Annotated in this window: 51 protein-coding genes and 1 pseudogene (1 of these 52 running past the window's edge); 22 read left to right on the top strand and 30 right to left on the bottom strand. The window is 65.2% G+C overall.

The annotated features are described in order from the left end of the window. Nucleotides 1-2616: pseudogene (locus tag GSQ92_RS13575) on the bottom strand (hypothetical protein); the annotation flags it as partial. Nucleotides 2617-4035: 1419 nt separating this feature from the next. Next, entirely contained in the window at nucleotides 4036-4965 is a 930-nt protein-coding gene (locus GSQ92_RS13580) for a 3-hydroxyacyl-CoA dehydrogenase (RefSeq protein WP_158800740.1), read from the bottom strand. Between the two features lie 105 nt (nucleotides 4966-5070). Here GSQ92_RS13580 and GSQ92_RS13585 point away from each other — a divergent pair, with 105 nt between their 5' ends. The 7 genes from GSQ92_RS13585 (at nucleotide 5071) to GSQ92_RS13615 (ending at nucleotide 13157) form a co-directional block, all read left to right on the top strand. Beyond that, nucleotides 5071-6339 carry a glycerate kinase gene (locus GSQ92_RS13585; protein ID WP_158800741.1) on the top strand — a complete coding sequence of 423 codons (1269 nt, stop codon included), beginning with the start codon at nucleotides 5071-5073 and terminating at the stop codon, nucleotides 6337-6339. A 33-nt stretch (nucleotides 6340-6372) separates the two neighbouring features. Continuing rightward, a complete protein-coding gene (gene rph / locus GSQ92_RS13590) occupies nucleotides 6373-7104 on the top strand; it encodes a ribonuclease PH (RefSeq protein WP_158800742.1) in 732 nt (243 codons plus the stop codon). After that, nucleotides 7104-7709 carry an RdgB/HAM1 family non-canonical purine NTP pyrophosphatase gene (gene rdgB / locus GSQ92_RS13595; RefSeq protein WP_158800743.1) on the top strand — a complete coding sequence of 202 codons (606 nt, stop codon included), beginning with the start codon at nucleotides 7104-7106 and terminating at the stop codon, nucleotides 7707-7709. Before rph ends, rdgB begins: the two co-directional genes overlap by 1 nt. A 242-nt stretch (nucleotides 7710-7951) precedes the next feature. Next, nucleotides 7952-9526 (top strand): ABC transporter substrate-binding protein, encoded by a 1575-nt coding sequence (locus GSQ92_RS13600; protein ID WP_158800745.1) that lies wholly within the window; start codon nucleotides 7952-7954, stop codon nucleotides 9524-9526. A gap of 36 nt (nucleotides 9527-9562) precedes the next feature. Beyond that, complete coding sequence (locus tag GSQ92_RS13605; RefSeq protein WP_158800747.1) at nucleotides 9563-10516, top strand: ABC transporter permease; 954 nt, start codon at nucleotides 9563-9565, stop codon at nucleotides 10514-10516. Continuing rightward, a complete protein-coding gene (locus tag GSQ92_RS13610) occupies nucleotides 10513-11391 on the top strand; it encodes an ABC transporter permease (protein ID WP_158800748.1) in 879 nt (292 codons plus the stop codon). The genes GSQ92_RS13605 and GSQ92_RS13610 overlap by 4 nt, the downstream gene beginning before the upstream one ends. Continuing rightward, entirely contained in the window at nucleotides 11388-13157 is a 1770-nt protein-coding gene (locus GSQ92_RS13615) for an ABC transporter ATP-binding protein (protein WP_158800750.1), read from the top strand. The genes GSQ92_RS13610 and GSQ92_RS13615 overlap by 4 nt, the downstream gene beginning before the upstream one ends. A gap of 157 nt (nucleotides 13158-13314) precedes the next feature. Here the strand turns inward: GSQ92_RS13615 and GSQ92_RS13620 are convergent, their stop codons facing one another. Further along, nucleotides 13315-14319 (bottom strand): Gfo/Idh/MocA family protein, encoded by a 1005-nt coding sequence (locus GSQ92_RS13620; protein ID WP_158800752.1) that lies wholly within the window; start codon nucleotides 14317-14319, stop codon nucleotides 13315-13317. A gap of 6 nt (nucleotides 14320-14325) precedes the next feature. Further along, entirely contained in the window at nucleotides 14326-15375 is a 1050-nt protein-coding gene (locus GSQ92_RS13625; RefSeq protein WP_158800753.1) for a GlxA family transcriptional regulator, read from the bottom strand. A gap of 111 nt (nucleotides 15376-15486) precedes the next feature. On the opposite strand from GSQ92_RS13625, the gene GSQ92_RS13630 reads away from it, so the two are divergent. From GSQ92_RS13630 to GSQ92_RS13645, 4 genes are all read left to right on the top strand, one after another. Next, nucleotides 15487-16398, top strand: a complete 912-nt coding sequence (locus tag GSQ92_RS13630; RefSeq protein WP_158800754.1) for a 3-keto-5-aminohexanoate cleavage protein — start codon at nucleotides 15487-15489, stop codon at nucleotides 16396-16398. Continuing rightward, on the top strand, nucleotides 16395-17852 hold the full coding sequence (locus GSQ92_RS13635; protein WP_158800755.1) for a carnitine 3-dehydrogenase: 1458 nt from the start codon (nucleotides 16395-16397) through the stop codon (nucleotides 17850-17852). The genes GSQ92_RS13630 and GSQ92_RS13635 overlap by 4 nt, the downstream gene beginning before the upstream one ends. Continuing rightward, nucleotides 17849-18778 carry an alpha/beta hydrolase fold domain-containing protein gene (locus GSQ92_RS13640; RefSeq protein ID WP_159013610.1) on the top strand — a complete coding sequence of 310 codons (930 nt, stop codon included), beginning with the start codon at nucleotides 17849-17851 and terminating at the stop codon, nucleotides 18776-18778. Before GSQ92_RS13635 ends, GSQ92_RS13640 begins: the two co-directional genes overlap by 4 nt. Before the next feature lie 264 nt (nucleotides 18779-19042). Then, nucleotides 19043-19606: a hypothetical protein gene (locus GSQ92_RS13645; protein ID WP_159013611.1), complete on the top strand. Its 564-nt coding sequence runs from the start codon at nucleotides 19043-19045 to the stop codon at nucleotides 19604-19606. Nucleotides 19607-19726: 120 nt separating this feature from the next. On the opposite strand, the gene GSQ92_RS13650 is transcribed toward GSQ92_RS13645, so the two are convergent. Then, complete coding sequence (locus GSQ92_RS13650) at nucleotides 19727-20344, bottom strand: hypothetical protein (protein ID WP_158800758.1); 618 nt, start codon at nucleotides 20342-20344, stop codon at nucleotides 19727-19729. Between the two features lie 142 nt (nucleotides 20345-20486). Then, nucleotides 20487-21227, bottom strand: a complete 741-nt coding sequence (locus tag GSQ92_RS13655; protein ID WP_158800759.1) for a phosphoadenylyl-sulfate reductase — start codon at nucleotides 21225-21227, stop codon at nucleotides 20487-20489. A gap of 288 nt (nucleotides 21228-21515) precedes the next feature. Between GSQ92_RS13655 and GSQ92_RS13660 the strand changes: the two genes are divergently transcribed. From GSQ92_RS13660 to GSQ92_RS13675, 4 genes are read left to right on the top strand one after another with little or no spacing between them, the layout of a single operon-like run. Then, a complete protein-coding gene (locus GSQ92_RS13660; protein ID WP_305782226.1) occupies nucleotides 21516-22553 on the top strand; it encodes a sulfate ABC transporter substrate-binding protein in 1038 nt (345 codons plus the stop codon). Next, nucleotides 22550-23467, top strand: coding sequence for a sulfate ABC transporter permease subunit CysT (cysT, locus tag GSQ92_RS13665; RefSeq protein ID WP_159013612.1), 918 nt, complete (start codon nucleotides 22550-22552; stop codon nucleotides 23465-23467). Before GSQ92_RS13660 ends, cysT begins: the two co-directional genes overlap by 4 nt. After that, a complete protein-coding gene (gene cysW / locus GSQ92_RS13670; RefSeq protein WP_158800761.1) occupies nucleotides 23460-24305 on the top strand; it encodes a sulfate ABC transporter permease subunit CysW in 846 nt (281 codons plus the stop codon). Before cysT ends, cysW begins: the two co-directional genes overlap by 8 nt. Beyond that, nucleotides 24305-25399 (top strand): sulfate/molybdate ABC transporter ATP-binding protein, encoded by a 1095-nt coding sequence (locus GSQ92_RS13675; protein WP_158800762.1) that lies wholly within the window; start codon nucleotides 24305-24307, stop codon nucleotides 25397-25399. Before cysW ends, GSQ92_RS13675 begins: the two co-directional genes overlap by 1 nt. Before the next feature lie 145 nt (nucleotides 25400-25544). Here GSQ92_RS13675 and hpf read toward each other — a convergent pair whose 3' ends face one another. From hpf to GSQ92_RS13710, 7 genes are all read right to left on the bottom strand, one after another. Beyond that, entirely contained in the window at nucleotides 25545-26144 is a 600-nt protein-coding gene (gene hpf / locus GSQ92_RS13680) for a ribosome hibernation-promoting factor, HPF/YfiA family (RefSeq protein ID WP_158800763.1), read from the bottom strand. Between the two features lie 109 nt (nucleotides 26145-26253). After that, nucleotides 26254-27723, bottom strand: coding sequence for an RNA polymerase factor sigma-54 (gene rpoN, locus GSQ92_RS13685; protein WP_158800764.1), 1470 nt, complete (start codon nucleotides 27721-27723; stop codon nucleotides 26254-26256). Between the two features lie 44 nt (nucleotides 27724-27767). Then, the gene (gene lptB, locus GSQ92_RS13690) at nucleotides 27768-28532 is read right to left on the bottom strand and encodes an LPS export ABC transporter ATP-binding protein (RefSeq protein WP_158800765.1); all 765 of its coding nucleotides are present in this window, start codon (nucleotides 28530-28532) and stop codon (nucleotides 27768-27770) included. A gap of 31 nt (nucleotides 28533-28563) precedes the next feature. Further along, the gene (locus GSQ92_RS13695; protein WP_158800766.1) at nucleotides 28564-29568 is read right to left on the bottom strand and encodes an LptA/OstA family protein; all 1005 of its coding nucleotides are present in this window, start codon (nucleotides 29566-29568) and stop codon (nucleotides 28564-28566) included. A gap of 53 nt (nucleotides 29569-29621) precedes the next feature. Continuing rightward, nucleotides 29622-30314 carry an LPS export ABC transporter periplasmic protein LptC gene (gene lptC / locus GSQ92_RS13700; RefSeq protein ID WP_158800767.1) on the bottom strand — a complete coding sequence of 231 codons (693 nt, stop codon included), beginning with the start codon at nucleotides 30312-30314 and terminating at the stop codon, nucleotides 29622-29624. Then, nucleotides 30311-31297, bottom strand: a complete 987-nt coding sequence (locus tag GSQ92_RS13705) for an SIS domain-containing protein (RefSeq protein ID WP_158800768.1) — start codon at nucleotides 31295-31297, stop codon at nucleotides 30311-30313. Before GSQ92_RS13705 ends, lptC begins: the two co-directional genes overlap by 4 nt. Before the next feature lie 33 nt (nucleotides 31298-31330). Beyond that, the gene (locus GSQ92_RS13710; RefSeq protein ID WP_158800769.1) at nucleotides 31331-31561 is read right to left on the bottom strand and encodes a hypothetical protein; all 231 of its coding nucleotides are present in this window, start codon (nucleotides 31559-31561) and stop codon (nucleotides 31331-31333) included. Between the two features lie 40 nt (nucleotides 31562-31601). Here GSQ92_RS13710 and GSQ92_RS13715 point away from each other — a divergent pair, with 40 nt between their 5' ends. Beyond that, complete coding sequence (locus GSQ92_RS13715) at nucleotides 31602-33026, top strand: DHA2 family efflux MFS transporter permease subunit (RefSeq protein WP_158800770.1); 1425 nt, start codon at nucleotides 31602-31604, stop codon at nucleotides 33024-33026. A 7-nt stretch (nucleotides 33027-33033) separates the two neighbouring features. Here GSQ92_RS13715 and GSQ92_RS13720 read toward each other — a convergent pair whose 3' ends face one another. Continuing rightward, nucleotides 33034-36135: a glycosyltransferase gene (locus GSQ92_RS13720; protein WP_159013613.1), complete on the bottom strand. Its 3102-nt coding sequence runs from the start codon at nucleotides 36133-36135 to the stop codon at nucleotides 33034-33036. Between the two features lie 151 nt (nucleotides 36136-36286). On the opposite strand from GSQ92_RS13720, the gene GSQ92_RS13725 reads away from it, so the two are divergent. After that, nucleotides 36287-37597: a mannosyltransferase family protein gene (locus GSQ92_RS13725; protein ID WP_158800772.1), complete on the top strand. Its 1311-nt coding sequence runs from the start codon at nucleotides 36287-36289 to the stop codon at nucleotides 37595-37597. Beyond that, complete coding sequence (locus tag GSQ92_RS13730; RefSeq protein ID WP_158800773.1) at nucleotides 37578-38243, top strand: hypothetical protein; 666 nt, start codon at nucleotides 37578-37580, stop codon at nucleotides 38241-38243. Before GSQ92_RS13725 ends, GSQ92_RS13730 begins: the two co-directional genes overlap by 20 nt. A 105-nt stretch (nucleotides 38244-38348) precedes the next feature. On the opposite strand, the gene GSQ92_RS13735 is transcribed toward GSQ92_RS13730, so the two are convergent. Then, on the bottom strand, nucleotides 38349-38669 hold the full coding sequence (locus GSQ92_RS13735) for a MocE family 2Fe-2S type ferredoxin (protein WP_158800774.1): 321 nt from the start codon (nucleotides 38667-38669) through the stop codon (nucleotides 38349-38351). Between the two features lie 36 nt (nucleotides 38670-38705). Continuing rightward, nucleotides 38706-39779: a fatty acid desaturase family protein gene (locus GSQ92_RS13740; protein WP_158800775.1), complete on the bottom strand. Its 1074-nt coding sequence runs from the start codon at nucleotides 39777-39779 to the stop codon at nucleotides 38706-38708. A 147-nt stretch (nucleotides 39780-39926) separates the two neighbouring features. Here GSQ92_RS13740 and GSQ92_RS13745 point away from each other — a divergent pair, with 147 nt between their 5' ends. Next, the gene (locus GSQ92_RS13745; RefSeq protein WP_158800776.1) at nucleotides 39927-40961 is read left to right on the top strand and encodes a LacI family DNA-binding transcriptional regulator; all 1035 of its coding nucleotides are present in this window, start codon (nucleotides 39927-39929) and stop codon (nucleotides 40959-40961) included. A gap of 114 nt (nucleotides 40962-41075) precedes the next feature. Further along, entirely contained in the window at nucleotides 41076-42554 is a 1479-nt protein-coding gene (locus tag GSQ92_RS13750; protein WP_158800777.1) for an NAD-dependent succinate-semialdehyde dehydrogenase, read from the top strand. 352 nt (nucleotides 42555-42906) lie between these two features. On the opposite strand, the gene rpmB is transcribed toward GSQ92_RS13750, so the two are convergent. The 3 genes from rpmB to GSQ92_RS13765 all read right to left on the bottom strand — a co-directional run bounded on the left by rpmB (nucleotide 42907) and on the right by GSQ92_RS13765 (nucleotide 45484). Further along, complete coding sequence (gene rpmB / locus GSQ92_RS13755; RefSeq protein ID WP_158800778.1) at nucleotides 42907-43206, bottom strand: 50S ribosomal protein L28; 300 nt, start codon at nucleotides 43204-43206, stop codon at nucleotides 42907-42909. A gap of 116 nt (nucleotides 43207-43322) precedes the next feature. Then, nucleotides 43323-43601, bottom strand: a complete 279-nt coding sequence (locus GSQ92_RS13760; protein WP_158803740.1) for a hypothetical protein — start codon at nucleotides 43599-43601, stop codon at nucleotides 43323-43325. Continuing rightward, a complete protein-coding gene (locus tag GSQ92_RS13765; protein ID WP_158803741.1) occupies nucleotides 43598-45484 on the bottom strand; it encodes an ABC transporter ATP-binding protein/permease in 1887 nt (628 codons plus the stop codon). Before GSQ92_RS13765 ends, GSQ92_RS13760 begins: the two co-directional genes overlap by 4 nt. A gap of 57 nt (nucleotides 45485-45541) precedes the next feature. On the opposite strand from GSQ92_RS13765, the gene GSQ92_RS13770 reads away from it, so the two are divergent. After that, nucleotides 45542-46399 (top strand): NUDIX hydrolase family protein, encoded by an 858-nt coding sequence (locus GSQ92_RS13770; RefSeq protein ID WP_158803742.1) that lies wholly within the window; start codon nucleotides 45542-45544, stop codon nucleotides 46397-46399. 35 nt (nucleotides 46400-46434) lie between these two features. Then, nucleotides 46435-47091 carry a glutathione S-transferase gene (locus tag GSQ92_RS13775; protein ID WP_158803743.1) on the top strand — a complete coding sequence of 219 codons (657 nt, stop codon included), beginning with the start codon at nucleotides 46435-46437 and terminating at the stop codon, nucleotides 47089-47091. Between the two features lie 55 nt (nucleotides 47092-47146). On the opposite strand, the gene GSQ92_RS13780 is transcribed toward GSQ92_RS13775, so the two are convergent. The 11 genes from GSQ92_RS13780 to GSQ92_RS13830 all read right to left on the bottom strand — a co-directional run. Continuing rightward, nucleotides 47147-48541 (bottom strand): DUF1214 domain-containing protein, encoded by a 1395-nt coding sequence (locus GSQ92_RS13780; protein ID WP_216850218.1) that lies wholly within the window; start codon nucleotides 48539-48541, stop codon nucleotides 47147-47149. After that, nucleotides 48542-49573 carry a DUF1254 domain-containing protein gene (locus GSQ92_RS13785; RefSeq protein ID WP_216856827.1) on the bottom strand — a complete coding sequence of 344 codons (1032 nt, stop codon included), beginning with the start codon at nucleotides 49571-49573 and terminating at the stop codon, nucleotides 48542-48544. A 114-nt stretch (nucleotides 49574-49687) separates the two neighbouring features. After that, on the bottom strand, nucleotides 49688-50473 hold the full coding sequence (locus GSQ92_RS13790; protein WP_158803841.1) for a methyltransferase domain-containing protein: 786 nt from the start codon (nucleotides 50471-50473) through the stop codon (nucleotides 49688-49690). Between the two features lie 167 nt (nucleotides 50474-50640). Continuing rightward, the gene (locus GSQ92_RS13795) at nucleotides 50641-51027 is read right to left on the bottom strand and encodes a nuclear transport factor 2 family protein (protein WP_158803744.1); all 387 of its coding nucleotides are present in this window, start codon (nucleotides 51025-51027) and stop codon (nucleotides 50641-50643) included. Nucleotides 51028-51046: 19 nt separating this feature from the next. Further along, entirely contained in the window at nucleotides 51047-51925 is an 879-nt protein-coding gene (locus tag GSQ92_RS13800) for an N-acyl homoserine lactonase family protein (RefSeq protein WP_158803745.1), read from the bottom strand. Nucleotides 51926-51935: 10 nt separating this feature from the next. Beyond that, entirely contained in the window at nucleotides 51936-52520 is a 585-nt protein-coding gene (locus tag GSQ92_RS13805; RefSeq protein WP_158803746.1) for a hypothetical protein, read from the bottom strand. Then, nucleotides 52510-53799, bottom strand: a complete 1290-nt coding sequence (gene hisD / locus GSQ92_RS13810) for a histidinol dehydrogenase (protein ID WP_158803747.1) — start codon at nucleotides 53797-53799, stop codon at nucleotides 52510-52512. The genes GSQ92_RS13805 and hisD overlap by 11 nt, the downstream gene beginning before the upstream one ends. Nucleotides 53800-53834: 35 nt before the next feature. Next, nucleotides 53835-54587: an SDR family NAD(P)-dependent oxidoreductase gene (locus tag GSQ92_RS13815; RefSeq protein ID WP_158803748.1), complete on the bottom strand. Its 753-nt coding sequence runs from the start codon at nucleotides 54585-54587 to the stop codon at nucleotides 53835-53837. A gap of 63 nt (nucleotides 54588-54650) precedes the next feature. Further along, complete coding sequence (locus GSQ92_RS13820; RefSeq protein WP_159013614.1) at nucleotides 54651-55883, bottom strand: sugar ABC transporter substrate-binding protein; 1233 nt, start codon at nucleotides 55881-55883, stop codon at nucleotides 54651-54653. A 20-nt stretch (nucleotides 55884-55903) separates the two neighbouring features. Further along, a complete protein-coding gene (locus GSQ92_RS13825; protein ID WP_158803750.1) occupies nucleotides 55904-56962 on the bottom strand; it encodes an ABC transporter permease in 1059 nt (352 codons plus the stop codon). Continuing rightward, nucleotides 56959-57528 carry the 3' portion of an ABC transporter permease gene (locus GSQ92_RS13830; protein ID WP_159013615.1) on the bottom strand. The gene runs 426 nt beyond the window's last position, so the window shows 570 of its 996 coding nt (coding positions 427-996); the start codon falls outside the window, past its right edge — the gene reads right to left on this strand; the stop codon is at nucleotides 56959-56961. The genes GSQ92_RS13825 and GSQ92_RS13830 overlap by 4 nt, the downstream gene beginning before the upstream one ends.

Below are 57528 nucleotides of genomic sequence, written 5' to 3' on the forward strand. Positions count from 1 at the left end.
GTCCACAGCGCCCGGCTGGAGAACCAGCGTGCCGCCGGATGACAGGGTCGGGTTCAGCAGAGTCCCACCGCTCGACACGGTATCCGTGCCACCGGATCCGATGATGGTGCCGCTCGCCGTGCCTCCTGCCGAGACCTTCTCGGCACCACCGGACAAGATCGTGCCGCCGCTATCCACGCCGCCCGAACCGACGGTAACGGTCCCGCCGTCGCGATTGCCGATCGCAGTCCCGCCCGGCTGGATCACCTCGGAGCCGCCGGACTCCACGGTCACGCCGCTGACCGTCACCCCGCTCGCCACAGTGAGGGTCCCACCCGAGGCCACCGTGCCGCCGCTGTCCACAGCGCCGCTCAGGAAAATCAGCGTGCCGCCTGAGGACAAGGTATAGTTCTGCAAAGTCCCGCCGCTCGATATCGTATCGGTGCCGCCGGAGCCGATCGTGGTTTGGTTCGCGTAACCACTGGTCGCCACAGTCTCCTGACCACCGCTCGCCACAGTGTCATTAAGAGACTCGCCGATAGCCGCAATCGTGACCGATCCGTTATCGAGGGTAGAGCCTTCTATCCCGCCAGCCAGCACCACTTCGGAGGCGCCGGTTTGCACAGTGACGCCGCTTACGACGGCACCGCTCGGCACGGTCAGCGTCGCGCCACTGAGCACGGTGCCGCCGCCCTCGAGTATACCGGGCCCGACATTCAGCACGCCGCCTGACGAGAGCACGGGGTTCAGCAAAGTAGCGAAGCTCGACACGATCTCTGTGCCGCCGGAGCCGATCGTGACGCCGCTCGCAATGCCGCCCGACGATACGGTCGCCCTACCGCCATTCAGCACGGTGCCACCGGCTTCCGTGCCGCCATTGCTGATCAGCACCGCACCGCTATCGACAGTGCCACTCGCAATGCCGGCGGCTTCAACGATCTCCGTGCCACCCGGCTCGATGGTCACGCCGATCGCCGTCACACCACTCGATACGACCAGCGTCGCGCCCGAGTTCACAAGACCGCCGCTCACCACGCTACCGGAGGCGAGGGCGAAGCTGCCGCCCGATGAAAGCGCGGCGTTGAGCAATTCGCCGCCGGACTGCACCATCTCGTTGCCGCCCGAGACGACCGTCACATTCATGCCGGTGCCGCCCTTCTGCACCGTCTCTTTGCCGCCGGACTCGACCAGACCACCGCTATCCGTGCCGCCACTCAAAATGATTGCGGTGCCGCCCGAGCTGACGGTGTTCTTCGCGATGCCGCCAGACTCCACGATCTCCGTGCCACTCGAAGCGATGACCATGCTGGTGACGCTGACGCCATCCGATACGACCAGCGTGCCGCCCGACCACACGAAACCACCGAACACGGTGCTGCCGGCAACGAGGTCGAAGCTGCCGCCCGATGACAGCGCGGCGCTGGTCAGATCGCCGCCGGCCTGCACGATCAGGGTACCGCCAGCTTCGGCTGTAGCAAACATGGCGGAGCCGCCGTTCTGAACCGTCTCCGTTCCACCAGAGTCGACAAACGTGCCGCTATCCAAGCCGCCATTCGCAACGATCTCGGTGCCGCTGACGTTAGTTTCGGCTGTGCCGCCGGACACCACGATCTGCATACCGCCGGTTCCGACGGTATTGCCGCTGACCCAGGCGCCATTCGACACGATCAGCGTCGCGCCCGAGTTCACCACGCCCTGGCTCAACAGGCTGCCGGATTCGAGGTTCAGCGTGCCGCCCGAAAATAGTTGCGTTTGGAGCAACAGGGCGCCGGACGCCGCGTTCTCGACACCGCCAGAACTGATATTGTCGCCGATCGTCGTGCCGCCGCTCGTAACGTTCACGGCGCCGAAGACGTTACTCTCCGCGGTCGCGCCGGAGTCCACGCCCAGCGAGGCACCGCCTTCGATGTTGATGCCGATCACGGCCACGCCATTCGATACGGCCAGCAGCTCGCCCGTGTTCAGCACGCCCTGGCTCAACAGGCTACCAGATTCGAGGACGAGACCGCCCGATGGAAGCTGGGTATCACCTTGGAGCACTATTCCGCCGTCCTCCACGAATGCGGTACCGCCATCGAAGATCGTCACATTCATGAGGGTGCCGCCGTTCTGCACCGTCTCCACTCCGCCAGACGCGATAACGCCGGCACTATCCCTGCCACCGTTTGTGACGATGGCGATTCCGCTGATGGTGTTGAGCACCGCGCTGCCGCCGGAGTCCACGATTTCCAAACCGCCGGGCTCGATGGTCAGGGCCGCCGCCGTCACGCCACTCGATACGATCAGCGTCGCGCCCGATGCGATGATGCCATTGCTCAGTACGCTACCGGAAGCAAGGTCGAGGCTGCCGCCCGATGACACCGTGAAAAAGACGAATGAGCCGCCGCCCTGCACGGTCTCCGTGCCGCCAGATTCAAGCGTGGTACCGCTTGCGAGGCCCCCGTTGAGCAGCTCGTTTCCACCGCTATAGACGATGACGCCGGAGTCTTCGCCGCCGGCTTCGACAATGATCGTGCCGTAATTCTGTATCGCGGAGGCGACCGCGCCCGCATCGACAATCAACGTCGCGCCCGCCAGGACCGTTCCGCCAGAAACCGGCGTTCCGTCAGGCAGCAGGTTGTCTGGGCCTATCGCCACAACTGCCCCGGACTGGAGCGCGGGTGAGAGCGGAGCCGAGGCCGAGTCGCCATTAAAAGGGGTTACGTCCACCAGGTAACCGTCGACGTTCGGACCCTGCGGCCCGTATGTGACGGAAGTTGCGGCGTCGGTCGCCGCGTTGCTTATTTGTATAAATGGCCCGCCCGCCATCCCATTAAGGGATACCAGGTAAGAATTTGGACTCGTTTCGAGTATGGTACCTGTCAGATTCACTTCTTGGCCTGACAAGTCCGTGTAGCTGATCGTAATTGACGCACCAGCAGAAACGGTCCCCTGAATAAGGACGGTATTTGATGCGGGAGCGTCCGGGAAACTAGCCCATTGCGATGACGCTGGCGTTGTTGCTACTAGCAGTTCCTGACTTGCGTCCTCCTCCCCAGCGTTCAAGATTTGATTCGTCGTGACGCTCGCGATCTGAGACGTGGATATGGCAAACGGTGCGGTGGGGTAAGTATAGGGCATTTCGCAATTCCTTGTGCGAGACTAGTGATTCTGTCGGGAGAAGCGTGTGCGGAAACCGGCAGGACAGCCGATCTGCGGACTGTCTATGCTGGTTCCGAAAGGCAATGACCTAAGTCGATGCCGATTGGGCGCCAGGGTCTTCGATGTTTCCGTTTGCCATAAAGGTCGACTACCGATTCCATGTTCTCTCAAACCCTGCACGTCTGGATCGGATACGCACCGAAAATCGGATCAAAATCGTAAAGACCGGGTGGTCGGCCATGTGGAAATGCCGTCAGCCAATCTGGTTTGATATTAAGTTGCAGCGATGCGCATCGGCATTTATCTGTGCGCGACAACAGCTAAATGCTTCGACCGCTTAACGTTGGCTCGCCCTGCATCTGATACTGCCAGCAGCCTGCCGGTTCCAGGCGAGTTGGCCTGGGGAAGCGCCGTTACCTGAGCTGACCGAGTGCTCAATTGCAATGATCCGCGCCGGCATTACCTGTGTGCGGAAATAGCGAATTTCCTCGGGCGCTTAAAGTTGGTTGTTGGACTATTGCTGTCTGGGCACCCAGTGCCGCCACGTTGCAGCGCATCCTGAACTCGGATCAAGCTGAGCGTGCAAGGCAAAACACGGAGGAAGAGGAGTTTCCCACCCCCATCCTGTTGAGATTTTCAAAAGATCACAGCTGGCGCAGCCAAGGTTTAGGGATCGCTTGAGACCGAGCCGGCACTGGCTTGCTGCGCGTAGCCCGGCCGCGCAGCTCAATCCCCTTCCTACAAGGGAGGGTCAGAACGGGTTCAGTATGCGCCGATAAGTCAGCCTTCGGCGCTTGCACGAACCCACGCCAAAACCCTTCTTTGCAAGGAGGGGGAGAAAGAGTTGCGCGCTCGACCAGCGTAGGCCCGAAAATCCTACAAGCGGCGCATTCTCTCGCCGAAGGGCGCCCCGCCTCAATCCGGCTGCGTGACCTTATGCGCCATCAGCGCCATGAGCCGCCGGTCGCGCCATTCCTGGCGGGCCTTATGCTCGGCCTCCGGCACGGCCTCGCGGCGGTCCGCGTGCAGGCGTTCGATCGAGGCGCCGGACCAGCTTGGCACTGTCGAATGCGCCATCATGTCGCTGAAGCCGGGGCCGTAGCGGTCAACATAGTCGCGCAGACCGCCGGGGGCGTTGAGGTCGATGGTCTCGAACGGACCCATGAAGGACCAGCGGAGGCCGAGGCCGTGCTTCACCGTGTTGTCGATATCCGAGGGGTCGGCGATGCCGGTCTCGACCAGGGACATGCCCTCGGCGATCAGCGCCGCCTGGAGGCGGTTGAGGATGAAGCCGTCGATCTCGCGCTTCAGCACCGCCGGCACCATGCCCGCCTGCTCCATCAGCGTCTTAGTCCGCGCCACCGTATCGGGTGTCGTCCAGGGCGCCGGGCTGAGCTCCACCAGCGGAATGAGATAGGGCGGGTTGACCGGATGGGCGACCAGGCAGCGGCCACGGCCGGGGAGCGCCTCGGTGAAGGCGCTCGCGCGGATCGCGGTGGTGGAGCTGGCGAGCACCGTATCGGGCGCGGCCAGGCGATCCAGCTCGGCGAAGAGCGTGGTCTTGTCGGCAACGCGCTCCGGCCCGTTCTCCTGCACATGGGCGGCGCCGGCGAGGCAGTCGGCCAGGCTGGCGGCGGGCTTTATGGCGGCCAGCACGGCCTCGGGCGTGCGGCCATGAAGCAGGCCCAGCTCGGCGAGCTCCGGCAGGCGGTGGCCGATGAAGTCGAGGGCGGCATCGGCGGCGGGCGGATGCGCATCCCAGATCGAGACGTCGAGACCCGCGCGGGCGAAGACCATGCTCCAGGAGCGGCCGATGAGGCCCGTGCCGATGACCGCGATTTTCATTTTGTCTCGTTCCCTCGCCGTCCGCCGGCCTTGCTGATCCTCGGCCAGAGCCAGTCCCGCGAGGCGCCGCTTGTCAAGCGCCGAGGAACAGGCGATGCCCCGGCTATGGCATGGAACGACACGCAGGCCCGCGCGGCGCTGAGGGCGATCTTCGACGCGGCGGTGGCCGCCGCCGATCCCCGGCTGACCCTGGCCGCCCATCTTCCGCCGCCGCCGCGCGGTCGCTGCGTGGTGGTCGGCGCGGGCAAGGCCTCGGCCCTGATGGCGGCGGCGCTGGAGGCGGCCTGGCCCGACGTGGCGCTCTCCGGCCTCGTCGTGACGCGCTACGGCCATGCTGTGCCGACGACGCGGATCGAGGTCATGGAATCCTCGCATCCGGTGCCCGATGCGAATAGCGAGATCGCGGCGCGGCGCATGCTGGATTGCGTGCGCGGGCTTGGGCCCGAGGATCTGGTCATCGCCCTCATCTCCGGTGGCGGTTCGGCGCTGATGGCCTTGCCGGCCGAGGGGCTGACGCTCGCCGACAAGCAGGCGGTCAACCGCGCGTTGCTGGCGAGCGGGGCGCCGATCGGGGCGATGAATGCGGTGCGCAAGCATCTGTCGGGCATCAAGGGCGGCCGCCTCGCCGCCGCCGCGCAGCCGGCGCGGGTGCTGACCCTCGCCATCAGCGATGTGCCGGGTGACGATCCCGCCATCATCGCGAGCGGTCCCACCCTGCCCGACGATACGACGGCGGCCCAGGTTGCGGCGATCCTGGCGCGTATTGCGATGCCGCTGCCGGCCGCTGTGCTCGATTACCTCGCGCGGCGGGAGGAGACGCCCAAGCCCGGCGATTTCCCCGTCGAGGTGCGGATGGTGGCGACGCCGATGATGGCGCTGCGGGCCGCCGCCAAGGCCGCCGAGGCGCAGGGGCTCTCGCCGCTGATCCTCGGCGATGCGCTGGAAGGCGAAAGCCGCGAGCTGGGCATCGTGCTGGCGGGTATCGCGCTGAGCGTCGCGCGGCATGGCGCGCCGGTCCGGCGCCCCGCTGTGCTGCTGTCGGGCGGCGAGACCTCAGTGACGATCGGCGCCAAGACCGCCGGGCGCGGCGGACGCAATACCGAATGCCTGCTCGGTCTGGCGCTCGCTCTGAATGGCGCGCCGGGGATCTGGGCACTGGCTGGCGATACCGATGGCATCGATGGGGTTGAGACGGCGGCAGGCGCGATTGTGACGCCGGAGACGTTGGCGCGCGCTCGGGCCGCCGGGATCGATCCGCATGCGGTGCTCGCGGGCCATGACAGCTACACCTTGTTCTCCGCGCTCGCCGACCTCGTCGTGACGGGGCCGACGCTCACCAATGTCAACGATATCCGCGCCGTCTTGATCGCCTGAGGCGGCCCGGTTTCTCCACAAAGGACACTCTCCATGCGACATTCCGGCCGCGCCGCAGACGCGCTGCGCCCCGTCTCCATCACCACCGGCTTCGCGCGCCATGCTGAAGGCTCGGCCCTCATTCGCATGGGCTTTACCGAGGTGCTCTGTGTCGCCAGCGTCGAGAGCCGGGTGCCACCCTTCCTGCGCGGGCGCGGCGAGGGCTGGGTGACGGCTGAATACGGCATGCTGCCCCGCGCCACCCATACGCGGGGTGACCGGGAGGCGGCGCGCGGCAAGCAATCCGGCCGCACGCAGGAAATCCAGCGACTTATCGGGCGTTCGCTGCGGGCGGTGGTGGACCGCAAGGCGATGGGCGAGATGTCGATCACGCTCGACTGCGACGTGCTCAATGCCGATGGCGGAACGCGCTGCGCCGCCATCACCGGCGCCTATGTCGCGCTGGCGCTGGCCTTCCGGCACCTGGTAGCCAAGCGGGTCATCGCGGCGGCGCCGCTGACCGGGCAGGTGGCGGCGGTGTCCTGCGGGCTGGTGGCTGGCGAGGCGGTGCTGGATTTGGATTACCTCGAGGATTCGGATGCCGATGCAGACAGCAACTTCGTGCTGACGGCGGCGGGCGGCATCGTCGAGATCCAGGCGACCGCGGAAAAGACGCCCTTCACCGATATGGACTGTCTGGCGCTGATGAGCCTCGCCCGCACCGGCACGCGCGCGCTGTTCGCGGCGCAGACGGCGGCGATCGAGGCGGCGGAGCCCGTGGCCTGATGGCCCGCCCGCTCGACCCTGGCGCGCGGCTGGTTCTGGCCAGCCACAATCCCGGCAAGCTCGTCGAGATCCGCGAGCTGCTGGCGCCTTGGGACATCCATGTGGTCTCCGCAGGCGAGCTTGGCCTGCCGGAGCCGGAGGAGACCGAGACCAGCTTCGCCGGCAATGCGCGGCTGAAGGCCCAAGCGGCGGCCGTGGCGAGCGGGCTGCCGTCGCTCTCCGACGACTCCGGCTTCTGCGCGGCGGCGCTGGGCGGCGCGCCGGGCATCTATTCGGCGCGCTGGGCGGGACCTGGGAAGGATTTCCGCGTCGCCATGGAGCGTGTGAATGCCGAGGCTGAGGGGGCGGAGGATCGCGGCGCCTGGTTCATCTCGGCGCTGTGCCTCGCCTGGCCGGATGGGCATTACGAGATCTTCGAGGGCCGGGCGGACGGCGTGATGGTCTGGCCGCCCCGCGGCAAGCGGGGGTTCGGCTACGACCCGATGTTCCTGCCCGAAGGCGAGCACCAGACCTATGGGGAGATGGACCCGGCCCGCAAGCATGCGACCAGCCATCGCGCGCGGGCCTTCGCGGCTTTGGTGCGGGGATGTTTGGGGCGGGTTTGAGAATCGGAAAGTTTTCGGCCGATCCGGCGGGCAATAACGTCATGATCAGCGATGCGTATCTCGCCCAGGGGCCGAGCATCCAGGCCTTAACCTCCACGCTGCGGCTTTGGCTCCGGAGTCGATGCTTGGCTCGACTTACGCATTCAGCACGTAAAGCTTCGCTTTTCGTATCGCGAGTGGTTTACCCGAGCCCCTAAGGTCCCGCTGGTCAGGGTTGCGAAAAAATGAGGATGAGAACGGATATGCGGGATCTTCGTGGCGCCTCGAAACGAGACAACCTCGGCAACCTTCCGCGCCGTGACCTTCTCCGGCTGGCCCTCGCCGGCGGCGCCCTAAGCGCCAGCGGCCTCATCCTTCCGTCCGGCGCCCGGGCCGCCACGCCGAAAAAGGGCGGCACCCTGCTCGTCGGCTGCGCCGGCGGCGGCGCCAAGGACACGCTCGACGCGCATCAGGCCGTGACCTACCCCGACATCGCCCGCAACTTCGCGATGTATGAGACGCTGGCGACCATCGCGCCCGACTACAGCTTCCAGATGCTGCTCGCGACTGAGATCACCCCGAACAAGACGGCCGACCTCTGGACCGTGAAGCTCCGCAAGGGCGTCACCTTCCACAACGGCAAGCCGCTCACCGCCGATGACGCCATCTTCTCGATCAAGCGCATCATAGACCCGAAGACGCCGGGCGGCGGTGCTGCCGGTCTCGCGGATATCGACGCGAATGGCCTGACGAAGATCGACGACCTCTCCTTCTCGATCAAGCTCAAGCGCGCCAACGCCATCATCGACCGCGAACTCGCGCAATATACCAACAGCATCATTCCCATCGGCTACGACGTGAAGAACCCGGTCGGCACCGGGCCGTTCCGCTTCGGCAGCTTCACGCCGGGCGACCGCACACACATGCCCGCTTATTCAGGCTATTGGCGCACCGGACTGCCCTATGTCGCCGAGCTGGTCATCATCGACTTCCCGGACGACACGGCGCGCATCAATGCCCTGATGGGCGGCCAAGTGCATGTCATCGACAACGTGCCCTTCGCGCAGACCGTGCCGCTGGGCATGACGCCGGGGCTCAAGACGCTGGTCGCGAAAACCGGCGGCTGGCTGCCTTTCACCATGCGCGTCGATCAGGCGCCCTTCAGCGACGTGCGCGTGCGCCAGGCCATGCGCCTCATCGTCGATCGGCCGCAGATGATCGCCCAGGCGCTGTCGGGCCAGGGCTCGGTCGCGAATGATTTGTTCTCGCCCTTCGACCCCTCCTTCAACCACAGCCTGCCGCAACGCCATCAGGATCTCGACCAGGCCAAATCGCTGCTCAAGGCGGCCGGTCATGCCGACCTCGCGGTCGAACTCGTAACCGGCGACGTCGCCGCCGGGCTTGTCGAGGCCGCGCAGGTTTTCGCCCAGCAGGCCCAGGGTGCCGGCGTGACGGTGAATGTCCGCAAGGTCGATAGCGGCGTCTTCTACGGCGACGACTATCTGAAATGGACCTTCGCGCAGGATTTCTGGTTCACCCGCGACTATCTGAGCCAGGTCGCCTCCTGCCAGACGCCCACCGCGAGCTTCAACGAAACCCATTGGTCGGATCCGAAATTCGAGGCGCTGGTCAGCGAAGCACTGACCACCGTCGATTTCGCCAAGCGCACGGAGCTCATCCACGCCGCGCAAGCCATCGACTACGACACCGGCGGCTATATCATCTGGGGCTTCCGCGATCAGGTCGATGGCTATTCCAGCAAGATCGGCGGTCTGGTGCCCTCGCGCACCGGCAATCCGCTCGGCAATTACGGCTTCGCGCAAATGTATTTCGTGTGACGGGCGCGTCGCATTGATGTCCCGGCGCCGTGGCCGATGATCCGCGTTCTGCTGCGCCGCTTCGGCCTCGGCATCGTCACCCTGATCTGCGTTTCCATTCTCGTCTTCGCGGGAACGCAGGCGCTGCCGGGTGATGCCGCGCAGGCAATCCTCGGCAAGACCGCGACACCCGAGCGGCTTGCCGCGCTGCGCAGCGCGCTGCATCTCAACCAGCCGCTGCTCAGCCAATACACCACCTGGATCGGCGGCATCCTGCACGGCAATTTCGGTGAATCGCTCGCATCCGAAAGCCCGGTCGCGACACTGATCGCGCCGCGTGTCGTCAACTCCGCTTTCCTCGTCGTGGTCTCGGCGATCTTCGCGATCCCGCTATCGCTCGCCATCGGCGTCGTCTCGGCGGTGTGGCGGGACGGCTTGGTCGATCATGCGCTGTCCGCCATCACGCTGATTCTGGCGGCGGTGCCGGAATTCGTCATCGGCATCGCGCTGATCGTGCTGCTGGCAACCAATGTCACGCATCTGCTGCCCGCCGTCGCCATGCTGGATGACAGCGTGCCGCTGTGGCGACAGCTCGGGCAGACGGTGCTGCCGGTGCTCACCCTCAACCTCGCTGTCATTCCCTATATGAGCCGCATCATGCGCGCCTCGATGATCGAGGTGATGGAGAGCGAATACATTCAGATGGCGCGGCTGAAAGGCATGCCGCCCGGCCGTGTCATCCTGCGTCACGCGCTGCCCAATGCCATCGTGCCCTTCGTCCAGGTGACGGCGCTGCAGCTCGCCTGGCTGGCCGGCGGCATCGTGGTGGTGGAGGTGGTGTTCCACTACCCCGGCATCGGCCAGGCATTGGTGGACGCCGTCTCCAACCGAGACCTGCCGGTGGTGCAGGCGCTCACGCTGCTGGTCGGCGCGGTCTATGTGCTGCTCAACCTCGTCGCCGATATCGCGACCATCCTGCTGACGCCGCGTCTGCGGACTTCGCTGCGATGAGCGCCACCGCGACGATCGCCGCCGCCCCGCCCGCGCGCCGCCGTTTCGCGTTGCTGCGTGACGCCTGCCGGCTGACCCGGACCCGCATCGGCATCGCGACGGTCGCGCTGGTCGTGCTGATCGCCATCGTCGGTCCTTGGATCGCGCCGCATCCGCCCAATGCCTTCGTCGCCCTCCCCTATTCGCATCCGAGCCACGCGGCGCCGCTGGGTGCCGATTACCTCGGGCGGGACGTGCTCAGCCGTTTCCTCTGCGGCGGGCGCGCCATCCTGGTTCTGTCCCTGCTCGCCACCGTCATCGGCCTGGTCGGCGGCGTTCTCACCGGCCTCGTCGCCGCCTATGCGGGCGGCAAGGTCGATGAGCTGCTGATGCGGATCATGGATATCCTCCTCGCTTTCCCGCAGATCGTCCTCGTGCTGCTGCTGGTGGCGGGTTTCGGCCCGCGGCTTTGGCTGATCGTGCTGACCGTCGCACTCGGCCATCTGCCGCGTGTCGCCCGTGTCGCACGTGCCGCCGCCGCCGAGGTGGTGGAACGTGATTTCGTGCGCGCCGCCGAAGTGCTGGGCGAAAGCCGCACGCATCTGCTGCTGGTCGAGATCCTGCCGAACATGTCCTCGCCGCTGCTGGTCGAGTTCGGCTTGCGGCTGACCTATTCGATCGGGCTGATCGCGGGCGTCAGCTTCCTCGGCTTCGGCCTGCAACCGCCGGCCGCAGATTGGGGGCTGATGATCAACGAGAACCGCATCGGAGTCGTCATCCAGCCCTGGCCCGTGGTGCTCCCGGTCGCCGCCATCGCCGTGCTCACCATCGGCATGAACCTGATCACGGACGGCATCGCCCGCGCCGCCATCGGCATCGGCCGCAGCGCACCATGACCGAAGAAGTCCGCGTCTCCGCCTTGCGGGTCGAGGTCGCCGCGCGCGGCCATGACATCGTCGATGAGGTCAGCTTCACCATCACCCCCGGCGAAGTGCTCGGCCTGGTCGGCGAGAGCGGTTCCGGCAAGACGACGATCGGCCTCGCCCTTCTTGGCCATTGCCGGCGCGGCGCGCGCATCGCCGGCGGCGAGGTTTCGGTCGGGCCGCAAGGGATTATCGGCACGCCGCCCGCCGAACTCCGCGCCCTACGCGGCAGCCTGGTCGCCTATATCCCGCAGGATCCTGGGACGGCGCTGAACCCGGCGATGCGCCTGGGCGAACAGCTCGACGAAATGCTGAGCGTCCATCTCCCGCAACTGAACGCCGCCGCGCGCGAAGACCGCATGGGGGAGTTGCTGCGTGACGTGGCGCTGCCCGACACGCCGGACTTTCGCCGCCGCTATCCGCATCAGGTTTCGGGCGGCCAGCAGCAGCGCCTCGCCATCGCCATGGCCTTCGCCTGCCGTCCCAGGCTGATCGTACTCGACGAGCCGACCACCGGGTTGGATGTGACGACCCAGGCGCATGTCCTGCGCACGGTCCGCGAACTCTGCGCCCGCCACGGCGTCGCCGCGCTTTATGTCAGCCACGATCTCGCGGTGGTGGCCGAACTCGCGCAGCGCGTGGCGGTGATGTATGCCGGCCGTCTGGTCGAGGCCGGCACGGCGGCAGAGGTTTTCGCGGCACCGCGCCACCCCTATACGCGCCGCCTGCTCCAGGCGATGCCGGACCCGGAGGGGCGTCATCAGCTCGTCGGCATTCCCGGCCACGCGCCCGGACCCGGCCATCGGCCGGAGGGCTGCTTCTTCAAGCCGCGCTGCGACCTCGCCACCGACCTCTGCGACGTCTTCCCGCTCGAGACCGAGATTTCCGCCACCCATATGGCGCGCTGCTGGCATCAGGAACAGCCGGAACCCGAGGCGCCGCTCGCGCGCCAGCACACGCTCCCCGCCGCGCCGAAAGAGCCCGTTCTTAGCCTGCGCGCGGTCAATGCCGCGTACGGCGAAGCACAAGTGCTGCACGACATCGCCTTCGACATCGGCGCGGGCGAATGCCTCGCGCTGGTCGGTCAATCGGGCAGCGGCAAGACCACTTTGGCGCGCGGTATCGCGGGACTACATCGCGAGGTCTCGGGCACAATGACGCTCAGCGGCGCGGTCTTGCCGCCTGGCATCCGGCAGCGCCCGGCGGCGCAGCGGCAGCGCATCCAATACATTTTCCAAAACCCCTACGCCTCGCTGAACCCGCGCCGCACGGTGGGCGAGATCATCGCTCGCCCGTTACGGCTTTTCGCGGATCTCGGCGCGGAGGCGGCGCGCGGCCGCGTGGTGCGCGAACTCGACCGCGTTTCGCTGCATGCACGGCTGCTGGACCGTTATCCGGACCAGCTCAGCGGCGGTGAACGCCAGCGGGTCGCGATCGCCCGTGCGCTCGCCGCCGAACCCCGGCTGCTGATCTGCGACGAAGTGACTTCCGCGCTCGATGTTTCGGTGCAGGCGGCGGTGATGGCGCTGCTGTCGGAACTGCGGACCGAGATGAACCTCGCGATGCTCTTCGTGACCCACAATCTCACTCTGGTCCGCAGCTTCGCGGATCGCGTGGCGGTGATGAACCAGGGCCGCATTGTGGAACTGCGCGAAACCGAGGCGATCTTCCGCGCCCCGGCCGATGACTACACGCGAGCGCTGCTGTCGGATACGCCGGGATTGGGAGCGGCGGCTTAGGACGATCGGCGCGGAGGCAGATGCCCCCTACTCGTCGTGGCATGCGAAGGCATGCCATCCACGCCTTTTAGTGGCCGGGACGTTTCGCCAAAGTTAAGGCGTGGATGGCACGCCTTCGCGTGCCATGACGGGAAAACGGGTTTGGCTGAACCAGAACCTAAACCGCCACCCACTCCCCGCTGCCCGCCGCGCGGAACACCGCATCGATCACCCTCATATTCGCCACCGCATCCTCAAGCGGAAACTCCAACGGTGCCCGGCCCAATATCGCCGCCGAAAACGCATCACCTTGCAGCGTATACTGGTTCGCGAGAGCGAAACTCTCGACCACCGCGCCGGATCCGTTCAGCGCCGCGCCGTCATCGATCACGATGCGGCAAGCCTCGTCGAACGGCGCGTTGAACGGAATGAGCACCTCCAGCCGCGCCTTCGTGCCAACAATCGTCACCCGCTGATGCGGCGCGAGCCGCGTCGAGCACGTGAACGTCAGGTGACCCTTCGGAAACGCGACAACCGCGCTGGTCAGCTGGTCGGTGCCCATCTCGGGATCGCGCTCGATCAACCCGGCGACCCGCAGCGGCTCCGCGCCGAAAACAAACCGCGCGGTCGAGATGGCGTAGCAGCCGATATCCATCAACCCGCCGCCGCCGATCTCCGGCAGATTGCGGATGTTCTGTGGATCATCGAGATAGTAGCTGAAGAATGTCTGGATCGCGCGAACCTCGCCGAGCCGTCCCTCATGCACCAGCGCCCGAACCCGCTGCCACCACGGCGCATGCCGCACCATGAAAGCCTCGGCCACGATCAGGCCCGCACGGTCCCGCGCGCCGATCAGCGTCGTCGCCTCCTCCGCATTCAGCGCGATGGGCTTCTCGCACAGCACATGTTTGCCGGCTTCCAAAGCGCGAAGCGTCCAGGGCACATGCAGATGATTGGGCAGCGGATTGTAGATCGCATCGATTTCCGGATCGGCCAGCAGCGCCTCGTAGCTGCCATAGGCGCGCGGAATGCCAAGCTCCTTCGCCACGCGATCGGCGGAAGCCTGATCGCGGGACGCAATGGCCGTGATGCGGCTGATCTTTCCTTTCTGCATCGCCGGGATGACATGCTCGCGTCCGATCTTGGCCGTGCTCAGCACGCCCCAATTCACTGTGTCGGCCATCGTTTCCTATTCCCTATCTGATCCACGCGAAGCCGGCGGCACCGTCGCGGGCCGCAAGGCCCAGGACCCGCCGCCCTGCTCCCGCGCCTCCACCGGGCTCATCCCGAAGCGCGCGCGGAAGGCTCGCGCGAAAGCCGAGGCCGAGCCGAAGCCATAGGCGCTCGCGACCTCCGCCACGTTGTGACCGCTATGCTGCAACATGCGCTTGGCCGCCGCTAGCCGCAGATCGAGATAATAGGCGTGCGGCGACATGCCGAGCTGCGCGCGGAACCGCGTCTGCAGCGTGCGCGTCAGCAACCCAGCCCCCGCCGCCAATCGCGGCACCGGCACCGGCTCCTCCAGATTGCGCTGCATGACGCCGATCACCGAGGCCAGCGCCGGATCCGCCGCCGCGAGCCGCCCAAGCGACACGATCGGCTGTGGCGCCGAGGAAGCCTGCGCCTGCTCATAGATGAAGATGCTCGCGACATTCAGCGCCAGTGGCAGTCCATGCTCCGCGCTGATCATCGCGAGCATCATGTCCAGTGCCGGGGCCGCGCCGCCCGCCGTCCAGCGCGTGCGATCCATCACGAAACGGTCGCTGACGACCTCGACCTTGGGGAAGGTGGCGGCGAACTCCTCCAAATCCTCCCAATGCGTCGTGGCGCGATAGCCATCCAGCAGCCCGGCTCGGCCGAGCACCCAAGCACCGGCCTCGATCCCCGCGATAGACAACCCGCGCCGCGCGACGGCGCGCAGATCGGACGCCAGGCTCCGCCCGATCGCCAGTGCATCGAAGGCGGCAACAACGAAAAGGCCATCCCGCACCTCCGCCGGCGCGAACGCCCCCGCCACGCCAACCGTTACGCCGGAGCTGCTCGCCGGCAGGTCGCCGCCAAGCGAGACGAGGCGCCAGCGATACAGTTCCTGGCCCGAGACGCGATTGGCCGCCCGCAAGGGCTCGATGGTAGCGGCCAGCGACATCATGGAGAACTGATGCAGCACCAGAACATCGAGGCAGCTCGGCGCTCCGGGAAGACTCGTCCGGCGCGAAACGGAATAGGGCGCGGCAGGCAATGGTGGGCCTCTCCCTCGACCAAGAACGTATCGTCACCTTCGCGAAACGTATAGCACCCCGCCCGCTGAGCGACCACCCTTCCGCCACCGCATCCACCGCCGGAGCACGCCATGATCTGGGACGCTTTCATCACCTGCGCCGTCACCGGCGTCGGTGCCTCGACCGAGAAGAACCCGCATGTCCCGGTAACCCCCGCCGAGATCGCCGCCGCCTCCATCGAAGCGGCGCGCGCGGGTGCCGCCATCGCCCATATCCACGTTCGCGACCCGAAGACCGGCAAAGGCTCGCGCGACGTGGCGCTTTACGCCGAGGTGGTTGACCGCATCCGCGCCTCTGATGTCGATGTCGTCATCAACCTCACCGCGGGCATGGGCGGCGACCTGGTGCTGGGCGGCGTCGATGCGCCGCTGCCGCTCGATATGCGCTCGACGGATCTGGTTGGCGCCGAGGAACGGCTCGCCCATGTCACCGCGCTGCTCCCGGAGATCTGCACCCTTGATTGCGGCTCGATGAACTTCGCCGAGGGGGACTACGTGATGACCAATACGCCCGGCATGCTGCGCGCCATGGCGAAGCGCGTGCAGGCGCTCGGCGTGCGTCCTGAGATCGAGGTTTTCGATACCGGCCACCTCGTGCTGTGCAAGCAACTCATCCGCGAGGGCCTCATCGATGATCCCGTGATGATCCAGCTTTGCATGGGCATCCCCTATGGCGCGCCTGATGATCCGCAGACCGTCATGGCAATGGTGAACAACCTGCCCGCCGGCGCGATCTTCTCCGGCTTCTCGATCGGCCGCATGCAACTGCCTTTCGCCGCCATGGCGCTGCTCGCCGGCGGCAATATCCGAGTCGGACTCGAGGACAATATCTGGCTCAACCGCGGCGTGCCCGCGACGAATGCGCAGCTTGTCGAGCGGGCCGTCACCATCATCCAGGCGATGGGCGCCCGCGTCCTGACCCCGGCGGAGGTCCGCGCGAAGCTCAAGCTGCAAAAGCGCGATCATCGGGGTCGCGCGGCGTGAGCGGCGTGAAGCACTGCGCTATTGTCGGCGGCGGCGTCATCGGCGGCGGCTGGGCGGCGCGCTTCCTGCTCGCCGGCCACGATGTATCCGTCTTCGACCCGCATCCCGAAGCAGAACGGCGGCTGCGCGAAATGATCGGCCTTGCCGAACGCGCGCTGCGCAAGCTGACGCCACTGCCGTTGCCCGCGCGGGGCCGGTTGAGTTTTGCGCCGACGCTGGCGGAAGCCGTCGCCTCCGCCGATCTGATTCAAGAAAGCGCGCCCGAGGTTGAAAGCATCAAGCAGAAGATCCTCGCGGAGATCGACCGTCACGCAAAGCCGGACGCGCTCATCTGCTCCTCGACCTCCGGCCTGCTGCCGACCCGCATCTCCGCCGAGATGACGCATCCCGAGCGCTTCCTCGTCGCACACCCCTTTAACCCGGTTTATCTCCTGCCGCTGGTCGAGCTTTGCGGTGGCGAGAAGACCGCGCCGGAAACCATCGAACGCGCCCGGACCTTCTTCGCGAGCCTCGGGATGCATCCGCTGCATGTCCGCAAGGAGATCGACGGCTTCATTGCCGATCGCCTGCTCGAAGCCCTGTGGCGCGAGGCGCTGTGGCTCGTGAATGACGGCGTCGCCACCGTCTCGGAGGTGGATGATGCGATCCGCTTCGGTGCCGGCCTGCGCTGGGCCTTCATGGGCACGTTCCAGATCTACCGCCTCGCGGGCGGCGAAGCCGGGATGCGCCATTTCATGGCCCAGTTTGGCCCGACGCTGAAACTGCCCTGGACGAAGCTCATGGACGTGCCGGAGCTAACCGAGGAATTGCTCGACACGCTGGACCAACAATCCAACGAACAAGCCGCCGGCAGAGGCTTTCGCGAGATGGAGGCAAAGCGCGACGACTGCCTCATCGGCATCTTGCAAGCGCTGCGCAAGCAAGATTTCGGTGCCGGTCAGACGCTCGCGGCCTTCGAGCGCGGTCTGCGATCCGGCACCGCCACAGCGTCGCCACGCCGTTGGCACGCGGGCACGGTTCCCGCCGAATGGATCGACTACAACGGCCACATGAACGACAGCCGCTATTCGCAAGTTTTCAGCGAAGCGACGGACATCATGCTGAGTGACATCGGCATGGATGAGGCGATGCTCGCGCGCGGTTTCAGCTATTACACGGTGGAATCCCACGTCATCCATCGCGACGAGATGAAGCAGGACGAAGGCTTCTTCGTGACCACGCAGATTCTCGCCGCCGACGAGAAGCGCCTGCGCCTCTTCCACCGGCTGCACCACGCCGGCGACAACCGGCTACTCGCGACTGGCGAGATGATGCTGTTGCACGTGGACACCAACGCCCGTCGCGCGTGCAGCGCGGATTCCGCCGTCGCCGCGCGCGTGGAAGCTCTCGCGTCCGCCGACCGGGTCCTGGAATGGCCCGCGGAGGCTGGCCGCGCGATCGGCGCGCCGCGATGAGCCTCGCCGATCTGGACGACGAGGTTCGCGCCTTCATCGCCAAGTCCGAGTCTTTCTACCCGGCCAGCGCCAACGAAGCGTCGCCCGCCGAAAACCGCGCGATCTATGACCGCATGTGCGCGGCGTTCGACCGGCCTCGCCCGCCTGGCCTTGTCGTCACCGACGAAACCCTGAGCGCAACCGACCCCGCCCGCACACTGCCCATCCGCCGCTACCGTCCGCCATCCGCGCCAAGAGGCCGGTTGGTGCTCTATTTCCACGGCGGTGGCTTCGTGGTTGGCGGTTTGCACAGCCATGATGGCGTCTGCGCCGAACTCGCCGCCGCGTCGGAGCATGAATTGGTCGCCCTAGATTACCGGCTGGCGCCCGAACACCTTTACCCCGCCGCGCTCGACGATGCGGAAGCCGCCTACCTTTCGCTCCACTCCACCGCACAGCGCATCGTGGTCGCCGGAGACAGCGCGGGCGGCAACCTCGCCGCCGCCCTCTGCCTCCGGCTCCGCCGCAAGGGGCTGCCGCTGCCAGTCGGCCAGGTTCTGATCTACCCAGGCCTCCATCCGAAAGCCGGCCGCGCCGAGGGAACTTGGCGCGCCGACGTCCCGATGCTGCGGGCCTCGGACATCCTGGTCTACCGGCGCCTCTATACCGGGCAAGACGCCTCTGACACCAAGGACGCCGAACTCGCCCCCCTTGCCGCGAAAGACTTCGCGGGCCTGCCGCCAGCGGCAATCTTCGCCGCCGATATCGATCCGCTGGCGGAGGACGCGGCTGATTACGCAGCCGCCCTCAGGGCGGCCGGGGGGGCCGCGACCCTCGACCCAGGCATCGGCCTCGTCCACGGTCATTTGCGCGGCCGTCACAGCAGCGCGCGAATTAAACGGAACTTTTCTGAGATCGCGGCAGCATTGCACTCGCTCTGCGCATAAGAGATCTACCGCGCCGTGAGGGAGCGACTGCTATGCACGCATAGGCTGCGGCACAGCTATGCGATTAATAAGCCAAAATACGGAATACCCCTCACGAAACCGTTATTGATGTGATCGAGGCATGAATTCTATGAAAACGTCAGGCGTTATGTTGCGGCGCACCAAGCGCTAGTTACACGTCAACAGGATGGTGATCGCGAAAAAGACACGGCCATCTGGTCTGGCGCCACGTGACGCCGGCCATCGACTAAACGGAGACTCGATATGAAAAACTTTTTGATGGCCGCCGTCGCCGCAGTCAGCCTTGGCATGACGGGCGCCGCCGTAGCAGCTACCCAGCCGATCCAGCACCAGGGCGTCGCCCAGCAGGCCCGGAATGAGACGGTTCTGCCGAACCAGCGCCCCTCATACCTCGCCCGTAACGAGCAGGTCTCGCCCCAGCAGCGCCCGGCATATCTCTCGCGCAACGAGACGGTGCTTCCCAATCAGCGCCCGTCCTACCTTGCTCGCAACGAGCAGGTCTCGCCGCAGCAGCGCCCGGCTTACCTCGCCCGCAACGAGCAGGTCTCGCCCCAGCAGCGTCCGGCCTACCTCGCCCGCAACGAGCAGGTTTCGCCCCAGCAGCGCCCGGCTTACCTCGCCCGCAACGAGCAGGTCTCGCCCCAGCAGCGTCCGGCCTACCTTGCTCGCAACGAGCAGGTCTCGCCCCAGCAGCGTCCGGCCTACCTCGCCCGCAACGAGCAGGTTTCGCCCCAGCAGCGTCCGGCCTACCTCGCCCGCAACGAGCAGGTTTCGCCGCAGGAGCGTCCGGCTTACCTAGCCGCGTAACGTCAACCAAGACGATACCGGCAGCGCCAATCGAAATCTGGCGTTGCCGCGAGGTTAAGAGCACAAAACGGAGCGCTCAACACGAGCGCTCCGTTTTTGTTGGGCGCTACTGGAAAAATCTCAAATCACCGGATTACCTGAAGCCACGACTGGGCTTATCCGTTTGTGCTTCAGCACACAGGCAGCGACTTCCGGACGCATCATCCAGCGCCAGTGCTTGTCATCCTCCTGCTCCGTGGTATCGACGCCAGTCGCAAGCGCCATTGTCCAAATCTCGGAACCATCCGCCCGCAGCCCAGGCTGGTAATTGAACTCGGTGGCGAGTTCCTTCCCCAACGAGCCCATCATCTTGCTCGCCATGGAATACGACGAATAGCCCGCGACCTTCGCGATCTGCTTCATGGTCATGATGCGGTCGTCTGCGTCGTACCAGCCGTTCAGCATCAGCCAATGCCTCGGTGTTATTTTCTCCTGGAGCAGGCGGAACGCCGCGGCATACCGCTCCTCCTCAGGCACCGATTGCAGCCGGCCGGCCTCGCGCTCCGCATCGCGCTGATCGAGCGCCGCCTGCATCGCGGCAACCGTCGCCTCAAGCGTCCGCCCCTCGACCTCGACAAAGTGATCATTCGCTTTTCGGATCACCCGGCCATCCAGCAGGGCGCGCGCCTTGAACATCTTGCCTTGGATCATCGTCCGGATCACGTAATGGCCGTGAATATACTCGGTGGGCGGCTTCATATCGTTGGCTCCTCCTTAAGGGCGGGGCGTCCCCACCCAAAAGCTTCGGCCTATCCTAACACGCCCTCGAGCGAGCGCGACTTAGCGGCTCGCGGGACGATCGGCTCACGGAATATCCGCCCCGGTCGCCGATAAGGCTATTTCAACCCTGCGCCGGCAGCGCCTGATGGATGCCGCATTCCGTCTTGGCCGTGCCGGGCCAGCGTCCTGAACGGCGATCCGCGCCGGGCGCCACTGGCAACGTGCAGGTGGCGCAGCCGATGGAGGCGAAGCCATAGGCTTCCAGCGGATGACGCGGCAAATCCCGGGACGCAAAATGCCTGGCGATCCGCTGCTCGGTCCAATGCGCCAGCGGGTTGACCTTGACGCGCCCTGAAGGCTCGCGCTCGAACACCTGCAAAGCGCCACGGCCCTTGGCCTGGAACCGCTTGCGGCCCGTAATCCAGGCAGAGAAGCCGCCGAGCACCGCCTGCAGCGGCAAGGTCTTCCGCAGCGTGCAGCAACGATCCGCGTTCTGACGCCACAGCGCGCCATTCGCATCATGCGTCGCGATCTGCAGTGAGGCCGGCGTGACGATCCGAACATCCGTCAAACCTAGTCGGTCGATCAGCGCGTCCCGATAGGCGAGGGTCTCGGGAAAGAGCTTCCCGGTGTCCAGGAAGACTACGGGAGTCGCGCGATCGATCTCCGCCGCGAGGTCCAGCAGCACAGCCGATTCGGTTCCGAAAGAAGAAACAAGCGCGATTGAGCCCGCGAAAAGCTGGGTCATCGCGAGGCACAGCACCGCCGTCGCATCCGTCTCATCGATACAGGCCAAGGCACGCGCCAACTCATCGTCCGAGGTTTGGCCGTTCGTCTGGAGCGTTGCGAGTGCGGAGGACATGAGGAGGAAGCAGCCTGTAGCGAGAGGAACTCCTAAGGAGAACATTTTTCCACGAAATACAATACTACCTACGAACTAAAGAAATTCGTAACTCGATAACCGACGTCATAGAGAATTTCCAACCACTTTCGTTGTCCGATAGGAAACTCTGCCCTGACTCGTCAGTGGCTTCGGGCCGGAGCGCGCCGCCCCGGTCATCGGCGCCCTTGATTCGGGCACCGTCTTCGCCCCAGATGCCGCCCTCGCCGCGCCTCCGGGGCCGTGGCATTAGCCAGCAGGAGAGCGTTCGTGGTTGGCAAATATCCCCTCAGCCGTCGCGCCGCCGTGCGTCTCGGAGCCGCCGGGCTCGGCGCCTCCGCCTTCGCGGCCCGGCGCTCCAGTGCCCTGGCCGGCGTGAGGAAAACGCTCCTCAACGTATCCTATGACCCGACGCGGGAGCTTTACGCCGATTACGATTCCGCCTTCGCGACCCTGTGGAAACGCAAGACCGGCGATGACCTGGCGGTGCGCGTCTCCAACGGCGGTTCCGGCGCCCAGGCGCGTGCGGTCATCAGCGGGCTAGATGCCGATATCGTGACCCTCGCCCTGGCCTACGATATCGACGCCATCGCAAAGAGCGGGCTGCTCTCGACCGCGTGGCAAGAACGCCTGCCGGATAACAGCACGCCCTATACCAGCACGATCGTCTTCCTGGTCCGCGCAGGGAATCCGCGTGGCATCAAGGATTGGCCAGACCTCATCCGTTCCGGCGTGCAAGTCGTGATGCCAAGCCCGAAGACCTCCGGCGGCGCGCGCTGGGGCTTCCTGGCGGCCTATGGCTGGGCGCTCGAGGAATATGGCGGCAGCCCCGCCAAGGCCGATGCCTATGCGAAGGCCCTGCTCCAAAACGTCCCGGTGCTCGATGCCGGCTCGCGCGGCGCCACGCTCACCTTCACCCGGCGCGGTATCGGAGACGTTCTCATTTCCTGGGAAAACGAGGCGCATCTCGCCATCGCGCAGGGCGGCAAGAACTTCGAGATCGTGACGCCCTCCATCAGCATCCTCGCCGAGCCCCCCGTCGCCGTCGTGGACAAGGTAGCCGACCGGCGCGGCACCCGGGCGATCGCCGAAGCCTATCTCCAGAACCTCTACACCCCCGCCTCGCAGGAGATCTGCGCCCGCCATTTCTACCGGCCGCGCCTCACGGAGGTCGCGCAACGCTTCGCGGCGCAATTCCCGGCCATTAAGATGTTCACCATCGCCACCTTCGGCGGCTGGACCACGGCGCAGCAGCGCTTCTTCGCGGATGGCGGGGTCTTCGATCAGGTCTATGGCGGGAGCCGATGACGGAGGCCGGAAGGGAGGCGCCATCCCCGGCCCTTCCGGCGCATCCGCGACGCGACGCGGTGCTCCCCGTCCGGCAGCGCCGCGTCGGCTGGTTCCCCCGGCATAGTATTCTGCCGGGCTTCGGCCTCAGCCTCGGGATAACCCTGCTCGTTCTCAGCATCATCGTTCTCCTGCCGCTCGCGGCGATGATGGGCGATGCGACCAGTCTGGGCTGGTCCGGCTTCACGAAACTGCTCGCCTCGCCGCGCGTTCAGGGAGCCTTCCGGGTCAGTCTCGTCTGCTCGCTGCTTGCGGCCGTGACCTCCGCGATCTTCGGCCTGCTCATCGCCTGGGTCCTGGTCCGCACGCGCTTTCCCGGACGGCGCCTGGCCGATGCCATGGTCGATCTGCCCTTCGCCCTGCCGACGGCGGTGGCCGGCATCGCCCTTTCCACCCTCTATGCCCGTAACGGCTGGCTCGGCGCCCTGCTCGCGCCTCTGGGCATTCATGTCGCCTACACGGTGGCCGGCGTCTATGTCGCGCTCACCTTCGTCGGCCTGCCCTTCGTCGTTCGCAGCGTGCAGCCCGTTCTGCAGGATCTTGAGGCGGAGCAGGAGGAGGCGGCGACCACGCTCGGAGCCAACCCCTTGCAGATCTTCCGCCGCGTGCTTCTGCCGGCGATCCTGCCGTCGCTTTGTTCCGGTTTCGCGATGGCTTTCGCCCGCGCGCTCGGCGAATATGGCTCCGTCATCTTCATTTCCAGCAATCGGCCCATGCAATCCGAGATCGTGCCGCTGCTGATCGTGAACCGGCTCGAGGAATTCGACTTCAACGGCGCCGCCGCGATCGGCACGCTGATGCTCGTGCTGTCCTTCTGCGTGCTGCTCGGCATCACGCTTCTGCAACGCCTCACGCTCAGTCCCCGGCATGCGTGACCGCGCGGCCTCGCCTCATCAAGGCGGCTGGACCATCGCGCTCATCGCGGTAGCGCTGCTCTTCATGACGCTGTTCTTGCTGTTGCCCTTGGTCACGGTCTTCGCGCAGGCCTTCGCCTCCGGCATTCCGGCCTATCTCGCCGGCATCGCCGATCCCAATGCGCTCTCGGCGATCCGTCTGACGCTGCTGGTCGCGGCAGTGACCTTGGTCGTGAACGTGATCTTCGGCCTGGCCGCCTCCTGGTGCCTCGCGCGCTTCGCCTTCCCCGGCCGCAGCCTCATCCTCACGGTGCTGGATCTGCCGTTCTCGGTCTCGCCAGTGGTGGCCGGTCTCATGCTGGTGCTGCTCTACGGACGGCAAGGCTGGTTCGGACAGTGGCTGGAGACGCATGACCTCCGCATCATCTTCGCGCTGCCCGGCATGATCATCGCGACCATCTTCGTGACCCTGCCCTTCGTCGCGCGCGAACTCATTCCGTTGATGCAGGAGCAAGGCGCCGAGGAGGAGGAGGCCGCGATCCTGCTTGGCGCTTCGGGCTGGCAGACCTTCCTGCGCGTGACGCTGCCTAAGCTGCGCTGGGGCCTGCTCTATGGCGTTCTGCTCAGCAATGCCCGCGCGATGGGCGAATTCGGCGCCGTCTCGGTGGTGTCGGGCAATATCCTGGGGCTGACCGACACCATGCCGCTGCATATCCGGGCGATGTATGACGACTACAACATCGTCGCCGCCTTCGCCGTCGCCTCCCTCCTCGCCTGCCTCGCCTTGCTGACGCTGGTCGCCAAGACGATTTTGGAACGGCGCTTCCTCGGCGCCCAGCGGGAGGCGCGGATCGCCTGATGCCCGCCCATGTCGCCATTCAGGGCGTGTCCCGTCGCTTCGGCGACTATACGGCCCTGCACGATGTCACGCTGGAAATCGCGCCCGGCGAACTCGTGGCCGTGCTCGGTCCCTCCGGCTCCGGCAAAACCACGCTGCTGCGGATCGTCGCGGGTCTGGAGATGCCGGATCGCGGCCAGGTTCTGATCAATGGCGAGGACAACGTGATGCGCCCGCCACGCGAACGTGGCGTCGGTTTCGTCTTCCAGCATTTCGCGCTGTTCCGGCACATGACGGTGTTCGAGAACATCGCCTTCGGCCTCCGCGTCCGCCCCCGCGCCGAACGTCCGAGCCGCGCGGATATCAACAAGCGCGTGAAGGAGTTGCTCGACCTCGTCCAACTGAGCTGGCTCGAGAAGCGCTACCCCGCCGAGCTTTCCGGTGGCCAGAGGCAACGCGTGGCCCTGGCGCGCGCCCTGGCGATCGAGCCGCGATTGCTATTGCTGGACGAGCCCTTCGGCGCGCTGGACGCCAAGGTTCGCAAGGAACTCGGGCAGTGGCTCCGGGAGCTGCATCATGGCGTTGCCGTTACGGGCGTGTTGGTGACGCATGACCAGGAGGAGGCGCTGGAGCTTTCCGACCGCATCGTGCTCATGTCGCAAGGACGCGTCGAGCAGGTGGGCACACCGAACGAAGTCTATACCCGCCCGCGCAACCCCTTCGTCTTCGAGTTCCTCGGCGAGACCAGCCACATCCCCTGCCGCCTTCTGGCCGGTGCGCTTGCCACCGCCGGCGGCGCGCAGACGGCACAGAATGGCGTCGCGGCCGCCGTCGCCGATGGTGAGTCCACGCTATTCGTGCGTCCGCATGACCTTGGGCTGCGAGCGGACCCGTCTGGACCCGCGACGATCCGCCACATCACCCCGAGTGGACCCTGGGCGCGGGTCGAGTTTTTGCTCGAGGGCAGAAGCCTCTACGCCGCCTTGCCGCTGGACAGTATCGCCGGGTCAGGTCTGACGCCGGGTGGCACCGCCATGCCACTACCCCGCCGCGGCGTTCTCTTTGCCGATGGGCGGGGAACCATGGATGAGCCGCTGCACTGGGCGGTGTCTTGATGCGTGATATCTTTGGTTTAGGCCGCGCGGCTCAAGGATCGGTTATGGCACGCGAAGGCGTGCCATCCACCCCTCGCCTGCGGGAAACAAGGAAGGCGTGGATGCTCGGCTTTCGCCGAGCATGACGTAGGAGTATGCGCGCCTGTCAAACCGCGGCGGGATCGATCCAGCCGATATTGCCGTCCTGCCGGCGATAAACGACGTTCAATTGCCCTGTCACGCTATTGCGGAACATCATGAGCGGCTGATCCGCCAGATCCATCCGCATGACCGCTTCACCAACGGTCAAATGCACAATCACCGCCGGATTCTCGGCGACCACGGTCGCGAAATGTCCCGTTGGGCCGGGCGGAGTTTCGGAGTCATCCTCCTGTTCCTCCTCCTGCTGATGAAGAATGTAATGCTGTGCATTCTCGGCTTCACTGGGCGTGTCCCGCTGCGCGCCGTCACGCGCATGCTCGTTCACGCGCCGCCGATAGCGCCTCAGTCGCTTAGCGATATGCTCAGCGGCATCATCAAACGCGGCATTCGCATCAGCCGCTTCGCCCTCGCCTCGTAAAGTGAGACCGCGGCCCGCATGCATATTGATGTCACAGGTAAAGAAACTGCGGGCACGGCTGAAAGTAACTTGGGCCTCCAAGGCAGAACCGAAATACTTTCGCGAGATCGTATCCAGCATCCCCGAGACGCGCTCACGCAATGCGTCTGAAAGATCGACCTGCTTGCCGGAAACGGTGATCTGCATTCTGTCCCCCGATGTTCTTGGCCAACGCTGCACGCACGGCATCATCGCCAAAGCCGGTTTCCCTAATATGAATCACTGGGCGTTCGCGGCGAGGAGTCAATGCCTTGGCTCAGGCGGCTGTCTTGTCCCGCTTTCGCTGGAGCGAGGCGGGAATGCGCAGCGCCTCACGATACTTGGCCACGGTCCGGCGGGCTATGTCTACGCCCTCCTGGCGCAGGATCGCCACAATCGCATCATCGGACAGAATATCAGCTTGGCTCTCAGCGCCGATCAGCGCCCGGATGCGATGACGTATCGCTTCAGCGCTGAAAATCTCGCCATCTGTTCCGGCAATTGCGTTGGTAAACAAGAATTTAAGTTCGAAAACGCCACGCGGCGTGGCGATAGATTTATTGGCCGTTACCCGGCTGACGGTGCTCTCATGCATGCTGATAGCATCGGCGATCTCCCGCAGCGTCAATGGCCGCAGATGCGAAGCGCCGTGACGCAAAAAGCCATCCTGTCGCCGCACCACCTCGGCCGTCACCTTCAGGATCGTCTGCGCCCGCTGGTGGAGAGACTTCACCAGCCAATTCGCATTCTGCAGCCGCTCAGACAAAAAAGCCCGATCCTCCGGTCCCGCACGTCCCAATACATGAGCATGGAGATCGTAATTGACGAGCACCCGCGGCAAGGTCTCGCGATTGAGCTCAATATACCATCCGCCCTCGGCGACGGGGCGCAGAAGCACGTCCGGTATCAAGGGCTGTAGCGGGGTCCCTTCTTCCCGTGCGCCCGGCTTGGGATCGAGGCTCTTGAGTTCCGTGATCATCACGGCGAGCGCGCCCTGCGTGACGTGACAAAGAGTCGCCAGACGGGCGTGATCGCGCCGCGCCAGAAGATCGAGGTTATCGACCAGGCAAGCCATCGCCGGGTCGAGGCGCCGGCGGTCGATAAGCTGGGCGCGGAGGCATTCCCGCAGGTCGAGGGCGAAAAGCCCGACCGGATCGAATCCCATCATCCGCTCGCGCACGGCCTCGACACGCGCCAGAGGCACCACCAGCCCGTCGGCCACCTCGGCCGGCGTCACCGTCATGCGGCCGGCGCCATCCAGCGCGCCGATGAGCTGGGCACCGATCAGCCGATCGGTGTCGTCGGAAAAGCCGAGCCGGAGCTGTTGCGCCAGATGTTCCCGCAAGGACCACGGCGACTCAGCGCGGTCGCTCGCCTCCCATTGCCCATCGGAGACCCGGCTCTCGGTCCAATCCGCGCGCGACGAAACGGCACCCGCCGCTTCCTCGATCCGGTCGGCAACCGCTTCGGCGATCGGCTCAGCCCCGCCGTCCGCCTGAAACGCGCCCACCGCCGCCACCAGGTCGTCATTGGGCGCCACGCGCTCGGATAGTGCCTCTTCGCCGGGCTCGGCCGCTTCTTCCCGCTCCAGCAACGGATTGCGGTCAAGTTCCTCCTGCACGAAGTCGGCGAGTTCGAGGTTGGAATACTGCAGCAGCTTGATGGCTTGCCGGAGCTGCGGAGTCATCACCAGCGTCTGCGACTGGCGAAGCGATAGCTGTGGTCCGATCCTTGGTCCGAGCGCCATGGCTGTCAGGCTAGAACCTCCGCACCTGAGGGTGAGCCGGCAGACTACAGGCTGAAACGCTCTCCGAGATAGACTCGACGTACATCCTCGTGGCTCACGACTTCGGAGGGGCGTCCCTCCATCAGCACCTGCCCGTCATGCAGGATATAGGCCCGATCGATGATTTCGAGGGTCTCGCGCACGTTGTGATCGGTGATCAGCACCCCGATGCCGCGATGCTTGAGATGGGAAACCAGATCGCGGATTTCGCCCACCGCGATGGGGTCGATGCCCGCCAGCGGCTCGTCGAGCAGGATATAGCCTGGCCGCGTCGCCAGGGCCCGGGCGATCTCCACCCGCCGCCGCTCGCCGCCGGACAGCGCGAGCGAGGGCGTGCGGCGCAAATGCGCGATACCGAATTCGTTGAGAAGTCCGTCCAGCATGATCTGCTGCTTGTCGGCATCCGGCTCGCTGATCTCGATCACCGCCTTGATGTTCTGCTCGACATTGAGGCCGCGAAAGACGCTCGCCTCCTGCGGCAGGTAGCCGATCCCCAGGCGGGCGCGGCGATACATCGGCAGCGCCGTGATCGTGTTGCCGTCGAGCGTGATCTCGCCGCTGTCGGGGCGGACGAGGCCCATGATCATGTAGAAGGTCGTGGTCTTGCCGGCGCCATTGGGACCGAGCAGGCCCACCGCCTCGCCACGCTTGACGGTGAGCGACACGCCTTTGACCACTGGCCGCTGCTTGAAGCTTTTGCCGAGGCCTCGCGCGACGAGGCCGCTGCGGTTGACGGGCGCTACGGGGCCCGCGCGGGTTGGTTCTCTCATGCGCCCTCGTGTTGCGTCTTGGCGGCGGAGGTCAAGGCGCGGGATGGACCTTCGGCCGCTTTTCGGGTGCGGGCGCGGTTGTCGTCGCCTGGGCGGCCTGGTTGGGCATGATCAGCCCCTCCACCCGCGCGCCGGGATGCGCGAGCAGACGGGACACGCCGGTCTTCATATTGACCAGCGCCTCGGCGCCCGTCAGCTCGTTCTGGCCACGGGTGATGTGAACATTGCCCGCCAGACGAGCGATCCCGATCGAAGGCACGTAAACGCCGCGATCGCCCTGCACGATATCGGTCGCGGTCTGAACGACGACATGGCCGATCGCATCGACGCGCTTGAGCTTGCCCGAGGGATCGACGGGATCCGCCGCGTTCTGAGCGGTCGCCTTGCCCGCCGGGGCGGCCGCCTGGCCCGGCGCCGGTGTCGCATCGGTATAAGCAACCAGCACGTCGCCCGCGATGCGGCGGCCATCCTTGGTGACGACCACCGCGTTGCCCCGCGCCACCGCCATATGCTGGCTCGACCAGTATTCGAGGGAATCGCGCGAAGTGATCACGTAGTCAGCCGTCGCGAGCTTGAGGTGCGCGCCGGTCAGCACCAGCACCGCCTGGTCCATGTCATAGGCCGCATGGTCCCCGAAAGCCTGGTCCGTCGGCGTGTAGATATGGACGGCGCCCCGCGCCTCCAGCAGGTAGATCTCGTTTCCCCCTTCGCTGCCATCGCCGGGCAACCCAGTCGGAGCCGAGGGCGCGGCCGGCGCCGCAGCCGGCTTCTGGCCGGGTGCCGCCGGTTTCTTGCGGTAATGGGCGATAAGCTGGTCCGAGGTAATCGTCACATTGCCGCGCACCGCTTTCGCGGACTGATCGGCAATCACCTCTTGCTGCATCTGCCGCCACTCGATCCCGCCTTGCGAGGTGATGGAGATCGGACCGCCCTTCGAGAGGTTCAGCGCCTGCGCGGCGACAGGTGACGACACACCACCTCCGGCCGCGGCCGCCAGCAGCACGCCGAGGGCCACGGCGCCGCCTTGGCGCCTCATCCGTCTTATCGCTCGCAGGGAGGCCGGATTACGCGTGCTAGCGAAAGCCGGGTTCATGACCCCCCGTTCAGGACCAGCTTGGCCGGCCCTGTGAAGAAAATACGGGTCCCGTGGTCCGTCAGCGTAAAGCCCTTCGCGTCGAGCGTGCCGAAGGGGCCTTCCGCGCTGACCGGGTCCTGGCCCTTCGCGGTGTCGTTCTTCAGGTTCACGACGGCGGCATGGGTGCGCAGCGTGGTGCCGTCATCGCGATAAAGGGTCACGTGGTCGCTGAGGTCGAGATGCTGCACGTGGGTATGATAGAGCCCGGCGCGTGACTGAACCATAAGCCAGGCCCCGCCCTTCAGCGTGATGTCCCCGGCCGGCTGCGTCAGGGTCACGTGCTCCGCATCGTTCTGCACGGCCTGGGCGGCGGTCAAAGTGAAGGGACGGCCGGAATCGTCCACGCCCTGGTAATGCGCCTTGGTCATACTACCCTGGCTCGACGCCTCAGTGCCTGGCGCGATATGGTAGGAAATCCGAGCGGGATTGTGCCGGTTGCCGATCTCGGGCCACAGCACAACCAGGCTCAGCAGCGCCAGCGCGCCCACCGGCAGCAGGCGTTTCAGCCACACAACCAGGATGCGGCGACGCGCCAGCTTGTTCGCCGAGGGCAGCCGCCGTCCACGCCAATGCGGGCGATTCGCCTGGAGCGCCGTATCCGCGTCGGAGCGGCTCAGCAGACCCAGACGATCCGGAATGGCGCTCATGCAACCCCCGCACGCAAAAGATCATGGATATGGAGCAGCCCAACCGGGCGGCTCCCTGAATCGACCACGAAAAGGCTGGTGATCGGCGGCCCCTTCGCGTTCATCCGGTGCAAAGCCTCGACCGCCAGAAGATCGGGCGAGACGACACGCGGCGCCGCACGCATCACCTGTCCCACCGACTGCGTTAGTAGTCCAGGCCCCATGGCGCGGCGCAGGTCTCCGTCCGTGATGATGCCCGTTAGTACGCCATCGTCATCAACGACCCCGAGGCAGCCCACCGCCTTCTCGGTCATCACGAGCAGGGCGTCGGCCATGATCATCCCGGGCGGCGCCAAGGGCAGCGCATCGCCGTGCCGCATGAGTTCGCTGACCCGCTTGAGCTTCGCGCCCAGACGGCCGCCGGGGTGAAACTGGCGGTAGTCGGTGGCCGTAAACCCTCGCCGTGTCAGCAGCGCCACCGCGAGCGCATCGCCAAGTGCCAGCTGCATCGTGGTGCTGGTGGTCGGCGCCAACCCCATTGGGCAAGCCTCTTCCGTCTCGGGCAGCACCAGCACGACGTCGGCGGCCAGCGCCAGCGTGCTTTCGCCGCGCGCCGTCATGGCGATCAGGCTGAGCCCGAAGCGCCGGCTATGGGCCACCAGATCGGCGAGTTCGGCGGTCTCGCCCGAATTGGACAGTGCCAGCACCGCATCTCCCGGCAGGATCATGCCGAGATCGCCGTGGGAAGCCTCGCCGGGATGGACGAAATGGGCAGGCGTGCCGGTGGAGGCAAAGGTCGCCGCGATTTTCCGGGCGATATGCCCCGACTTGCCCATGCCGGTGACGATGACCCGCCCCTCGGCGCGGAACAGCAGCGACACAGCCCGGCCAAAACTACCGTCGAGCCCATGCGCCAGCGCTCCGAGGGCGTCCGCCTCGGTGGCGAGCACTCTCCGGGCGACCGCGAGGTCGTGGTCGGAAGCGAGGGTGGTCACGGCCGTCATGCCAGGTTCAGACTCATCCAGAAGGGTCTCGAGCTAGCCAAGCGGGGCCGGCGGAGCGGCAGCGCCAAAATGAAGCGGTGAAGAAATGCTTTCCGACTCGGCGGACGCGCGATCAACTTTCCGCACTGCATATTTCACGCTGGCGTTATAGTCATCCAAAAGCGGCAGCGACATGGCAAATTGGTAATCAGTCGTCTCGCGAGATACCGCCAAGGCGATCCCATGACGCAGGGTTGCGGAATCCGCAGCCTTCGCGGTCAGCACCGCGCTTTGCGGCGGTCGCCGCGCGGCTCATCCTAAGGACATGGGCCTGACTTTGCCGGTAGCCAAATCCTCCCCGAACGCACCCAGTTTTCGCGTCATCGCCCTCATTGTCGCGGTCGCGCTGTTCATGGAGCAGTTGGACGCGACGGTGATCTCGACGTCCTTGCCGGCAATGGCCCGCAGCTTCGATGTCAAGCTGCTGCACATGAGCGTGGCGCTTACCTCCTATCTGCTCAGCCTGGCCATTTTCATCCCGGCGAGCGGGGTCATCGCCGACCGTTTCGGCACCCGGCGCGTCTTCAACGGCGCCATCATCCTCTTCACTCTGGGCTCCATCCTCTGCGCCCAGGCGCCGAGCCTGTCGCTGCTGGTGGCCGCTCGGGTCATCCAGGGGGCGGGGGGCGCCATGATGATTCCGGTCGGCCGCCTCATCCTGCTGCGCGCGGTACCGAAGAAAGACATGGTCTCGGCGATGGCCTGGTTCCTGATCCCGGCGCTGATCGGGCCGGTGATCGGCCCGCCGCTCGGCGGCTTCATCACCACCTATCTGTCCTGGCGCTGGATCTTCTACATCAACATCCCGATCGGCGTGCTTGGCGCGATCCTGTCGACCCTATTGATCCCCGATATCCGCGAGGGCGGCGGCCTGCGGTTCGATCTGCCGGGTTTCCTGCTCTCCGGCGTCACCCTCGCCTGCCTCACCTTCGGCTTCACGCTGGCGACGCGCGGTTCTGACACGCGGGAGGGGATCCTCCTGCTACTCGGCGGCATCCTCGGCGGCGCAGCCTATATCCTCTACGCACGTCGCCGCTCCAACGCGATTCTGGATCTGCGGCTGATGCGGATTCAGACCTTCCGGGTCTCGACCATAGCCGGCTCCCTCTCGCGCATCACCTGGGGCGCGGTGCCGTTCCTGCTGCCGATGATGATGCAGCTCGGCTTCGGCTTCAGCGCCGCGCAAAGTGGCCTGATCACCTTCACCACGGCGGCCGGCGCGATGGTGATGAAATTCGTCGCCGGGCCAATTCTAAGGCGCTTCGGCTTTCGCAATACGCTGATCTGGAACCAGCTCCTCGCCACCGCCTGCATCGCCGCCTGCGCCACGTTCCAGCCTGGCACACCGATGCCGCTGATCTACGCGGTGCTTCTGGTTGGAGGCTTCTTCCAGTCGCTGCAATTCACCGCCTACAACACCATCGCCTATGCCGACCTGCGGCCCGAGCGCATGAGCGCCGCCACCGGCTTCTACACCGTCTTCCAGCAATTGATGCTCTCGCTGGGAATCTGCCTCGCCGCCGCGGCACTCTCCGCGACATCGAGCCTCGCCGGGCGGCATGTCCCGGACCTCGGCGACTTCCACATCGCCTTTCTCGTGGTCAGTGCGGTGTCGCTGCTCTCGGGGCCGTTCTGCGCCCGCTTGCCCGCTACCGCGGGTGCCGAAATGAGCGGGCACCGGGCCGCCTGAGAAGACTCTAAAACTCCCCCGAAACCGCCGCAAAGGCGCGGCGGCCCGTCAGAACGCGCCGATAGACCCGGTCATACTCCGCCGCCATCGCCGCTGTGTCGTAAGTGACGCCCTCGCCCTCCTGCCACCGGCGCACCTCCTTCCGGGCGCGCGTGAACTCCGCCGGCTTCGCCGCCAGACTCTGCAGCCGGGCGAGAAGCTCCGTCGCCGCGCTCTCCACCGGCATCAGCCAGCCGCCACCCTGCCGAGCAATGCGCTCCGCGACCGCGCCAATATCGAGCGCGAGCACCGGCAGACCACAGGCCCACATCTCGGTCAGCGTGTGACTCCAGGTCTCCGCCCAGATCGAGAAGATCGCGCCGAGATGCGGGCGGATCTCGGCCGCGCGGGCGGCGAATTCGTCACGCTGATAGCGACCATGCAGCACGACATTGGCGGAAGCACTGACAATCCCGGGATCGCCGAGGATATGGAATTCCACGCTGTCCCCAGCCATCACCGCAAGCTCGTTCACCAGATGCGAGCCTTTGGCCGGCGAGAGATTGCCCGGCAACAACACCCGCAGCCGCTCGCCCTTGGCGGGGACGCTCGCGACATTGGCCATCGCCTCGAAGGACCGGCCGTGCGGGATAACGTCGAATCCCTTGGCCGCGACAGCCGGAAACGCATCTGAGACAATCCCCGCGGCCGATGCGGACGTCGTCACATAGGCGTCGCAAGCCGCGAGCGAGAGCCGCATCTTGTCGCGCCAGCGATGAACGAAGCGATGCTTGAGATGCGGCACCTCGGACGCCGGCCAAAGCTCCGCCTGGCAATAGCCATCGCCTTCCGTGCAGCGCCCGGCGCAGAAGCGGCGGTTCTCGTCGAGCAGTTTGACGGTGGGACAGACGGTGTAGAAGTCGTGGAAGGACATCACCACCGGCACGCCGAAACGCTGCGCGACGCGCGGCAGGTCGATGCTATGCCAGCCCAGGTGGCGGATATGCACAAGCTCGATCGCGCGGCGCAGAAGAATGCCACCGACAAGCTCGTCGTAATCATGGGAGCGGTGGTCAGCCATCTTGATCGGCTGCGGCAGCTCCAATGTCTCGACAGGTCGCGCGAAACCGTCCTCCGCGCGATAGAGCAGCAACCTCTCCGCATCGCAACGCAGCAGCCAGGCGTCATAGCGATCCGCGAGCGCCGCCATGAGGTCACGATTGGTCTGCGGCGTGCCGCCCGTCTCGGTCGACACCACGAAGAGCACGCGCGGGCGGATCGATTCCCGCTTGAGCCGGGCGGCTCCCGCCTGCATCCGCCACCGCGCCGCCGCGATGAGCGGATCGCGCTTCATCGCATCCACCAGCGCGCCGTATTCCGGACAGCGCACATCCAGCGTTTCGCGCGCCCGCAGGATTAGCTCGCTCTGAGCCTCCTTGAAACTCGCGGAACGCTTGTGGAAGACCAGCGTGCGGTCATCCAACACGTGAGTCCAGCCGAGCCCCCGCGCACGCAGGCAAAGGTCGTTCTCCTCCCCATAACCACGTGGGAAAGCCGCCTCGTCGAAACCACCCGTCTCGTCCAGACAATCACGCCGCAGATAGAGGCAGAAACCATGGCCAGTCGGCACCGTCGGATAGAACGGCCCGGCCCCCTGAGCCGCCAGCCGCGCGGCGGTTTCGATCGTGCCGCCCGCCAGCGCATTGTCGGTCCCCGAATGCGGAAAGGAGAAGATGCCCGCGTTGGTCGACATCGGCGTCGCCGAACCGTGCCTCGGGTGGCTGTAGGCCGCCGCGCGCAGCCCCTCCAGCCAGCGCGGTCCCACCGCCGTATCCGAATTGAGCAGCACGACATCGTCTCGCCCCGCCAGGGCAATGCCATGGTTGCAGCTACGGGTGAAACCGCGATTCTCCGCGCTGCGATGGATCTCGACCCCGGCTCGCCCTTCGTAGCGCGACAGCGCTTCCCTCACCGCCGGATCGGGGCTCGCATCGTCGAGCAGGATGAGACGCGCCGGCAGGGTGGTCCAGGCCACCAGGCTCTCCAGACACAGCGCCAGATCCTCGGCCGCGTTATAGATCGGCACGATGACCGCGATGCCCCGCGCGGCAAGGGACGGAATGAGATGCGGCACCAGCCCGCCACGCGACGCCTGCGGGACGAGTTCGGCCTCGACCACGCCACGCAACAGCTTGGCCGAGCCGAGCGGCCGGGCAGCTAGTTGCGTACGGCCACCCTCCGACGGCGTAAGACCAAGCGGCAGACGAAAACCGCCGATGGTTTGCGAAATCCGCTCTCGCTTCAGATCGATGCGCGCCCGATCCGCGCTCACCGTCGCGAGCGGCGTATTATCCGCGAGAATCTCGATGTCCAAGGCGAGATCGGGAAACTCTCGGGCCACGGCCCAGCCGTGCAGCCGGCTCTTGTCGATCTTCTCGACCCGACCCGAAACGGCCGGCGCCAGATCGGCATCCAGCGCGACCACCGCGCGGTCGTCGCAGATCAACTCGTAGCGATGACTGCCCCCGTCCAGCAGAAACAGGTTTGGTTCGCGCGCGGCGATCCTCGTCAGCAAGGCGCGGAGCGGCAGATGGAAGCCGAAGGGCTGTGTTCGGGCCGCCTCGAAGGGCAAGTCGCCGCGGGGCACGTCGAGTTTGAGCGGCACATCAAGCCAGCCGTCGAAACGCAGCACCGGCGCTTTGCCGGAAATCCGCAGCGCCGGATCGAAGATCCAGCCCCAAACACCGTCCAGGCCGACATGCTCGATCGTGCCGAGCGGTTCGAAGGGCGCATGGCGGACGGTGGCAAGCGAGAAGGCCAGCGGCGCCAGCCCATCGGCCGAGGTGGTGATCCCCGCTTCCGCCGGGAGTTCGCCGTCGACCGGTGCGACCAACTGGAACGCGCAGGCGCCAAGACCCGTCTCGGTGAGGTCCGGCCGCGTGTGATAAGCGCGAAGCGGCAGTTGCGCGCCGTCCCATAAAGTGACGACCGCGGCCGGCGGAGGCCTGACGCCGCCTGACTCCGCAAGCCAGCCCGTGAGAAGGACAAAACCCTCCCCGGTGAACACAGCGTCGAGATTGCCCTTCAGTTGCTTCACCCAACCGCAATATCTGTACGACTCGCCGTCCATTACCCGATCGGAACATTATTGTGCAAGTGCGAACTAAGCACCTAATGCTTTTTCGGGACGAGGCCCGGCCAGTGCAGCCGTGATTCCGCCTGTCTTCCGCCCTAATCAGTCGCTTGAATGATATCTTCGACCAAAAAAAGGACTACCCCCTGTGTCGCAGCGACTGATCGAGCCGATGCCGGATGGCGGGGTCGCTGCTGCGGAGGCTCTGGCAGGTGGCGCCTCGCCACCGGTTTTGCTGCCACAACGGCGGCGCCCAATCTCCGACACCCTCGCTATTCGCGCCCGAGAGCTTTGCACAGCTCATCCAATCCTCGTGACGGTTGTGTTGCTCGGCCTGTTTTCGCTGCTGCGACTTGCGCTCTATGTGCTGATCGCTGATGGCCACGGCGGCTTCGCCCACGCGATCTGCAAATATGACTGCTACTGGTACCAGGACACCGCGCGGCACGGCTACGACCTCACCTCACGCGGCGATACGGCCGGCAATACCGCCAACTGGGCCTTCTTCCCGCTTTACCCGATGCTGCTCGGCATCTTCGCGGCGCTGCGGCTGAGCGACGCGGCGCTGACCGCCGCCGGCGTGATGCTCTCGACCGCCTGCTTCATCGCCTTCGGCACCCTTGGCGCCCTCTACCTGCGCCACACCGCCACCGATCGCACGAAAGCCGAAGGCTTCGCGCCCCTCCTCGCCTGGCTCGGCTTTCTCACCCTCTGGCCCGGCACGCTGTATTTTTCGATGCCCTATTCCGAGGCGCTCTACGCGCTGCTGATGACGGCCTCGCTCTTCGCCCTCATTCGCCAGCGCCCGGTAGGCTCCGCGATCGGCTGCGCTCTGCTCGATGCCACGCGACCGACCGGCCTGCTAATGGTGCCGGTGATCGCCGTCGAGCGGCTGCGCATGCTCTGGGGCGCCTGGCACAGCGGCGCTTTGCGGCGCGACCCCATCGGCCACGCCGCCGCCCTCATTCTACCGCTGGCGATCGCACCACTCGGCCTCGTCGGCTTCGTCGCTTATCTCTATTGGCATGTCGGTGACGGCCTCGCCTTCGGGCATGTCCAGGCCGCCTGGCATCGGCATTCCCTCCCGCCCTGGGATTTCCTCTGGGAGGGTTTGGTGGCTCATGACTGGTCGCAGGTTTTCGCCTCGCCCGCCCATGAAAGCCTGTCGGTCGAGGCGGCGGTAGGCATCCTCGGTCTGGTGCTTGCGCTCCGCCAGGCACTGGTGGGTCGCTACGCCGAGGCCTGGCTGATCGGCGCCAGCATCCTGATGGCGAGCACGGCCGGCCTGCAATCCCTCCCGCGATTCCTGCTGACCAACCCGATCACGATCCTCGCGCTATTCCGCATCCTGCGCGGCAGTTTCTTGCCCCGCGTCTTCTGGGGAGTGACGGTGGCACTCGGCGCGTTTCAGCTTCTCATGATGCTAGGCTGGTACACGAATGCGCCGATCCTTTCTTAAATCCCCCAAGCGCCCGCTCGCCGCTGGCGCCTTGTGTCTCGGTCTCGCGCTGATGGGTGGGGAAGGCGCCGTCATGGCGGCGGCACTCTGGGCGCCGCAGGTCAGCCCGCAATACCGCGCAGTCTATATGACGCGCAGCCAAAGCTGCTGGCTGCCGCCGGAGGAACAGGCGGCGGCGCGTGCCGATCCGTATCTCGCGCAACGCTCCGGCACCCTGCGCATCGACCAGCTCGATCATCGCGAGACCTGCAGCCTGCTACCGGAAGGCTGGGCGCTCGGCACCCGCCGCACGCCCAATGGCCAGGTCTTCATTCGCACCGGGATGGCGCGGATCGTTCTTCCCGTGCAGCCCGGCCAAACCGCGGCGGAGCTTACGCTGGAAGGTTACGCACCGCCCCGCATCGCCAACCGCGTCTCATCCGTGGTTATTGAGCCTGAGGTGGATGGCGTCTCCGCTCTGCCCATCACTCTGCGCGTCGGCCAGAGGAGAGTGCTGACCCTGCCTTTGCCCGCCACCGGCCCTGACCGGCCGCGCCTCGTCACCATCACCCTACGCGCGCCTCAGCCCGAAGCGCTGCACGCCCTGAATATGAGTGACACGCCGCAATATTCCGGCGCGATGCTGTGGAGCATCGACCGCAGATAGCGGCGCCGCAGCACATGGGTCGAGTTCATGTCTGCTCGCGCCGCCGCACCTCGACGGTGCGGTGAACGCCGACATTCAACGCTTATTGCCGCGAAGCGGTCAGACTCAACCAATATCGATGAGAACGGCGCCATCCTCGACACGGACGGGATAGGTTCGCAGGTTCACGCAGACGGGCGCACCCTTCGCGTCACCGGTACGATAATCGAAGCGGCCGTTATGTTTCGGGCATTCGATGATGTTGCCCATCACCAGCCCATCCGCGAGATGCACCTTCTCGTGGGTGCAAAGCCCGTCCGTCGCGTAATATTCGTCGTCCTCGCTGCGATAGACGGCGAAGGTGCGTCCCGAATGGTCGAAGCGGATCACATCCTCCGCCTCGACATCATCGGTCTTGCAGGCTTCCACCCAGCTCTTCTCGGCCATTGGACCCGTTTTCCTCGTCTGTCTTGATGTCGGAGTTTAAGCAGCAATCGGCTGGGCGGTAAGTTCCTCAGCCGAACGAGCATTCGCCGGCAGGACGCGCACCACATGATATTCGGGGTCGTGACGCTGGCGGAGCACCGCCGGGATGATCTCCCGATAAGTCTCCAGCAGCCCATGATACGGCGGCGGCGTATCGCCCTTGATCGCGGCATGCAGCCTCGGCAGCGCGTGATAGGGAACCATCGGGAACATGTGGTGCTCCACATGGTAGTTCATGTTCCAATAAATGAAGCGGAAGATCGGATTCATATAGACCGTGCGGCAGTTCAGCCGGTGGTCGAGCACATCCTCCGCCAGCCCCGCATGCTGCGTCAGGCCGAAGACCAGGTAGAGCCAGGCGCCGTAGAAGGACGGCAGACCCACCAGCACCAGCGGCATCCAGCTATGCAGGACGAAGGACAGCGCGATCACGCCGAGAATGATGACGGCCCAGATCCGCGCCGTGCGGAACACCTTCGGCTGCTCCATCTCGGGAATATAGCCGCGCTCCTCAGGCGTCAGGTAGCCAAAGGTGTGGATCGCCACCTCGCGCAGCTCGTTGAGGCCGCTGTTGATGGCAAGAAAATTCGAGAGCAGGCTGAGCATTTTCGGCGGCCTCGGCACACCGATCTCCGGGTCGCGCCCGACGATGATCGTATCGGTGTGGTGGCGCGCGTGGCTCCAGCGCCAGCAGGTCGGCTCGCGCAGCACCATGAAAGAGGCCATCTGATAGATGACATCATTCATCCAGCGCGTCTTGAACGCCGTGCCGTGCCCGCATTCGTGCCAGCGGCTGTCGGAGGCCGAGCAATACAGGACGCCATAGACCGCGAAGAACGGCACCGCCCACCAGCTGCCCCAAAGGGCGATGCCGAGGCCGCCAAACACGGCCAGCGAAGCGAACCAGATCAGCGTGTCCCGGATGGCCGGGCCATCCTTGCGCTTCATCAGTTCCTTCATCTGCTTCCGCGCCACCGGCGAGGAATACCAGACGGCGGAGGCAAGCCCTGCCTCCACGGCGGCACGTCCCTGAGGCCCGGAAAGACTATAGTCGCGAACGACTGCAGACATCGGCTGCTCCCTCTGATCAGGCTCTATGAACCCGTTGCCGCAGCTTTAGCCTAACCCGGCCGAGGATCTCAACGCCTTGCGATAATTCCTAGCAAATTCTATCATGACCGCCTGCAAGCCGAATGAGAGAATGAGCATGGCGATAGCATGACGCAGCGAGCGACGATCAGCGATCTGGCACGCGCCGCGGGTGTCAGCGTCGCGACCGTGGATCGGGTGCTGAACCAGCGCCATCCGGTGCGGGAGGACACTGCCAACCGCGTGCTGCGCGCCGCCGAGTCCCTCGGCTTCCACGCCGCCGCCCTCATGCGCCGCCGGGTCGAGGGCGAGCTGCCCGTGCGCCGTCTCGGCTTCCTTCTCCAGCGACGCGCCACCAGCTTCTACCAGCAGCTCGCGCAGGCTCTGACTTCGGCCACCGAAGCGGCCTCCGCCATCCGGGGCCGGCCGATCGTTGCTTTCATGGAGGAACTTACCCCCAGCGCGGTTGCCGCCACGATGAAGGAACTCGGGCCAGGGGTTGATGCACTCTGCATTGTCGCCCTGGACCATCCACATGTCTCTGAGGCGGTGGCCTTGCTGCGCGAACGCGGCGTCCCCTGCTTCACCCTGCTCTCCGATGTCTCCGCTGAGGGCCGCGCCGGCTATATCGGCCTCGACGGCCGCAAAGTGGGGCGAACCGCCGCCTGGACCGTCGCGCGAACCGCGCGCCGCCCGGGCTCGGTGGGCGTCGTGCTCGGCAGCCATCGCTACCTCGGCCAGGAACTCGCCGAGATCAGCTTCCGCTCCTATTTCCGCGAGCATGCCCCGGCCTTCACGCTGCTGGAAACGATGATCAACCTGGAGGACCCGCATATTGCCCAGGAAGCGACCATCACCCTGCTGCGGCGCCACCCGGATCTCGTCGGCCTCTATGTCGGTGGCGGCGGGGTGGAGGGAGTGATCCAGGCGCTGCGCGACGCCCCGCCGGAACAGCGCCCGACCCTCGTCTGCAACGAGATGACCCCGGAAACCCGCGCCGCCCTCATCGACGATATCGCGACGCTGGTGCTCAACACGCCCGTAGGGCCTTTGGCCGCGCGATGCGTCGAGGCCATGGTAGCGGCGATTGGCGCGCCACTGCCTGCCTCGCCGAGCCAGATCCTCTTGCCCTTCGAGATATTCGTGTCCGAGAATATCCCCTGAACAACCCCTCGGCCGCCCCTTAACAGGATGCGGATCCCCGGCTGCGGAATGGGCAGCCCCACGCCTGTCTGCTAATCTGGCACTAACCCAAAACAACCGCACGGGAGTGAGCACATGCTCGATACGGTCACGACGCTGCCGCTGAAGGACAGCACGCTGCTACGGCAGGCCAACCTGCTCGACGGCAAATGGATCCAGGCCGACAGCGGCAAGACCATGGCGGTCACCAATCCGGCGACGGGCGCCGTCATCGGTCACGTTCCCGTCTGCGGCGCCGATGAGACGCGCCGCGCGATCGAGGCCGCGAACCGGGTGCAGCCCGCCTGGCGCAAGCTTCTCGCCAAGGAGCGCGCGGCGATCCTGCGCAGGCTCTTCAACCTTATGATGGAGAACCAGGAAGACCTGGCGACCATCATGACCGCCGAGCAGGGCAAGCCCCTCACCGAAAGCCGTGGCGAAATCGCCTATGCGGCGAGCTTCATCGAGTGGTTCGCTGAAGAGGGCAAGCGCATCTATGGCGACGTGATCCCCGAGACCGGCCCAGGCCGCCGCATCCTGGTGACCAAGGAGCCGATCGGCGTTTTCGCCGCCATCACGCCCTGGAACTTCCCGGCCGCGATGATCACCCGCAAGGCCGGTCCCGGCTGGGCCGCTGGTTGCACCGGCGTCATCCGCCCGGCGAGCGAGACGCCCTTCTCCGCCCTCGCCCTCGGCGTCCTGGCCGAGCGCGCCGGCATGCCCGCCGGCGTCTGCAACGTGCTGACGGGTGCGAGCCGCATCATGGGCGCGGAACTCACCTCCAACCCGCTGGTGCGCAAGCTCACCTTCACCGGCAGCACGGAAGTCGGCGCTCAGCTCCTCGCCCAATGCGCGCCCACCATCAAGAAGACCAGCATGGAACTCGGCGGCAATGCGCCGTTCATCGTGTTCGACGATGCCGATCTCGATGAGGCGGTAAAGGGCGCGATCATCTGCAAGTTCCGCAACACCGGACAGACCTGCGTCTGCGCGAACCGCATCATGGTGCAGGACAGCGTCTATGACGCCTTCGCTGCCAAGTTCAAAGTGGCGGTCGAGGCGCTGCAGGTCTCCGACGGCATGGTGGCCGGTGCAACCCAGGGCCCGCTCATCAACAAGGCCGCCGTCGAGAAGGTCCAGGAGCATATCGCCGACGCGGTGAGCCATGGCGCGACCATCGTGACCGGCGGCAAGCCGCATTCCTTGGGCCACACTTTCTTCCAGCCCACGGTGCTGGCGAATGTTCCACGTGAAGCAAAAATCTTCTCGGAGGAAACCTTTGGGCCAGTGGCGCCGCTGTTCCGCTTCAAGACCGAAGAGGAGGCGATCAGGCTCGCCAACGACACGGAGTTCGGTCTCGCGGCATATTTCTACGCGCGGGACGTCGGCCGCATCTTCCGCGTCTCCTCGGCACTGGAATACGGCATCGTCGGCATCAATGAGGGCGTCATCAGCACCGAGGTCGCGCCTTTCGGCGGCATGAAGTCCTCGGGCCTCGGCCGTGAGGGCAGCAAATACGGCATCGAAGACTACCTCGAAATCAAATACATCACCCTCGGCGGCCTCGGCGGCTAAGGGCTCCAGTGGCGACTCCCCTCCCCGCAAGGGAGGGGATGGGGGTGGGGAAGGCACCCACCAGCGTGGCTCTGGAGCGGAGTTTCTTGGTTTAGCCGTGCTCATCCCACCACGTCATGCTCGGCGAAGGCCGGGCATCCACGCCTTTCCTTGCGGGACGAAGGCAAGGCGTGGATGGCACGCCTTCGCGTGCCATGACGGATGTTTGGGTCGCGGTTCTGTATCAGATCAGCACAATCTGATCCTTCCTCCGAGGAGGGATCGGCTTACCCACAAACCAAAAAGGCCCACCGGTTTCCCGGGGGCCTTTCCATATCCACCAATCCGCGGAGCCGCGCCCCGCAGCGAAACCTTAGGCCGCGGCGGCCTTGCGGGCCTGGGCGCGCTCAAGACGGCGCTTGAGGATTTTCGCCTCAGGCGTCAGCTGGCGCGAGGCCGTGGTCAGCAGGAAGTTGTCGATGCCGCCATTGTGCTCAATCGTGCGGATACCGTTCGTGGTCACCCGCAGGCTGATCGGCGCGCCGAGAATATCGGACATCATCGAGGTGTCTTGCAGATTTGGCAGGAACCGGCGACGCGTCTTGTTATTCGCATGGCTGACATTGTTGCCAGATTGCACAGTCTTGCCAGTGATCTCGCAGCGACGGGACATCAGAAACCTCAAAACAACAATCGGGGCGCGTGCGTGCTTAAATCTCACGCCCGCCACCCGGGAGAGGCGGGCTTATCGCCAAAGCACAGGCAAAGGTCAAGCGCATAGCCTGCCCGTCAGGCGTGTCCATGCGGGACATTGGCCGATCCCATCCCCTCCAACTCGCCAGACGCGACACTCGCCTTGGCGTTGTCGAGCACGGCCATGACCCCCTCGGAGGTCATATGCGCCGTCAGCATCCCCAATGCGCCGCCCAGCAATGCCGATGCGATCGCCACCGCATCGATGTTCTGCTTGGTCATATAGTCGATCGCCTGGTCGACCACGGCCCCGGCATGCCTCAGGTCGGGCGTTGCGCTCTCCAGAGACTCGCGGTCTTCGAATGGCTCGGTCATGTCATTTCCTTCACGTCGGCGCGGCGGTCTGGCGGGACATGCTCGGCGAGGGCCTGCTCGATGGCCTGGCCCTCCTCCTGCTCCGCCTGCGCCGCCCACATCTGGGCATAGATGCCGCCCCGCGCCAGGAGGCTCCAATGGGTTCCGCGCTCGGCGACGCGCCCTTCGTCGAGCACCAGGATCTCGTCGGCATCCACGATGGTCGAGAGGCGGTGGGCAATGGTGATGGTGGTCCGGTCCCGCGCCACCGCCCGCAGCGCGGTCTGGATATCCTGCTCCGTCCGCGTATCGAGGGCGCTCGTCGCCTCGTCGAAAATGAGCACGCGTGGATCCTTCAGGATGGTCCGGGCGATCGCCACGCGCTGCTTCTCGCCACCGGAAAGCTTCAACCCACGCTCGCCCACCTTGGTCTCGTAGCCGAGCGGCAGCGTCAGCACGAAGTCATGCACCTGGGCAAGGCGCGCGGCCCGCTCGACCTCCTCCGGCGTGGCGCTGGGCCTGCCGTAGGCGATGTTGTAGCGGATGGTGTCGTTGAACAGCACGGTGTCCTGCGGCACCACGCCGATCGCCGCGCGCAGGCTGTCCTGCGTCATCTCCCGGATATCGATCCCATCGATCCGCACCGCGCCCTCGTTCACGTCGTAGAAACGGAACAATAGCCGGGTGATGGTTGATTTTCCGGCACCCGTCGGCCCCACCACAGCGAGGTTGCCGCCCGGCGGCACGGAAAAGCTCACCCCTTTGAGGATTTCCCGCTGCGGGTTGTAGGCGAAATGCACCCCATCGAAACTCACCGTCGCCGCCTTGCCGGCGGGGCTCAGCGCGCGCGCGCCCGGCGCATCCGCGACCTCGGCGCCCACCGCCATGAGCTTGAACATCTGCTCGGTATCGACCAAGCCCTGCTTCACCTCGCGATAGACGAAGCCCAGGAAATTCAGCGGCGTATAGAGCTGCATGAGGTAGGTATTCGCGAGCACAAAGCGCCCGACCGTCATCTTGCCCGAGACCACGCCCTGCGCCGATAGCAGCATGATCGCCGCCAGCCCCATCGCGATGATGATGGACTGCCCGATATTGAGCATGTTGAGCGTCACCTGCGACTTCACCGCCGCCCGCTCATAGCCGGCCAGCGCGCGGTCGAAGCGCGACGCCTCATGCGCCTCGTTCCCGAAATATTTCACCGTTTCGTAGTTCAGCAGGCTATCGACCGCCTTGCTCTGCGCGTCGCTGTCCATCTCGTTCATCGTCCGGCGAAAGCGCACCCGCCAATTCGTGAAGGACAGCGTGAAGACGATATAGAGCGCCACCGCGCTCAGCGTCGCCGCCGCATAGCGCCAGTCGAACAGCCGCCACAGGATGACGGTGACCAGCAGCAGCTCGAACAGCGTCGGAATGATGTTGAAGACGGCGAAGCGCAGCACCTGCTCGATACCCGTCGTGCCCCGGTCGATCGCCCGCGACAGCCCGCCGGTCTGGCGGTCGAGGTGGAAGCGCAGCGACAGGCGATGCAGATGCTGGAAGGTCTCCAGCGCGATCCGCCGCACCGCATGCTGCTGCACTTTCGCGAAGACCGCGTCGCGGAACTCCCCGAAGGCGGCGGAGGCGATGCGCAGCAGGCAGTAGCCGAGGATCAGCGCCAGCGGCACGGTCAGCACCGCCGCCGGCTGGCCGTGCAGATGCTTGGGCGCCAGCCGGTCGATCGCCTGGCTATAGACGATGGGAACGTAAACCGTCGCCACCTTGGCGAGGATGAGGAACAGGACAGCAGCGAGCACCCTCGCCTTCGCGCCCATGTCGCCCTTGGGCCAGAGATAGGGCAGCAGCTTGCGAATGGGGTGGCCCGCGCGGTCCGCCTGCGGGGTCTTGCGGCGCGTGAGGGACATGGCGCCAATGTGGCGTCCCGCCGCCCGCTTGGGAAGGTGGGCTCGAAAGGTGGCTGCATGACGATTGCCCTCGCTGGCCTCCGCCGCCATCTGGCAGCCTGCCGCAATGCTGTCCTGCCGGGCGAGCGCGTCCCGCTCCGCATCGGCACCGAGACGGTCGGCTGGCCGCGACCCGACCTCGCCGCCGCCTTCGCCGACGCCGCTGGGTTGACCCCCGACCCGGACGGCGGCGTCACCCTGCCCAGCACGCGGGCGGCCGAGTTGCCGGCGCTCGCGGAGGGCCTGAGCCGCGACGGCTGGTTCCGCTGGCGGCGCGAGGCTTTCGACGTGCGCGCGTCCGAGGGCAGCCCGGTGCTCACCCAGATCGACCGCGGCGCCCTGCCGAAGTTCGGCGTTTACGCCGAGGGCGTGCATATGAACGGCCTGGTCCGCCGTGCCGACGGCCTGCATGTCTGGGTCGCGCATCGCGCGGCGGATAAGTTGCTGGACCCCAACAAGCTCGACCACATCGTGGCCGGCGGCATCAATGCCGGCATGGGTCCCGATGACACGCTGATTAAGGAAGCCGCCGAGGAAGCGGCGATCTCAGCGGAACTCGCCGACTACGCCCGCCCGGTCTGCCGCATCCGCTACGCGATGGAGCGCCGAGAAGGCCTCCGCCGCGACCTCATCCATTGCTATGACCTCGACCTGCCGGAGGATTTCGCGCCCCAGCCGGTCGATGGCGAGGTGTCGTCCTTCGCCCTCTGGCCGATCGCCCGCGCCATGGAGGCGGTGGCCGAGACCGATGACTTCAAGTTCAACGTCACCCTGGTCCTGATCGACCTCTTCCTCCGCGAGGGCCTGCTCGGCGACGGCACCGAAGCGCGTGGGTTGCGCGAGGCGCTGGACGATCCGAAGGGTCTGGCGATCTAGTGACCATAAGCAGAACGTCTCAAAAGGACACGACAATGAAGATCTACGATTGGCCCACCGGCCCCTATCCGGCGCGCGTCCGTATCGCTTTGGCCGAGAAGAACCTCCAATCGCGCGTGGAGTTTGTGACCGTCGATCTCTGGAAAGGCGAGCACAAAAAGCCCGCGTTTCTCGCCAAGAACTACTCAGGCACGCTGCCGGTGCTCGAACTCGAAGACGGCACCCTCCTCGCCGAATGCACGGCCATCACCGAATATCTCGACGCGGTTGCTGGCCCGCCCACGCTCACCGGCAGGACACCGCTCGAAAAGGGCTTGATCCACATGATGAGCAAACGCGCCGAGCTGGAACTGCTCGACGCCATCAGTGTGTATTTCCACCACGCGACACCGGGGCTCGGCCCGCATGTCGAGCTTTACCAGAACGCCGAATGGGGATTGCGTCAGCGCGACAAAGCCTTGAGGGGGATGCGGTATTTCGACGGCGTTCTACGCGGCCAGCCGTTCATCGCCGGCGAGGTCTTCTCAATGGCCGACATCACGCTCATCGGCGGCTTGATCTTCGCGGGGCTTGTGGACGTGGCGTTGCCCGTGGAATGCGAGGCGCTGAGAGCTTGGTACACAGAGATGCAGGAGCGCCCGAGCGTGAAGAACCGCGTGACGATGTCGGAGAAGGCGGGGGCGCTTGTTTGATTGGGCGATCCGGAAACGGACAATCGGCGCTACAGCCCATACTATGCAACGCAACTTAAGGCGCGGGCTTGACCTCAGGCGGTGACCAATCGCCTCTCTTCACGACGTCCCTGGGCACGTATGTCCGGAACGTCAGCGAAAACAGCTTCCCGGGGGATGACGGAAGCCAGTTGGACTCCGGAACACCGGAAACGGGCCTCGGTCCAATGGCGATGCTCAGGGACCCGTCCGATGCGCTTTTCAGGGGCGAATAACTGTTGAAGTTGAATCGATTGAGCGGGTTCGGCACCACACGATAATCTGGCACGCCGACAAGTATGATCGACCAATACGCGTCGACCACACTGCTCGGCAGCCGGTCCGCCGGAAAATGGATGACGTAGCTTTTGCTCCCGTCGAGCGGCTTGTCATCGGCATCCCGGGTCGCGGCGAAGTAGATGACCTCATCGGTCACGTTGGCCCAGATACCCGCATAGTCGACGGCTGCGCGTAGGCGGAAGTCTTTGCCGTAATTTCCGGTCTGGGCGCCCCCAATCCAGTGATTGCGAAAGGGTGCACTCTTCGTGAAGGCATATTGCTCGAATTCGGGAACAACATGATCACGCAGCTCGCCGGAAAGCGCGGTCCGCGCCTGCGGGCCGGATGCCGCATAGGCGGCGACAGCCCTCACTTTCTGCTGCATCTCGGCTGCGGTAGGAGACACGTCGAGTGCGCTGGCGAAAACCGCATCAACATTGTCGAAGGCCTCCACGCCGGCCAAAGATTTGTTGTCGAACATTGCTATGGTGGGCGACGCCTCGATACGCGGCGTTCCGATCACAGTCACCTTGAACTGCTTTTGCAGCGCGATCGCTCCGGCGGGATCGCCCTTGAGTTCGATCCGACCGAGAAACTTGGCCTTTGCCGAATGCAACTCAATGCGTGTCGCGTCAGCCGGGATGACCACTTTCGACCCGGGCCTCGTGAAAGCGAATTTGCCATAGGGCTTAGAGGGAAAGGTGCGTTCATTGATATTGGCGATGACCTCGCCCCACTCGTCAAGGATTTGAGCCGTGTAATAGCGCTCTTTCACCTTTGGCACTTCGAGGACGACCGCTGAATTGTCGTCGACGGCGAACCACGCCTCAAGATAAGCCACGTCGAAATTCGGGTTCACAAAATCCGATGACCCCAGCGGATTGTATCTGATGACGTTGTAGGAGAAGCCAGCAGCCTTTTCGTCCATTCGCTCTTGCCGGATGACCAGCAGCCTCGAGAGCAGATAAATGTAGGCGTCCGAGACTGTCCCTTCGTCCGGTTTAGCGACCGAATGCGCCATCACCCCGCTCGTCTGTGCGTTCGCGGCGCCGGAAGCCACGGCGAGCACGGACAGCGCGATTGCTCCCGCTCCCAGCTTCGCGAAACCAGCAAAACCTCGGATCGAAACGCGATAGCGATCGGCTAACGACATCTAATTCACCGCCTCAGCCTTTGGAAAAACCCAGGTCCCGTCTATAATATTTTCACGCGGGCGATAGAGGCGCACGAGATAGTTCCAGCCCTTCGTTGTCGGTAGGCAGTTGGCGACCTTCCCGTCACAGCCGCCAAATTGGATGGTGATGGAGCCATCCTCATTTGGCTTGGCGGTGATATTGTTGAGCGTATAGGCATTGAGCCGGTTCGGTTCGAAATACCCTTTGGCGTTGTAGACGCTTACCGACCAGAACCCGTCGACCGGCACATTCTTGACGGTGACCTTGTAGATGGTCGTGCCATCATTTCTAGCGGGAACCTCATTGAGGTAGAAAGCATCCTTTTCCGGATTTCCTCCCCAGGCCGAGGCCGATCCGATCAGGCGGCGCACGGGTTCGACGGAATCTTTGGTGCCGAACATGTGCTTGGTGTCGGGTAGCGTCGATGCGAGAACCAACAGTGCCTCACGCACCTTCGCCTGGCTTGCCTGATCCCAATGCGGCACCTCGAATTTACCTGGGCCGCCGGGTCGCTCGATCTTCAAAGCGTCCTGCAAGGCGTGAACCGCATCCACATCCTTCGGGTCGGATGGATCGATCAGCGTCCTCACGCCAATCAGCACGTAGCGCGTGCCTATCTTCTCCTTAGACAGGATATAGGTGCCAGCACCATAGTCGACCTCGGGGGTATACTGATCCTCATCGATAACCTGCATCGACATGAAACGCTTGCCCGCGTTCGGCATGGTGACGGTGACCGGACCGGCGTCGAGATCGAATACCGCGGCGGAATATAGCGTGTCGCGATTTAGTCGAATGATGGTTTGATTGTCGATCGCGGCCGGTTCCCGACGATGAACGAATTTTCCCAGTCCCCCGTCCTTGACCACATTGCTGAAGTAGAGGTCGCTCTCGGCACGGGGAAAATTATCGGGGGTGACGGGAATCGCGCTGCCCGAGGATTGCGCCAATGCACCGCCAACCAACCCGAACGTCATTACCGTGGAAATTAGGAAGGTTCTGGCTCTCAACGGTGCCTCCTGTCCAGACGTCCAGGAATATCTAGCACAAGACTAGGTCGCTCCTAAACCGCCGGTTTGGTCTGCGCTATTGCCCTACGGGGGGCAAAGCGTTCCCCAAACACCCTAAGGCGGCGCCCAACCTGTCATCACCCCGAGTTGCAGCGTCACGCGCACGCGCCCCTCCTCCGTCACCGGCAGCCGGGACAGCGCCGACGGGAATAGCGCGCGAGGGGGGATCCGGCGGTCGCGCTCGTGGATGGCATTGGACTCGCCCGCCGCCTGAAGGTCGCGCAGCAATGCCAGGGGATCGGCGTAGAGAAGCGTGATTTCCTCGCCATCCGCCACCGGCAGGCCGAAGCCCGCGCGCTGCAACAGCCCCGCGAGATCGCGCAAATCCGGGAATGGCGAAACGCGTGGACTGGCGCCCCCGCGCAATTCCGTCTCCGCCTCGGTCAGCGCACGCCGCAGGCCGTCCAACGTGCCGAGTAGCGGCAGGCTCGCCAGAAACAATCCGTCCGGTTTCATCGCGCGCCGAAGCTGGATCAGCGCGCCCGGAAGATCATTGACCCAATGCAGCGAGAGATTGGCGACCACCAGATCGAAACTGCCGAGCGCGAAGGGCAGAACCTCCTCGTCCGCCGCCACGAACGGCGCGCCGCCAAGCCCCGCCATGGCGAGCGAAAAATCCATCGCCACCGTCTCGATACCCCGCGCCCGCAAACGCGGTGCCACAACACCCCGGCCGCCGACATCGAGCGCGCGTTCGAAATGCCGGGTGGTGTCGTCGAGCCGGTCGAGCAAGCGGTCGGCGACGTCCGAAAGAATATCGGCGACACGCGACACTCTCCCCGCCGCCCGCTCGCGCTGCCGCCGCACGGCGGCACGGTCGAAGATCGCGTGATCGGACAGGCTCTAGTCCTGCCGCACTAAATTGCGAAAAGCACTGACCTTGTAAGCCACCTCGTCACGCTCGGCGAAGGCCGAGCATCCACGCCTCCCTGCTCGCGGGACAAAGATAAGGCGTGGATCGTCGGCCTTCGCCGAAGATGACGTCAAACTGGCATCGTCACCGAACGTCAATGCGCCGGTCGCGGCGAAGCATGATGTGTCGCGATCTTCCACCGTCCCTTTTCGCGCACCAGCACATGCGTCATGCGGAACGGCAGCTCGACCTCCTTGCCGTCGTCCTCGCGATAAAACATGACCTCGCCGGTCGCGCCCATCGCTTCCGGCCCCAGCCGCACGATATTCGGCACCGCGTATTCGCACCGCTTGTAGGACGGTGGCAGCAGCGTGAAATAGGTCCGCACCCCATCCGGCGTGTCGTAGAACGCCGCGGTCGAGCCATAGAACGCCGTCTTCTCCGCGTAGAGATCGCCCAGCCGCTGAAGATCCCGCGCCTCGAAAGCCGCCTTCCATTCCTTCTGCACCTCGACTGCCGCCTGCACCCAATCGTCCGACATCGCTAAACCCTCTTCGCGCTCAGGAGACGAGACTGCGCTGACCGTCGGCCAGACAAAGCTCAGTCACGCGCAAGCCGTGGTCATTGATCCGCGACGGAAAACGATCGCGCAGCCCTTCCTCATGCACCGGAATCACCCGCTGCAAATTGCCGCCGCCTTCCTTCACCATCTGATCTGTCGTGAACAGCAGATTCGTCTGGCTGCCCACCGCGAGTCCGACCGGAATATATTGCGTGGGCGCCTTGGGATCCTGCCCCTCCAGATTCTCGAAGCTGTAGACGAGATCGCCCGCGAGCACCCAGCTATCGCTGCCTTTGCGATCGCCGTTGCGCACGGTGACGAACTGGCAGCCCCAGGTATGGGTATCGTCCGCCTTGCGGATATCGATGCCGGGCAGCACATCGTCCCTGTCGCCATCGAGCAACTCCAGACGACCCTGCCGCGCCAGGTCCACGACCCGCATCACATCGCCCGGATCGGTCGCGATATTGAGCCAGCGGAAACGCTCATCCAGCGCCATCGCCCAGACCCATTTCGAAAGCTCCCGCTCCTGCAAATAGAACTTCGCTTTCGGGAAGGCATCCGTATTGCCCATGTGGTCGAAATGCGCGTGGCTGAGGAAGATATGCTCGACCTCCTCCGGTTTGACGCCCGCCTGCTTCAGGACCGTCTCGGGATTCTGCCAGGCCTCGACCCCGAAGCGCCGCGCCATCTCGGCGCCCACGTCTTTCTCGTTGTACCCGACATCGACCATCGCGACCGTGCCCTGACCCTTGATGAGCACATAGCAATAGGGAAGCTTGCGATAGCCCTGATTATGCGCGCCGTAGACGATGCCACTCACGTGGTAGCTAGGCACATACGCGTATTCCAGCACCCAGATCGAATAGTTTGCCATTGTTTCCCCCTTAGGCGCCGCGCATCGTCGGCGCGTCACTCGTCAGTTTTGCCGGCACGTGTGCAGCGCAGCAGCCTTGCGAAAAGGCCACGATCTCGAAACCCGGCAACGCGCCGCCGGCCCAGCGCAGATGATCGATCGCCGATGACAGCGGGCGGCTGATCGCGGTCTGCGCCTCCTCCGTCAGATGCAGATGCCCGCGCGCGCGTTCCAGCGCGACGCCCAGCGCATGCTCGGCCTGCATCAGATGGCGATGATGATGCGTCGCGCGCGGCGGCGCGGTCAGCGCATTAAGCGTATCGGCGGCCCCGCGATGCGCCTCGATGGCGAGGGCCAGCATCGGATGATCCTGTCCGCTGCGCCCACCCGTCGCGGCCACCAGCAGCAGTCCCGCGAGTTGCGCCGCCGCCCGACGCATACCGTCGAAAGCGACCCTCGCCTCCAGCACATAGGCCGTCGTCGCGTCGTCCAGATCCGCCGTCAGGATTTCGGGCAGATCGTCGGGAAGATCCGGCAGCGCATTGCCGAGAACGGGCAGTCCCGCGCCATCCTCGATCCGCCGGGCGCTCGCGAAATTGCGGGGCTCAGGCGGCATTGCGGCCACCATAGCGGCGCACGCGGATATCAGCCTGTTCCTTATGCCCGGCGAAATTCTCGATGGCGCAGAGCCGCGAGCAATATTCGCCGATCATCGCGCTCGCCTCATCCGTCAGGACCTCCTGATAGGTCACCGTCTTGATGAACTTGCCGACCCACAAGCCGCCCGTATAGCGCGCCGCCTTTTTGGTCGGCAGCGTGTGATTGGTGCCGATCACCTTGTCGCCAAACGCGACATTGGTGCGCGCGCCGAGGAACAGCGCACCGTATTGCGTCATCCGCTCCAGGAACCAGCGCGGCTCCCGCGTCATCACCTGCACATGCTCCGAGGCAATGCGCTCGGCTTCCGACAGTAATTCCTCGTCGGTATCGCAGAGAATAATCTGCCCATGGTCACGCCATGCGACAGACGCCACATCCGCCGTCGCCAGCCGCGCGAGCTGCCGCGCGATCTCCGCCTCGATCCCGTCCGCGATGCGCTTGGAGGTGGTGAGCAGAATCGCGGGCGAGGTCGGCCCGTGTTCCGCCTGTCCCAGCAGATCGGTCGCGCAGATCTCCGCATCCGCCGTATCGTCGGCGATGATGAGCGTCTCGGTCGGTCCCGCGAAAAGGTCGATGCCTACACGGCCGTAAAGCTGGCGCTTGGCCTCCGCCACGAAGGCATTGCCGGGTCCCACAAGCATATCGACCGGCTTTATGCTGTCCGTGCCGAGCGCCATCGCCGCCACCGCCTGAATGCCGCCGAGCACATAGATCTCATCCGCGCCAGCCAGCGACATGGCGGCAATCGTGGCGGCCGGCGGCTTGCCGTTCAGCGGCGGCGTGCAGCCAATGACGCGCGGCACGCCCGCCACCTTCGCCGTCAGGATGCTCATATGCGCCGAGGCGACCATCGGGTAGCGGCCACCAGGAATATAGCAGCCGACACTCGCGACCGGGATCAGCTTATGGCCGAGCTTGATCCCCGGCAGCGTCTCGACCTCCAACTCCGTCATCGTCGCGCGCTGCGCCTGAGCGAAGCGGCGGATCTGGGTCTGCGCGAATTTGATGTCCTCGATCACCTGCGCCGGCAGGCTATCGATCAGCGCCTTGATCTCATTGCCGGAAAGCCGGAATTGCGCCGGCTCGTATTTGTCGAACTTGACGGAAAGCTCACGCACCGCCGCGTCGCCGCGCTCGCTCACATCGTCGAGGATCGCCTCAACGGTCTGTCGTGTCTTGCGATCCGCGTCCTTCGCGGATTGCTCGCTCGCGCCGTGCTTAAGCTGGCGGATCATAATCGTACTCCTAAGGCGCGGTCAGGCGCGGTCGCTCAGTGGATATGCCCGCCGCCATTGACGTCAACGATCGTTCCCGTGATCCAGGATGACCAGTCGCTGATCAGAAACAGCGCCAGCTCGGCGACATCGCGTGGCTGGCCGAGGCGGCCGAGCGGAATTGTCGCCAGTATCTCGGCGCGCTTCTCGTCGGTCAGCTTGCCCTGGAAGATGTCGGTGTCGATCATGCCCGGCGCGATGGCGTTCACACGAATGCCGTCCGGACCCAGTTCGCGGGCCAATGCCTTGGCGAGGCTATGCACGCCTCCCTTCGACGCCGCGTAATGGGAACTACCGAACAACCCGCCGCCCCGCAGCGCCGCCACTGAGCCGATACAAACGATATTGCCGCGCTTCGCCGCGCGCATCGGCGGTATGACCGCCTGGCACATATTCATGGTGCCGCCGAGGTTGATGCGCATGACCGCGTCATATTCCTCCGCCGCGATATCCATGACCTTCGTCGAGCGGCTGATACCCGCGAAGTTGAGCAGGCTGTCGACCTGCCCGAAATCGCGCAGCACACGCTCGACAGTGCAATTGGCCGCCGCGCGATCGCCCACATCGCAGCCATATCCCATGTGATGGCTGCCGAGTTCGCGCGCCGCGGCTTCCGCGTCTTCCGCGCGCAAATCGATGATCGCGACGCGCGCGCCATGCTCGACGAGCAAGCGCGCGGTCGCGAGGCCGATGCCTCTGGGCGATGCCGCCCCAGTGACGATCGCGACACGGTTTTCAAGCAGCTTCATGGGACAATCCAGTGAGGTGGGAGAGCGCATGTCGCGCCCTCCCAGTGAAGCAAGCGGAACGCATCAGCCGTTGAAGGGCTTAACCTTCGTGAGCTTGTAGAGGTCGGCGGGCGGCGTGCAGTTGTTGCAATCGATGCCCGGCATATCCGGCGCCTGTTGGAAGTTGTCGTTGCCGGGTAGCGGCTGGATGGTGGCGCCCGGCGTGGGCTTGCCCTCAAGTGCTGAGACCAGCGAGGCTTCCGGCAGCCACTTCTCGTTGAAGACCTGGGTCACGAAGCTATCGGGAACCTTGCTGGCCGGAAAGGCGTTGCAGCCATTCTCGATCCGGTCGCCGGTGCAGATCTTCACTTCTTCGGCGGTCGTCCAGGGCAGCGGATACAGCACGTTGTGGAAGGGCAGTTTCCGCCCATTCACCAGCTGCTCCATCATGAGCTTAAAGGCAACGCCGGAAGAGGCCGGCGGCGAGCCGGAGGAAACGCCGTTGAAGCCGCGCTTCTGGTAGTCGGGGTTAGCGAGCGCAAGGCGGAAGCCGTTGGAGTTCTCGCCCGTCAGGAACGGAAGCTTCTGGCGGCCGGAAGCGATCATCGCCTTGATCGCGCCATCCTCGCCAGCCTGCGCGAAGATGCCATCGACATCCGGATGTGCCGCAAGCGCCTTGGCGGTCTCTAGCTGCGTCGTCTGGTCGTCCCAATTCGCGTAGTAATCGGCGACGATGTGGATGTCCGGGTATTTCTTGAAGACGCTCATCGCGCCGTCGACATGGCGCTTATCGACCATGTTGCCGGCGACGCCACGGCTCAGGAAGATATTGCCTTTGCCATGCAGCAGGTTGACGAGATACTGCGCGGTATTCTCGCCGAAGCCGCTGCCGAGATAGCTCACGCTATAGGCGCAGGGTTCCGTGACCATGCCGTCATAGACCCAGATCAGCACGCCCTTCTTGCAGCCGCGCCGGATCGCCTTGTTCAGGCCGCTCGACGAGATCGGAAAGCTGATGATGCCATTGGCGCCATCGGCGATCATGCTCTCATAGGCCGAGATCTGAGCCTGTACGTCGGTACCGGAAATGACCTCCTTGAGATCGACGAGCTTGTCGTAAGGCGGTGTCTCGGCCAGCGCCTTGACGATATTCGCGGCTTCGCTCTGCCAGGCGTTTCCGCTGTAGCTGAGGCTGAGATAAATCTTGTATTTCTTGGCGTCAGCCGCATGTGCGGCGCCGCCGAGCCCGCCGAGAGCGAGCCCCGCGCCGACCACGAGGCCCAAAGCCAGCCTCTTGAGTGAACCCGTCTTGAACATGTTCGTCCCTTCGTTCTTGGTTATTTGGAATCGCTTGCAACGAGCGGCGCCGGCTGTCGCGGCGCCGGGCGCTGCATCAGCCGGCTGAACCAGAGCGGCAAGTCCTCCCGCAGCGCCCCGATGGCGACCAGGATGACCAAGCCGTAGATGATCGTCCGCCAGCCCTCGAGAATCTGGACCGAGGAAATGATGGTGGAGAAGGTCGTCAACAGCAGTGACGCGGCCACGGCGCTCACGTAGTTGCCGCGACCGCCGAGGATCGATGTGCCGCCGACGACGACGGCCGCCACCGAAGGCAACAGGTAGGATTGCCCCATGGTCAGTGTCGCGCCGCCCGCGTACCCAACCAGCAGGAAGCCCGCGCCCCCTGCCGCCGCCGCGCTGATCGCATAGGTCGCGACCGTCAGCCGCCCGACCGGCAGCCCCGCCACATGCGCCGCCGTCGGGCTGGTGCCAAGCGCGTAGAGCCGCCGGCCAAAGGGCGTCGAGGATTGCAGCAGCGTGCAGAAGATAACGAAAATCACCATGAGATAGATGATCGGCGGCAGATCCAGGATGCGGCCGGTGAAAAGACTGGCGAGGGCGGGGGAGGCGTGGCCGCGCGGCGTGCCCGCCGTGATGCCCAGCGAGGCGCTGTAAACGATGATCCCCATCGCCAAAGTCATGATGAAGGGCGGGATACGCAGCCACGCGACCCCCGCTCCACTCAGCGCGCCGACGCAGCCCGTAACGACCAGCGCCGCCGGCAGGATCCAGATGAACGACCAGCCCGATTGCGTGGTCCAGGCATAAGTCAGGATGCCGCCCAGCGTCACCAGCGAGGGGATCGAAAGATCCAGCCCGCCGATCAGCACCACCATCTGCTGGCCAAAAGCCACCACCATCAGGAAGGCGGAAAGCACAATGATCGCCGAGACCTGGTGCAATCCGCCAAGGCTCGGGCTGATCCAGCGCGAGGCGATGACGAGCAGAACCGTCAGCCCGAACAGCACCAGCGGCGTCACCACCTCACTGCCCAGGGCGCGGCCGGAGGTGCGGGTATCGATCAACGGCGGCGGCGCGGGATTGGCTTGGCTCATGCCGGCATCCTCCGCGCCAGCCGCGCCGAGAAGGCCGCGATCAAAACGGCGGCGATCATGATGAGGCCCTGTCCGATGCCGGTGTAGAAGGACGAAACGCCCACCGAGAACAACACCTTCTGCAACAGCATCAAGGTTGCGGCACCGATCATCGAACCGAGCAAACCGCCTCGCCCGCCGGTAAAGGTCGTGCCGCCGATCGCGATGGCCGCGAAAACCAGCAGCAGATAGCTCGTGCCCGCACCCGGATCACCGTTGGAGGTCACCGCCGTCAGCATCATCCCGGCGACGCCGTACAGCGCGCCCGCAAGACAGAAGGCGAAGAACTTCACGCGCCGCACCGGCACGCCCGCCAATTGCGCCGCCGTCTCATCGGCCCCGAGTGCGTAGATGCCGACGCCCCAGTTCGTCCGCTTCAGCGCCGCCCAGCCGAGCAGCACGGCCAGGACAATGATGAACGGCACCGGCACAAAGCCGATATTCCCGGTGAGATTGTCGCTGATGAAATCAGGCACGTTCCCGCCCGGCGCATCCAGCACCAGCAGCGCCGCACCGCTGCAGATGAT

This window comes from Acidisoma sp. S159, from assembly GCF_009766125.1.
Lineage (GTDB): Bacteria > Pseudomonadota > Alphaproteobacteria > Acetobacterales > Acetobacteraceae > Acidisoma.

Coding starts and splice junctions, on each gene's coding strand:
- GSQ92_RS13580 (WP_158800740.1), bottom strand. CDS start 4,965: ATGAAAATCGCGGTCATCGGCACGGGCCTCATCGGCCGCTCCTGGAGC.
- GSQ92_RS13585 (WP_158800741.1), top strand. CDS start 5,071: ATGGCATGGAACGACACGCAGGCCCGCGCGGCGCTGAGGGCGATCTTC.
- rph (WP_158800742.1), top strand. CDS start 6,373: ATGCGACATTCCGGCCGCGCCGCAGACGCGCTGCGCCCCGTCTCCATC.
- rdgB (WP_158800743.1), top strand. CDS start 7,104: ATGGCCCGCCCGCTCGACCCTGGCGCGCGGCTGGTTCTGGCCAGCCAC.
- GSQ92_RS13600 (WP_158800745.1), top strand. CDS start 7,952: ATGCGGGATCTTCGTGGCGCCTCGAAACGAGACAACCTCGGCAACCTT.
- GSQ92_RS13605 (WP_158800747.1), top strand. CDS start 9,563: ATGATCCGCGTTCTGCTGCGCCGCTTCGGCCTCGGCATCGTCACCCTG.
- GSQ92_RS13610 (WP_158800748.1), top strand. CDS start 10,513: ATGAGCGCCACCGCGACGATCGCCGCCGCCCCGCCCGCGCGCCGCCGT.
- GSQ92_RS13615 (WP_158800750.1), top strand. CDS start 11,388: ATGACCGAAGAAGTCCGCGTCTCCGCCTTGCGGGTCGAGGTCGCCGCG.
- GSQ92_RS13620 (WP_158800752.1), bottom strand. CDS start 14,319: ATGGCCGACACAGTGAATTGGGGCGTGCTGAGCACGGCCAAGATCGGA.
- GSQ92_RS13630 (WP_158800754.1), top strand. CDS start 15,487: ATGATCTGGGACGCTTTCATCACCTGCGCCGTCACCGGCGTCGGTGCC.
- GSQ92_RS13640 (WP_159013610.1), top strand. CDS start 17,849: ATGAGCCTCGCCGATCTGGACGACGAGGTTCGCGCCTTCATCGCCAAG.
- GSQ92_RS13645 (WP_159013611.1), top strand. CDS start 19,043: ATGAAAAACTTTTTGATGGCCGCCGTCGCCGCAGTCAGCCTTGGCATG.
- GSQ92_RS13650 (WP_158800758.1), bottom strand. CDS start 20,344: ATGAAGCCGCCCACCGAGTATATTCACGGCCATTACGTGATCCGGACG.
- GSQ92_RS13655 (WP_158800759.1), bottom strand. CDS start 21,227: ATGTCCTCCGCACTCGCAACGCTCCAGACGAACGGCCAAACCTCGGAC.
- cysT (WP_159013612.1), top strand. CDS start 22,550: ATGACGGAGGCCGGAAGGGAGGCGCCATCCCCGGCCCTTCCGGCGCAT.
- cysW (WP_158800761.1), top strand. CDS start 23,460: ATGCGTGACCGCGCGGCCTCGCCTCATCAAGGCGGCTGGACCATCGCG.
- GSQ92_RS13675 (WP_158800762.1), top strand. CDS start 24,305: ATGCCCGCCCATGTCGCCATTCAGGGCGTGTCCCGTCGCTTCGGCGAC.
- hpf (WP_158800763.1), bottom strand. CDS start 26,144: ATGCAGATCACCGTTTCCGGCAAGCAGGTCGATCTTTCAGACGCATTG.
- rpoN (WP_158800764.1), bottom strand. CDS start 27,723: ATGGCGCTCGGACCAAGGATCGGACCACAGCTATCGCTTCGCCAGTCG.
- lptB (WP_158800765.1), bottom strand. CDS start 28,532: ATGAGAGAACCAACCCGCGCGGGCCCCGTAGCGCCCGTCAACCGCAGC.
- GSQ92_RS13695 (WP_158800766.1), bottom strand. CDS start 29,568: ATGAGGCGCCAAGGCGGCGCCGTGGCCCTCGGCGTGCTGCTGGCGGCC.
- lptC (WP_158800767.1), bottom strand. CDS start 30,314: ATGAGCGCCATTCCGGATCGTCTGGGTCTGCTGAGCCGCTCCGACGCG.
- GSQ92_RS13705 (WP_158800768.1), bottom strand. CDS start 31,297: ATGACGGCCGTGACCACCCTCGCTTCCGACCACGACCTCGCGGTCGCC.
- GSQ92_RS13715 (WP_158800770.1), top strand. CDS start 31,602: ATGGGCCTGACTTTGCCGGTAGCCAAATCCTCCCCGAACGCACCCAGT.
- GSQ92_RS13720 (WP_159013613.1), bottom strand. CDS start 36,135: ATGGACGGCGAGTCGTACAGATATTGCGGTTGGGTGAAGCAACTGAAG.
- GSQ92_RS13730 (WP_158800773.1), top strand. CDS start 37,578: ATGCGCCGATCCTTTCTTAAATCCCCCAAGCGCCCGCTCGCCGCTGGC.
- GSQ92_RS13735 (WP_158800774.1), bottom strand. CDS start 38,669: ATGGCCGAGAAGAGCTGGGTGGAAGCCTGCAAGACCGATGATGTCGAG.
- GSQ92_RS13740 (WP_158800775.1), bottom strand. CDS start 39,779: ATGTCTGCAGTCGTTCGCGACTATAGTCTTTCCGGGCCTCAGGGACGT.
- GSQ92_RS13745 (WP_158800776.1), top strand. CDS start 39,927: ATGACGCAGCGAGCGACGATCAGCGATCTGGCACGCGCCGCGGGTGTC.
- GSQ92_RS13750 (WP_158800777.1), top strand. CDS start 41,076: ATGCTCGATACGGTCACGACGCTGCCGCTGAAGGACAGCACGCTGCTA.
- rpmB (WP_158800778.1), bottom strand. CDS start 43,206: ATGTCCCGTCGCTGCGAGATCACTGGCAAGACTGTGCAATCTGGCAAC.
- GSQ92_RS13760 (WP_158803740.1), bottom strand. CDS start 43,601: ATGACCGAGCCATTCGAAGACCGCGAGTCTCTGGAGAGCGCAACGCCC.
- GSQ92_RS13765 (WP_158803741.1), bottom strand. CDS start 45,484: ATGTCCCTCACGCGCCGCAAGACCCCGCAGGCGGACCGCGCGGGCCAC.
- GSQ92_RS13770 (WP_158803742.1), top strand. CDS start 45,542: ATGACGATTGCCCTCGCTGGCCTCCGCCGCCATCTGGCAGCCTGCCGC.
- GSQ92_RS13775 (WP_158803743.1), top strand. CDS start 46,435: ATGAAGATCTACGATTGGCCCACCGGCCCCTATCCGGCGCGCGTCCGT.
- GSQ92_RS13780 (WP_216850218.1), bottom strand. CDS start 48,541: ATGTCGTTAGCCGATCGCTATCGCGTTTCGATCCGAGGTTTTGCTGGT.
- GSQ92_RS13795 (WP_158803744.1), bottom strand. CDS start 51,027: ATGTCGGACGATTGGGTGCAGGCGGCAGTCGAGGTGCAGAAGGAATGG.
- GSQ92_RS13800 (WP_158803745.1), bottom strand. CDS start 51,925: ATGGCAAACTATTCGATCTGGGTGCTGGAATACGCGTATGTGCCTAGC.
- GSQ92_RS13805 (WP_158803746.1), bottom strand. CDS start 52,520: ATGCCGCCTGAGCCCCGCAATTTCGCGAGCGCCCGGCGGATCGAGGAT.
- hisD (WP_158803747.1), bottom strand. CDS start 53,799: ATGATCCGCCAGCTTAAGCACGGCGCGAGCGAGCAATCCGCGAAGGAC.
- GSQ92_RS13815 (WP_158803748.1), bottom strand. CDS start 54,587: ATGAAGCTGCTTGAAAACCGTGTCGCGATCGTCACTGGGGCGGCATCG.
- GSQ92_RS13820 (WP_159013614.1), bottom strand. CDS start 55,883: ATGTTCAAGACGGGTTCACTCAAGAGGCTGGCTTTGGGCCTCGTGGTC.
- GSQ92_RS13825 (WP_158803750.1), bottom strand. CDS start 56,962: ATGAGCCAAGCCAATCCCGCGCCGCCGCCGTTGATCGATACCCGCACC.